Here is a 57,671-nt window from a genome sequence, read left to right as displayed (position 1 = left end):
GCGTCCCATGACACCGTAGCGCCGACGGCTTCGGCGAGAACCCGCAGCGGAATATAGACGACGCCCTCTTGAAGTGCGGGAGAGACGTCCATCCGGATCGTCTGGCCGTTCACGGTCAGCTCCATTTCGCCGATTTGCATCGTCACGGTTTTCCGTACGGATGCCGGAGCGTCCGGGAACCGGTCCGGGTACTGGTCCGAGATTCCTTGCGCTAGCAGGTCGGCCATCAGGAGCATTTGGGCATAGGCCGTCTCCATATTGTCATAGGCGGCAGCGTACTCGCCCAGCACATCATGGTCAGCGGCCATCGTCATTTGCCCGGTCTGCGCAGTCAGACCGTTCAGCAGCTCCGGCTTGCTCCCGTGCTGCGGGTTCGCATCCGCGAAAAATTGTGCCAGCTCCGCCTGAGCCTTCTCCAGATTGCCCGCTGCGATTGCCCGCGCCGACGCGTCCTTGGATGCGGCCGTCTTGGCGTAATCCAAGATATAGCGGGTACGGGAGGTCCATACCGTACGAAACGCCGTTCCGGACGTCTCCCCGTAAACGGAAGCGACGGCGGCCGCCAGATCCTCCGCATTCTCATTCAGCGCCGCAGCCGCCTGATCGAAGTCGCTTGCGCCGTCGATGCTTTTCTGCATCGCAAATGCGGCTGTCAGCGCATGCTCGCCAAGCAAGCGGCCAAGCGCCACACGCAGATCGGCCTTGCGGGTCTTCATGCCGGACGCGTCGAATCGGTCCGGCGATTGCGCAGCCATGCCCACCGCCAGCAAATCGGCGCTTGCCACCGCGTGGGCGTAAGCTTCGCGCATCGATTTATACGCTGCCGCGTAATTTTTGTCCGCGTAAGCATCGAGCGCTTGAAGCACCAGATCGTTATGCCGCTTCGCTCCTGCTTCCAGCCCCGCTGCTCCCAAATCCGGAAGGAGCCTCGCCCAAACCAGCGCCAGCTCCTTGGCATAAGCCTCCAAGCCGTTCGCTGCCTGCGCCCGTGCCGTTTTGTCGCCAGCCGCAGCGGCCTGCGCATAGTTCAACAAAGCCTCGATATGCGACGACCACAGCGGCTCGAAGGTCTTGGCGCTCTCTTCCCCGTAGGCCGACCGCAGCGTGGCTGCCAATCGTTCGGTATTTTTCCCGAGCAGCGCAGCGGCCTGTTCGCGATCGACGGCGCCGTCGTACCGTTTTTGCATCGCAAAAACCGCCAGCAGCGCATGCTCGCCAAACAAAGCGTCCAGTCGGACCCTTAGCTCTGCCGCCACCTCCCGCGCCGATACGGCCTGTGCGCCTGCTGCGCACGGCATGAGCAGAACGAGGCACAGCCCCAGCAGGGCCAGTTTACCTTTTAAGCGCATCATGGATCGTCCTCCCCCGGTGTTCGAGTTAAGAACCTTTACCCGGCGCTTCCCGGTTTGAAACCGATCCGGCATGTTCAGACAAGCACCCGAATATACTCGTACAAACGATTCGAAACCGAAGGGGATGCCGATGACCAAGGTATATGTGCTGAGCCAAAAGGGACTGAAGGGATTGAAAATCGGAGCCGCCGCCGTACTGTTGGCCGGTGCCGCGCTGCTCTTTTGGGAACGCGAAACGATTCGGACCGCGATGAGCCCTGCTGGACCCGAACGGACGATCCAGCTCGTGACCGGCGAGTTCAAGTCGACGACAGCGGACGGCAAAACGATCGAAGCTTACCGCTGGGACCCGGGAACAATCTATATGAAGAAAGGCGAGCGCATCCGGCTCAGCATTTACGGCGTCAACGGCGCCAGTCATCCTTTTATCATCGAAGGCCTTAACATCAAAGGGGAGGTAAAAAAAGGAAAGGAAACCGTCGTTTCCTTCCGCGCCTCCAAACCGGGCGTCTACCGGATCATCTGCCTAACCCATCCCGACATGGCTCACAACGGACCGATGGTCGGCTACCTGGTCATCGACGAGTAGACGCCGCCCCTTTTTAAGAAAAACTCCTTATCGGAGTCCATTCAAAGAAGCCAGACCGTTTTTAGCGGAAGTTTTTCTTGGTACAGAAAGTCGCAGTCCGCTTTAATGCTTTAGCGAACTTAAACTTTCTGTAACGTTCAAAAACCGCCGTCGGCAGTACCCGCCCGCCCTTCTTCCGCATAGCATAATGGCAGGAAGGAGATGCCGCTATCGATGAATCCAACAAACCAAATGAAGCACAGCCGGCCTTACCCGTCCGCCCGGCAAATTCGCCGCACTTGCAGCCGGGAGCTGTACCGCGCCCGCAAAAAACTTGGATGCTACGTCCCTCAGCAAGCGGTAGAGCAAGCGGAAAAGCTGTATTACAAAAAGGTGCTGCTGAACCTGCCTTATATTGTGGAGCATGCGGACAATCGCAAGGTGCTGGCCGATTGGTTCGACGAGAACGTCTGCGGCGAAGTGGCCGCTTTGTGGGAAGTGGAATCGGACGCTTTGGCCAAAGCGTTCCGGGACTCGTTCGGGGGCTGACACCAAGCGGGCCCCTCTTTTTTTTATCCGCCCGGCGGCCGGATTGCATAACCGTCCCTCGGAAGACAAACAATACCTTTGTTTACCTGAAAAGGAGGTACGAAGGGAATGGATGTCGTAATTCGCAGCGGACGGAGAATCGGACTGCTGGCTATCCTCTTGACGCTCCTGATCGCGGGATGCGGCGGGGAAAAACCGGTCAAAGTCGGGATAGAAAGCAATTTCCGCCCGTTCACGTATACCGAGAACGGAGAGAATAAAGGGTTCGAAGTGGAGCTGTGGAGAGCGATCGCGCAAAAAGCGAACTTGCCATACGAGCTTGTTCCGATGACGCAAGGAGAGCTGAACAAAGCCGTGAAATCCGGCCAAGTAGACATGGCGATCGCGGGGATGACCGTCAACAAAGCCCGCAAGGATAATTTTGCTTTTTCCGATCCGTATTTTCAGACCGGGCTGGTCCTGCTTACCGCTTCGGACAACAAGGAAATCAAGAGCAAGGACGATCTGAAAGGAAAAGTCATCGGAACCAAGAGCGGCTCGACCTCTTATATTTATGCCGGCGGAATCCAGGGCACCCAAGAGGTCCGGGGCTATCCCGATATCTCGGATGCTTACACCGACTTGAAAAATAAAAAGCTGGACGCGGTCATTTTCGACGAGCGCAACGTCCACCATTTCCTGCAAAACGACGGGGAAGGCAAAGTGAAGATGGTCGGGGAAGTTCTGAACAAAGAAAGCTATGCCATCGTTGCGAAAAAGAAAAACAAGCATCTCGGCAGAATCAACGGCGCAATCGAAGCTCTCGGGAAAGACGGAACGTATGAAGCGTTATACGTGAAGTGGTTCGGCAGCAAGCCTAAGAAGCTGCCGGGTCAGTAACCTTTTCGGGCCGCGAGCAGCGGCCTCAGAATGTCGAGAAAGTGGTCAAATGGGATAATAGAGGTTACGAGGGGGTGGGGTATCCACTTCCGTATGCATCTCTATTTTTGTTAAAGTCCACTTTCTCGACAAGCTCAGGCCGCGATCCGCGGCTTTTTTTCATAATTCGGAAGCCAGCGCTTCGATCCGGTCCGACGGGTACACATGGGTCCCCGGGGCGCCTCGGAGCGCCGCTTCGAGCATGCCCTTGGCGACCGTTCGCGCGGCGATCGGCTTGTACGGCCGCAGCGGCCCGCGCATGGCAAAACCGGCGACTCGGGACAGAAGCGCAGCTGCGCGCTCCCCGAAGCGGACCTCTTCCCGCTCGCCGAGCAGCAGCGAAGGTCGGAAAATATGCAGCGCCGGCAGCCCGAGCGCTCTGAGCCCTTCTTCGGTCTCGCCTTTGACCCGGCTGTAAAAAAAGGCCGACTGCTTGTCCGCTCCGATGGCCGTGACGATGAGCAATTGCGCGGCGCCCGAGACGGACGCCAGCCGGCCAAGCTCCATCGGATAGCCGTAATCGACCTTGCGGAACTGCTCCTGCGTCTTCGCTTTCTTGATCGTCGTCCCGAGGGCGCAGAACACGTCGGCGCCATCGAAACCGCCAGCCGCCTCGTCAGCCAGACGGTCGAAGGAAATGACGCGCTGTTCGAGCTTCGGATGCCGGATGCCCGAGTCGGTCCGTACCAACGTGACCACCCGGTCGTAAGCGGAATGCTCCAGAAGCAAGCTTACCAGCTCGCTTCCGACAAGCCCTGTGCTCCCTGCAACGATGGCATGCTTGGCCATAGTTTCGCCTCGCCTTCCTAAGGTTATCAAGTTGCTGCAGCAAAGCCGGCGTCTCCTCGACAGCGGCGCCGGCGGCCTGAACACCGTTCAACGGTAGGCCAGCAAAGCGACCGGACCGTTCGGATCGAGAATGTCCGCGACTTCCGTAAAAGGGATTTCAAACGTCGGAAAACCATAGGCATACGGCGTATATTCGTATAGTTGAAAATAGATGCCGATGGCGCGGTCCGTCAAATAAAAATCTTGATCGGGACGGATCGAACGAAATTCCGTGAGCATCGGAATATCCTGCTCCTTGAACCTGCGGCGGATAATCGCCGACAGCCGGCGGACATAATCGCTTCCCGGTTTAAACAAATTCTTTAATTGATACTCCGTACCGTCCCGCAAATTAAACGTCTGCGAGCTCTGGAAGGTGAGGCCGTGCGCCGCTCCCTGAGAGTATCCGTAAACGTCGTACAGCAAGCTGAGCAGGCCGTTTTTATGCAGCTTGACCTTATAGCTGCCCGATACCGTTCTGGTCTGGTCCTGCACGTAGTCCTGCTTGCGGATCAGCTTGTAGATGGCGTCCAATATCGAATGATTGACGATCCGCTGGACGAGCCGGTTTTGTAGTCCCAGCACCTGCGGATATTTCACGTCAAGTCTGGGCTTCGCCAACCGGCGGGTAACGATGCGCTCCCGCCTTGCCCGTTCAAATTCCTCCCATTCCACTGCGTCCCTGCCTCCTTAAGCGCCTCCAAGGCCGATGACCCCAGTATATGCAGGCTTTCGCCCGGAGGTGAAAAGGCAGGTCCCGCTCCTGAACGCAGCGGCGTCCGATCAGCCGTCTCCCGGCGGACCGGATTCCCACTCGACCCGGTTGCGGCCAAGCTGCTTGGCCCGGTATAGCGCTTTGTCCCCTTCTTCGATCATTTGCTCCAGTAGCAGTTTCGCGTCCGCTCCTTCGGCCAAGCCTGTGCACGCCGCGCCTCCGATGCTAACCGTCAGCGCGATACGTACGCCGTCCGCCTCATAAGGCTCCGCGGCTACGGCCCGGCGGACCGTCTCCGCCAAGGCTCTGGCCTGCACGGCGCCCAAGCGCAGCGCAAGCACCATAAATTCCTCTCCGCCGTATCGGGCGGCTAATTCGTCGCCTCCCGTCTGCCTCTGCAGCACTCCCGCCACATGCCGCAGCACCCGGTCGCCGACCAAATGGCCGTGCGTATCGTTGACCTGCTTGAAATAATCGATATCGATTAACAACACCGAGCAGGGATACCCCGCTGCCAAGGCCCGAAGCAAGCGCTGGTTTCCGTTCTGCATCATATACCGGCGGTTGTACAATTCGGTGAGCGGATCGATCATAGCCGACTCCTCAAGCAGCTTGACTGTCGTTTTTAGCTTACGGCTCATCAGGTTGTACGTATCGCACAGCTCCTGAAGCTCGGCAGGGGCATGCTTGAAGACGGCCGGGTCGATACGGTATCCGTATTGCCCTTCCTTGATGATACGGGTGCCCTGCAGCAAAAATTCGAGCGGACGTTCGATCCGCCGCGTAAGAATAACGATACCGCTGAAGCTTAACATCAGCGTGGCCAACGTTATGGCGATGAAAACGAGCATCAGCCCGTACAAGTTCACATACAGTTCCTTTTTGCTCACTTCGCCTACCAGCAGCCAGCGGTGGCCGGTTATCCACTGATACGAACCGAACACGATGTCTCCCTTGTAGTTGACATACGCCTCCTTCGAGACCGCCTGCACCGCTGCCCGGCGCGTAATGTCCGTCGAGATCGGGCGCGAGTTCTGGCGTACGTCGTCGATAAAGCGCGGCTTTGTCACCGGCACGCCGACCCGGTCGAGGAGATAAAAGTCAGCCGTCTCCCCGGAATGCAGGGAACCCACCACTCGCTGAATCGTCTCCAGCTTGACCGAGCCGAGCAGCAATCCGGTCCATCTTCCCCCTTTGTCATAGGTAGGGGCGGAGAAAATAATGACCGGTTCGCCGGTTGCTTTGCCGATGACGACATCCGACATCGACGATTTACCCTGTTTCGCAGCCCAATAGTAATCGCGCTCGTTGACCTGGAGGCCCGTAGCCGAATAGGTGTCCACTTCCGTGATACCGTCTGCGTTCACATAAGATAGCGAAGAGAATTCTCTCTGCAATAGTGTGAAATCGCGGAACATTTTCTCCATCAAGGGCTTGTTCAGCGTTCTGACGGCCTCATCCTCGGTAAGCAGACGCATATCCAGCTCCCGCTCCTGCACCCACCGGTCGATGAACAACGTCTGCAGACTCAGCTTGTCCGACAAATTGCGCAGCGCCTCTGCCTGAGCTTCCTGCTGATACAATATATAAAAAGCGATGTTGATCGAAAGCCCGAGCATGAGAATGGCCAGCGCAATCCACAGACGAAAACGCTGCTTCACCGTCCGGGGCCGCATGAAGCGAATCATGGACCCTCTCCTCTCCCAAGTAATGTCCCCAACAAATTGGCATTGTACAAACCTGTATTTTTTTTTATACTTTAGAATGCATTATTTGTTTCGGTCTGCCAGTATTTAACTTGACGCCGTAAGGAGAAATTGCTCGTGGAACTGCCCTCATTCGATATGATTTTGTTTCTCGTTATTGTGGGGTTCGCCGCCGCCTTCATCGACTCCGTTGTGGGTGGAGGAGGACTCATAGCCGTTCCCGCGCTGATGTTCACCGGACTTCCGACCAATATGGTGCTCGGAACGAACAAGCTTGGGGGAACGCTATCCTCGTTAACCAGCACCGCCTCCTTTTTATTTTCCGGCAAAATTAACGGCAAGCTGGTGCTGCTCCTGTTTCCGTTGTCCTTCATCGGATCGGCTCTCGGCACGTATACGATCCATCTGGTGCCTTCCACCTTCTTAAAGCCGCTGGTGGTCGGTCTGCTGATCGTCATTCTCATCTATACGCTGCTGAAAAAAAACTGGGACGGCTCGGGACAGCAGGTCAGGTTTACGTTCGCCCGCGGACTTGCGACGGCGGTATGCGCGTTCGCTTTGGGTTTTTACGACGGATTTTTCGGCCCTGGCGCCGGCTCGTTCCTGCTTTTTCTGTTTCTGATGCTGGGATTTGATTTCGTAGGCGCTTCGGCCAATGCCAAGGTGCTCAACTTCGCCAGCAACATCGCTTCCTTGGCGTCGTTCTTCTGGTTAAAGTCAGTGCATCTCGGCTACGGTCTGCCGATGGGCCTAGCCATGATCGCAGGCTCCCTCGTCGGCTCGCAGGTTGCCATCCGCAAAGGTTCCAAATACGTGAAGCCGCTGTTTATCGGAATTACCGCCATATTGATCGGCAAGCAAATCTGGGATATGCTATAAACGCCGCAGAGAGGTCGTTAAGCCTTGGTTAAACAGGCTTGCGACCTCTCTGCATAGCATTCGACATCTTCCTTCCAATCCCTCTTTTTCTCATCCGCCAAAGACCATGCAGGTTGACAGATGATCCGTCGGCCAAATTTGCCTCTTCTGGTTGCTGGCCAGCTCGGCGTACGGATCGCGGACCACATGCGGATCGCTCACCGGACGAAGGTCCTCCCATACGCATTCGACGCCTTTCCCGCCCGCTTCTCCCGCATACATGCGGCAGCCGCTGCAAAAAGCTTGTTTTTGTTCTTCATCCAGCTTCACGACTCTATTCCGCAGACAGCAGTATACCCGGCCGTCCGGATCGCTCAGATTGATATGTCTCACTTCTCTCACACGCATGCTCCTTTCCGTTGAACACTAAAAAGGTAATACCCATTATATATGCGGACGAACCCGGATATGTGTAATTTTTTTTGAAGATGGTTGATCTGGAACGAAAGTTGATCTATAATGAACTCAACCTAATTATCGTTAGTTAGGAAGGTGTTTTTTATGACAGTTCACAAAATCAAGGCCTCCGCGCTGCGTCTCTTCTCTCAGAACAGCTACGACGCGGTGCCGCTATCGGAAATCGCCAAGGAGGTCGGGATCAAGACGCCTTCGCTCTACGCGCATTTCAAGAGCAAGGAAGAGCTGTTCTTGGCCGTATACGACGATTGTCTGGCCGAGCACGCCTCCCGTGTCCGGCAATTGACCGAGAAGCTGACCGGGCTCGGCACGGAGCAAAAGCTGCGGACGATTCTGCATGACGTGTGCCGCACCTACTTGCTTAGCGAGGAATACGCGACCTTTCTTAAGCGGACGATGCTGTTCCCGCCGAATGCGCTGCAGGAGGTACTGCGCGAGCGGTTTATCGCATCGGAGGAGCAGCTTACCGAGCTGCTGCGGAAAGTTTTCGAAGAGGGCATGGCATCGGGTGTACTTCGGCGCGAGCGCTCCGAGGATTTGATCGCCTCGTTCTACTGCCTGCTGGACGGTTCGTTCCTGCAGCAGTTTTATTACCGGCCCGACGACTGGGAGCATCGGCTGACAGCCGTTTGGGGAATCTACTGGAAAGGCATTGCGGAAGACAGGACATCCTAGAAGGGAGTGGATTATGATGGCATGGGTTTATTTGACGATTGCAGGGATTATGGAGGTCGTATGGGCGATCGGCTTAAAATATACGCAAGGCTGGACTCGGCTTTGGCCGAGCGTCGTGACGATCGTCGGAATGATTGTCAGCTTTTATTTTTTGTCTCAAGCACTCAAGACGCTGCCGATCGGTACGGCTTACGCGATATGGACCGGCATCGGCGCGTTAGGTACGGTCATTGTGGGGATGTTTTTTATGGGCGAGCCGCGCGATCTGCTGCGGATTCTGTTCCTGCTATGCATCGTCGGCGGCATCGTCGGCTTGAAGGTAACGGCATAATCTCATACGACGCACGTCAAAAGGCAAAGAGCCGCTGCTCCCAACGGATCGGCGGCTCTATTGCTGCGGAAATGGCATCCGGCGGCGCATGGCACAATAGCCGTGCGGATAGACCGCTCTTTTTTCATGCTTCTTCCCTGATCTGGGGACAAGCCGCTTCCTCCGGCGGGAATACGCTGCGGATGGCCGACACGACTTCTCTGGCCATGTTCATGACCCGGAATAAGGAAGTGCTTTGCAGAATCGCGTATTTTTGCCCGGCATCCACATTGACGATCCCGGCAATCGAATAGTCACCGACGTGCGGAAGCTGCTTGCCGACCGACTTGCCCGGCTCCAGCGGGCGGTTGGACACCTGGTACCAGGCTAATGAGGCGGCCTGACCGAGACATGCGTCGATCGCAATCACGGTTTTCCCCTGCGGAATTTCATTCAGCCGCTCCCGCATGTTGCTTGCATCGAACGGATGGGCAAGCGTACCGACCACATGCGGATACCCCGCTTCCTGCAGCATCGTGCCGGCCAGCGGTCCGAGGGCGTCGCCCGTCGAGCGGTCGGTGCCGATGCACAGAAACACCAAGTCTTCCGCCGTCAGGCCGCGCGTTCGAATCATACGCAAAAAATCGGGCAGCTCGGCAGCCTTCAGCTTCTTGCGGAATAACGGCTGCGCCTGCTCATTCGTCATTGCGTTTCCCCTTTCCGTTGTTTTTTATATAGTAGCATACTGCATAGGAATACCGCTTTCAATATTTGTTCCTACAGCGCCGGACATGCTATAATTCGGACAAAGCAAGGTGAGCGCAAGTACAGCTCAGAACCGGCGGAAGGCAGGGATCAACCCGATGGGGGTCATGGACATATGGGCGCTGGCGGCGCTTGCCTACTGGCTGTTCATGCTGTGGGATACGCTGCGGGCGCGGCAATGGATGCTGAAGCTTCCCCGCTCGGAGCCGGGACAAGCGGGATGGAGAACGGGCAGGACTCCTCAGGACGGCAAAGAGTCCGAAGCGCCTCTCGTCTCGATTATTATCGCGGCGAAAGAAGAGGAATCGTCCATCGTCGAAACGGTGAAGCATCTGCTCGGGCAAACGTACCCCCGGATCGAAATCATCGCCGTGAACGACCGGTCGCAGGATACGACCGGTCGCAAGCTGGACGAGCTGCGGCGATGGTCCGAGGGACGGGCCGGCATCGCGGTGCCGCTGCGGGTCATTCACATTACGTCGCTGCCATCCGGCTGGCTTGGCAAAAACCATGCGCTGTATCAAGGCTATCTGCAGGCGCGGGGCAAATATTTGCTGTTCACGGACGCCGACGTGCAGTTCGAGCCGCAAACGGTGGAGGATGCGGTCCGCTTCCTGCAGGAGCAGCAGGCGGATCATGTGACGCTGGCCCCCCGGATGCTTGTACGCGGCTTGTGGCTTCGAACGTTCGTGCAGTTTTTCTTTTTTACGCTCAGTCTCTATATCCGCCCTTGGCGGGGGAACGACGATTTCCAGCATCAGCACGGGATGGGGATCGGGGCCTTCAACCTGCTCACAAGACAGGCGTACGAGCGGATCGGCACGCACGAGGCCATCGCGCTGCGGCCGGACGACGATCTTCAGCTCGGCCGGAAGGTCAAGGAAGCCCGGCTTCGGCAGCGGCTCGCTTCCGGCACGGAGCATATTGCCGTCGAATGGTATGCAAGTCTTGGCGGGGCCATTCGCGGCCTGGAGAAAAACTTGTTTTCGGGCTTCGGCTACCGTTTAAGCTTCGCGGCTCTCGGCATGCTGGGTCAGCTTGCGCTGTTCCTGTTCCCTTGGGCGGGCATGCTGCTTCTGTCCGGCCCGGCGGCCTGGGGTTTCGCTCTGTCGGTCGCGCTGATGCTCGCCGTCTATTTTCTGCTGATCCGCTCGATCACCGGAGAAGGCGGATTCGAGTCGCTGCTGATGCCGCTGAGTGTCGTTCTATTATGCTATATCGTCACCCGTTCGGTCTGGCTGACCCTAAAGCAAGGCGGGATTTATTGGAGAGGCACCTTCTATTCCTTGAAGGAGCTCAGACGTATGAAAGCCCGCGATGGTTCCGATTGATTCACGTTTATTGTCCAATCCGCATATTTTCCAATTTATATAAAAGGAGCTTGTCAACATGATCTTGGAAGTCATTGCCACGAGCGTGGCCGATGCTATTATTGCCGAAAAAAACGGAGCGGGACGAATCGAGCTCATTTCCGGCATCTGCGAAGGCGGCGTAACTCCAAGCTATGGACTCATCGAACAGGTTGTCGCTTCGGTCAGCATTCCCGTCAATGTCATGATTCGCCCGCACAGCAATTCGTTCTGTTACGACGAATGGGACCTCGAAACGATGCTGACGGATATTCGGACGGTGCGGCGTCTCGGCGCCGCCGGAATCGTAACCGGCTGCTTGACGCCGGAACGCAAGGTGGATACGGAGCTGCTCGAGAAGCTGCTGGCCGAGGTCGGCGAATTGTCAGTCACCTTTCATCGGGCGATTGACGAGACGGACGATCTGGAGGGCACGCTGCACGTACTCGCCCAATATCCGCAAATCCACCGGGTGTTGACGTCCGGCGGCAAGCCGAGCGTGCTGGACGCCCGGGACGAGATTCTCCGGCTGCAGGCCGTCGAGCTGTCGCGTCCGATCGCCATTCTCGCAGGCAGCGGGCTTAACCTCCCATCGCTGGCCTCGTTTATTCGAGATACCGGCGTACGCGAGGTACATATGGGCACCGGCGTGCGCCGCGGGAACCGCGCGCAGGATACGGTCGATCCCGAGCTCGTACGGGCGGCGGCGGATATCGTCGCAGGATTTTCCAAGTAAAGGCGCTTCATTGTATTCATCACAGCCGTGCGGCATAAGCCGGACGGCTTTTTCCTATGGCCCGGCCTCAGAGCCTTCCTCCCCCAAGCGCTCCTTCTCTCGTCCCCTCGACAAACTGCGACGACAAGAGCTATCTTTTTTCGAATCAGGCTAGTTCGAAGTTACCATTTTATCTGAAGCTATTGAAAATAGGAGTCTCATCCTGTAGCCTTGATATAAATAAGGAAAATATAGTTATTTATTCTATTATTTAGATTTAAAACTTTTTCTGCGATTGAACGGGTGGCCACCTTTCAATACATCACAGCATGACATGATGGAACGAACTTTTTGTCGGAGGTGTTGTATGCCATGGAAAAAAAGATCGTAAAAGTTTTGTCGTTTGCTTTATTGTTAGGCGCCATTACGACATCGTCGGCGTTTGCGGGAAAGGAGCCGTCGGGAGTTATTATCCATAAGGATGCGATTGGCGGGTCCGTCCTGTCCAACATGTCCGGAGCCGTATACGCGACGCCGGAGGAGCAAGCGCTCCAAAGCCAACAAGCTTCTTTTGAAGCGCTGCTGCCGAATCTGAAGAACAACGGGTTGAACGCGGCCGCCGCAGAACGTCACTACGATACGGAAAATAACCCTATCCTGATCGGCTACTGGAACCCGAACGAATGCGGCGCAAAGAAAAAAGATACGTACGCCCGGCATACGATCGGCGAGCTGCATAATTCCTCCGGCGGCAAATATTTGCTCAGCTACGGCAGCGCCACCTGGTACAATACGTCGGGAAAAAATGCGCTGCCTTACCGAAACGGCTCCAGCACAACGGGGCAAAATACCGTCGATGTCAAAATGAACATCAACTTCACCATCCGGGATGTGGATAAGGACAAGTCGTCGACCATCAAGCGCAACGATTTCGGTCCGAATCAATGCCCGGGCAGCCGCTACGTGAAGGTCATCGCCGACCTGGACAAGACCGTGTTTCAAGATCTCCACGGGAACACGAGCGACGGCGTGTTTTACTCCAGAACTTTGGTGCCCTTGGAAAACTGGAATCCGTAATATTTGACGGGTCGTCCGCATTTATTCAAACATAAGCCGTTTCACGGCCAATTGCAGCTTTACCGGTGCTCCTTTCTTGAGGAATGATGGAACAGGGGCACCTTTTTTTCCGAATGGTTTACGATTATTTTCAGGCTGGGGTGGAATTATGGGGTCTGCGCAAACGGTAAACCGCTTCCATATTATCGCGTTAATTTTAATCCTTATTGTCGGTCTTTCGTGGATCGTGCACCTGTTGATCACAAGCTACCAGGGTCTGAAAGGCGCTCAAAACTATAAAGGCTGGCTTGCGGGCATTACGGCTGACGGAACAGGTAGCCAGCTTGTCGCTTATTATCCGGAGCAGGCAGAAAGCAAGACGATTTTAAAGCTGCCGGACGTGACTCCGGACAATTTCGGGGTGATCTGCTCAAACGGGACAAAAGCCGCCTACACCCAATGGAACGAGCAGCAGACGGTCAGGTATCTGGTGGTTCAATCCCTGACGAGCACCAAGCAGCACGTATTTTTCGACAGCCTCCCTCCGATGAACGAAATCAAGACGATCTCGTGGTTCCCCGATCACCGGAGGATCTTGTTTGTGAAAAGCGACCAAACCACTCATGTCGATCAGGAGATCGGCGTGTTGGATACGGGCAGCGGAAAAGTCGAGACCTTGGTCAAGGGCGGAATTCGGCTGGTCAAGCGGGCGGAAGAAGAGAACGGGGAAGAACGGATGAAGTTTTATATGACCCAAGACGAATTGGATCGAATCGTTCAATCGTACGGAGGGAAGCCGGTTCCGCTCGACGACGCCGGAGGGTATTTGATGGTCGAGTTTGCCGCGCCGGTCCTTTCCCCTGACGGGAATCGGATCGTGTACAGCGCCACGTTGAACCGCAATTATGCCAAAGGAGAAAATGTTCCGCTATGGCTGGCCTCAAGCCTGTGGGTTTACGACCTGACGAGCGGTCAAAATAAAATGGTCCACTCCCCTTCCGACCGTTCGGCCATCGGGAAAGCCATCTGGACGTCGGACGGCGGCCATGTTGCCTTCATCAGCTACACCGGGGCCAACGGGGAAGGCGGAGCGATTGAATATATGGACCTGGCGAACGCGAAGGTCAAAACAATTTTCCCGCCGACTGCCGAGCATCACAATAACGTGAACCTGATCGCGCTGGAACGTAACGAAATTTCCTTTATTTCCGCGCCGAAGTCGGGAACCTTCAAAGATGCGAAAAGGTGGATTTTGAACCCGGAAACGGGAGAAAAGCGGTTGATGCCGGTCCAAATCAGGGGGCAAAAAAACGCGCTGCTGCGAAATTTTTCAAACGTACAGTAGAGGAATTTAAAAACACAAAACGCTGAAAGCCCCTCTGCCGGGCTTTCAGCCGATCATGCCGGAGCCCTTCCAAGAAGGCCGGCCTTTCCGTTACTCCTTCACGGCTCCCGCGCTCAGGCCGGACTCCACCTTTTCCTGAAACAGCAAATAGATGACAATGGTCGGAATGATCGTGAGAATGATGCCCGCGAACGTCGGGCCCATCTGCGAGCTGCCCCGTTCCCCTACGAAGGACATCAGCGCCATCGAAATGTTGAACATGCTCCGGTCATTGACCATAATGACGTTCCAAATCAAATCGTTGTAAATATCGAAAAAGGCCAGGATTCCCGCCGTCGAAATGGCCGGCATGGACAGCGGCGTCAAAATCCGAAACAGCAGCGTCGCCGGACCGCAGCCGTCCATGACCGCCGATTCGTCGATTTCCTTGTTAATTCCTTTCATAAAGCCGGTAATCAAAAAAATCGTAAGCGGCAGTTGAAATGTCGCGTACAGCACGATCATGACGAAATAGTTGTTAAAGCCGTTGAACGAGCCGATCATCCGGGAAATCGGAATGACAAGGGAATAGACGGGGATCATCAGCCCCATGATGAAATAAATATATAAAGCGCCGTTCCACCTCAGCGAGATCCGGGTCAGGATAAACGACGCCATGACTCCCAAGACTAAGGTCAGAAGCGTGCCTGCGATCGCATAAATGAAGGAATTCCATACGGCTTTATCAATATGTGCGGTGACAAAAGCGAGCTTGTAGTTGCTCCAGCGCCATACCTCGGGCAGCGAGAAGACGCTATTATATATTTCCAGATTGTCCTTGAGCGAAGAAATCACCGAAAAAAACAACGGATACATAAAAATAACCGCGCAAAGCGTAGAAAACAAATATGCCGGAATTTTATACGAGCGAAGCGTCATGTTCCATTTCACCTGCCTTTATTTCATCGTCTTCGTGTTCATCAGCTTGTTGAGTATGACCGTGGATAATAGCGCCGCCACGATAATGAAGGTGCCGATGGCGTTGCCCATCCCGAAGTTGTTGTATTTAAAGGACTCGTAATAGAGCAGCGTGGTCGGCACATCCGTGGCGCCGTTCGGTCCTCCGCCGGTCATGACGAAAATTTGCCCGAACACGCGAAGCGATTGCGTAACGGCAAGAATCGAGAAAATTTTCAGCGTTTCCTTCATCATCGGCACGGTAATGTACCAAAGTCGTTTAAACCCGACCGCTCCGTCCATAGCCGCCGCCTCGTACAATTGCTCCGGAATAGCCACCATGCCGCTGGCGAAAATGATCATGTTCAGCCCGCAATAAATCCAGGCGTTGACCACCACAACAACGTAGATGGCAATGGCTGGTTCGCCGAGCCAATCGTGGGTCAGCGAGCTTGCGCCGATCGCCGAGAGCACCATGTTGACGAGGCCGCCCTCTCCTTTGAGCAAAAACTGCCACATCAAGCCGACGGCCGTGAGCGGAAGCACGGAAGGCATAAAGAAGGCGATCTTGAAAAAACGTCTTCCCTTCATCTTGCTGGTGACGATATGCGCCAGCGCAAAAGCGACCGGCAAAATCAGCAAGAACGAGGCCAGGATAAACACGCCGATATTTTTGAGCGAACGGTAAAATTCAGGCTTTTGAAACATGGCGCTGTAGTTTTGCAGCCCGACATATTCCAAGGCGACGTTCTTGATGCCGTTCCAGCTAAAAAAGGACATGTAAGCCGTCTGAAAGATCGGCACGATAAACGCCAGCGTATATAACAAAAGCGCCGGCAGCAAAAAAACGGCTGCGATAAAATAAGGCTTTCGGCCGACCATGTTGTTCCCCTCCTCAGGGCTTTCCGTAGGAAAGCCGGAGCTTGTCAAGAAAGATGGAAAAACAGGTAATAGAGGTTATGAGGGGACGGGGTATCTACTTCCGGTCGCTGCTCCACCCCGCAAAGTGAAGTTGAATCAGGGTAGCTTAGTCCGAGTACTTTGCGGGGACCCCGGGTCTGCAGGAAATCTTAATTGGAAGCTGCTTAGCAGCGGATATTTCCCGCAGACAAAGGCGAACGCTATCGCTCCTCCAGTAGATACCCCATCTCCACATGTATCTCTATTCTTGTCAAAGCCACTTTCTTGACAGCCTCAAGCTTTCCATTCGGAAAGCTGGCTTTTTCATAATTACTCTACTTTTCCGCAAGGAAAACTAGCTTTTATGGTTAAGCAATTCTCGAATAATAGTAGGTGGGGTATATCCCGGAAGAGTGCAACGTCCGCCTTTGAACCCCGCGAAAACACCTCTACTTTTAATCAAAACTTTCGCGGGGTTCAAGAGCGGCTGGAGGGATATACCCCACCGATCTATAACGGAGAATTCATCTACAATGCGAAGCTGGTTTTCCGCCGCCTACTTCTTGTTCGATTCGACAAAGCTCTGAATCGTATCCGCCGTCTTTTGCGGAGGGTTGCCGGCGAACATGCCTTGGACTTCGTTCCGCACCTTGTCCTGCAGCTGCATGATCGGGCTGTATTCCTCAATCTCGCCTTTGAAGTCTTTGGCGGTGCTTTGCGCCTTGACGTACTCTGCGGTAACCGGATCGACCGGAGCCGAGCCCGAATCCATTTTGACCGGGTAAACGCCGCCCTTCGTTTCCTTGAGGAAATACTTGAACGCATCGACGGAGGTCAGGAACTTCAGCAGCTTGATCGTAGCGTCTTTTTTCGCGCCTGTGACTTCCTTGGAAACGGAGTAACCGCCCGCTCCGCCGAACCAGTTGTCCTTAAATTCCGGCTTGTCTTTGTAGCCCGGGAACGGAATGACCCCGATTTTGTCGGCGATCGGAGAAGCTGCGATGGAGGAAATAGCCCAGACGCCTTCAAACATCATCGCGCTTTTACCGCCGAGGAACATGCTCGTAATCGCGTTGCCGTCGGTCGTGACCATGTTTTTGCCGAAGATGCCTTTATCCTGCCAATTTTTCATCGTTTGCAGCAAGGAAACCATATCGGAATCGTTCCATTTCGCTTTGCCGCTCATCAGGTCTTCCGTTTTCTGGAAGCCGTATTTTTTCAGCGCCAGATTCGTCAGCAGGTGGCCTCCGCGGAAGTTGTCTTTATCGGCCATCGCCATCGGTACGACATCGATCGCTTTGAATTTGTCGGCGACCGCCTCGAATTCCTCGATCGTTTTCGGCGGCTCGGCGCCGACTTTTTGGAACAGCTCTTTGTTATAGTAGATCGCGACGCTGTAGAACTCGTTCGGCACGCCATACGTTCCCGGCAGGTCTTTGTATTTCCATGTGTCGAACAGCGGCAGGAACGCGTCGGCCCACGCTTTGTCTTCTTTCAGCACGGGATCGAGGTCCATCGCGATATTTTTGGCGTAGTCTTTAAATGCCACTCCGCCGTAGTTCATCCAAATTTCCGGGACGCTGCCCGTCGCCACGGCCGTTTTGAATTTATTGTTGAAGGCGGCCTCGTCGTTCAACGATTCGTCGACTACCGTAATATCCGGGTTTTTCTCCATAAATTGCTTGAGCAGGTTCTGGAACGCCACGGACTTGGGATCGGTACCGGAGATACGCGTCAAGATGCGGATGCTGACTTTGTCCCCGCCTTTGCTGTCGCCCTTGGTACCGGCATTGCTTTGGGCGGCGTCATTCGAACCGCAGCCTGCCAGCAGGCTTGAAGCGGCAAACAGCGATGCCAGCCCCAGTGTAAGCGCTCTTTTTTTCATGTGTTAAGCAACCTCCCCGTTTATGTTTGTTCTCTTATGCCGTTTGTCTGTTCGACATAGTGTCATTATAAGGGGCGCCGCCCGCCGCATGAATGCAATATCTTTACGCCACCGGGAATATTTTTAACATTCCGTGAACATTCCATACAAAAAAAGACCGCACCCGTTCGCACAGCGCACAACGGGGCCGTCTTCGACAAAATCATTCGCGGGAATCGCTCCCGGTAAACCGGGAAGGCGGCACGCTGAAATGCTTTTTAAAGCATTTGCTGAAGTAATGAGGGTCTTTGTAGCCGACGGATTCGGAGACGAACAGCAAATTTTTGCACCCGTTCTCCATCATTTCCTTGGCCTTGTTCAACCGCCGCCTTGTCATGTACTCCACGACGGAATAGCCGGTCTCGTTCTTGAAAATGCGGCTCAAATAGCTGGGATGAATAAAAATGCTTTTGGCAATCGCGTTCAAATCGAGGTCCGGATCGGCATATTGCCCGTCGATAAACTGCTTGGCCTTATCCACCAGCTTGGCGGGTGTCGACTGCTTCAAGCTGTGCGTCTGCTCCAGCACCCGGCCGAACAGCGCCGCCGCCCAGTCCACGATCTCCTCCATCCGCTCCAGCTCGTCGACCAACCGCACCGGATTGAACGTGTCACCGCCGTAAAACGTCATATCCAGCTTGCTCTCGGAGGCGTATAGATTCAGTGTCGCCACGAGCTCGTAGACGGTCATGTACAGCGTATCCAAAGACAGCTTTTGCCGCACGATCCCCTCCAGCCATTGGCGCAGCTCATGCTCCACCGCCGCCTTGTTGCCCAGCCTAAGCTGAACCATCAGCGTCTCCCGGATAAAGGACAGGTCCGCTTTCAACGCAGGCTTCGGCAAGCGCTCGAACGGGATCACCCGGTCGCCGCCGAGGACGGTGCGATGCTTGCAAGCCAGAACCGCCTCCTTATACGACTGCGGAATGCCACCTGAGCCTTGCGCGATATGGCCGATGCCGACCGTCACGGTAAACTTCAAGAACCGGCGGACCGCTTCGACGGCTTCCGCCCCCCGCCGCTCCAGCCACTCCTTCTCCCGGCTGCCGTCGGCATTCGGATGTACAAGCAGCACCGTTCGGTCCTCGTCATCCAGCGTAAGCTCGCACGGCCGAAGACCGCCGAACAGCTCGCCGACGATGTTGAATACGGCGAATCGCTTCCAGGGCGGTTGCTCCTTTCCGGCTCCCGGAGATTTGTCAATCGAGAACACCATGACAAGCAGCGCATCGTCCCTCAGATTCGGGCAAAACTGCCGCCATTTTTCCGTACTGTGCTCGGGTCCGCCCGGGCCGGTGCCGTCCAGTAAGCTCTGGATGAAGGTCCGGCGCAAAATCGTATTGCTTTCCCGGACGCTCTGCCTGAAATCCTCCTGCTGCGAATGCCGCGCCATGTCCTCCCGAATCTTGGCCGACATCGCGGTTAACACCTGCGTCAGCTCCTCCATATTGACCGGCTTCAGCAAATAGTCGGAGACGCCTGCCTGCAAAGCCGTTCTCGCATAGTCGAAGCTCCCATAACCGGTGAGGATGATGATCCGAAGCTCGGGAAACCGGTGCTGAACCGCCTTCGCGAACGCCAGGCCGTCCACGATCGGCATGTTAATGTCGACAATCGCCAGCCGGATCGGCGCGTGCTCAAGCAACAGCAGCGCCTCCTCCCCGTTCTCGGCCTCTCCGGCGATCTCGAAGCCGAGCTCCTGCCAGTCGACGCCGACCTTCAGCCGTTCCCGGATCAAATATTCGTCATCGACGATCATCGCTTGAATCATGCGGTATCCCCCCGTTCTCGATAGCCGGCAGCGTAATGCGGACGGTCGTTCCTTCCCCGGGCACGCTATCGATCTCCAACCCGTATTCGGAACCGAAATACAGCTTGATTCGCTCGTCGGTGCTCTTCAGCCCGAAGCTTTTTGTCCGGTAATGCCCGGAGTCCGGCTTCAAAATTTGCCGCAGCCGCTGCGGCGTAATGCCTGTACCGTTATCGCTCACCTCGATCCGCACTTTGCCGTCCAGAACATGCGCTTGGATGCGGATCAGTCCTCTTCCCCGTTTGTTTCGGAGCCCGTGATTGATCGAATTTTCCACAATCGGCTGGAGCAGCAGCTTGATCGTCGAGTACTTGTACACGTTGTCGTCGATCTCGAACCGGGAATCGAGCCGGTCGCCGTAGCGCACCTTCAAGATCTCCAAATACGTTTGCGTAATGATGATTTCATCTTCCATGGAGATGATGTGGCTGCCCTTGCTGAGCACGCCCCGGTAAAACAGCGCTAGCTGGTTGACAATATTTACGATATCCGCGTTCCGCTTCAAATCGGCAAGCGCGCAGATGCTCTCCAGCGTGTTGTACAAAAAGTGCGGATTAATTTGCGACTGCATGACGGCGAGCTCATATTCTTTTTTCTTCTTCTGCTCTTCCACCATGTTTTCCATGAGCGTCTTGGTGCGGACGACCATTTTGTTAAACTCTCTGGCCAAGGCGCCGATCTCGTCGCGCTCCTTCAGTTCGAGCCAGACGTCGAGGTTGCCCTCCTGTACGCTTTTGACCGTTTTCTTGATCTGGTTCAGCGGCCTCGTAATCGATCTGGCGATAAGAATGGTCAGGATGATAGCCAAAACGACGAAAATGAGACTTAAATAAAAGGTTTTTTCCATCAAAATCTGATTATCGCGGGTGATCTCCTTAATCGGCACGATTCCGACAATAATCCAGTTCAAGCGCGGATAGGTGCGGGCAACGACCAGATTGTCCTCGCCGTTCAAGCTGAACGTCCGGCCGCCCTCATGCCCGATCACCCAGGAATAATAAGGCTCCTGCCCGATGGAAGTGTAAAGCTGGCTCTTGTCGCTGTGCGAAGCGATCGTGCCCTGCTTGTTGACGATAAAGATCTCACCGCTGTGCCCGATATTGATATGGGCGTATTGATCGGCAATGTACCGCTCGTCGATAGATAGTTGGATCACTCCAAGAGGACTCCCGTCCTTGGCGGTGTTGAATTTCTGAAGGAGCGAGACGACAGGGTGAGCCCCCCCTTCCTTCTCATAGTTGCTTTTGGTCGTATCCTTCCATACGGGGCCGTAAACGGAACCTGAGAATGCCCGGACATATTCGTCGTTGACGTTCCGGACGTTCTTGAGCCCGCCGGAATCGTACAGGTTGCCGTTGCGGTCGTAAATGAGCATAGCGTCCACGAACGTCTTGGAATCGACGATGTCGGCGAGGGCGTTCGAAACCTCAACCGAACGGTTGTAATTTTCCAGCGGGTCCGAGGTGGGCGGGGCGCTCAGGTAGCGCTGCACGCTGTTGTTTGTAATCGCGATTTTGGAGTAGTTTTCCGAATTGTCGAGGATGATCTCCAGCTTCTCCGAGACCAGCCGCAAATTTTGCTCCGTGTTCTCGATGGCTTTGTCTATCAGTATGGCGGACGAGACACGGTACGTAAAGACGGACAGCAAGATCAGCAGCAAGGACAGGGCGGTCATAAACGAGCGCGTAATCTTTTTATTGACGGAAAGCGAGTAATAGTAGTCCAGTACGCGGTTTTTCATAGCTGTCAGCAAGCCCCGTCACCTCTCCCGCAGTAAGCGCTATCAGAGTTTCATTATAGGACAAAACGGAGGTGCATTGGAACACCTCCGAATTGGTAAAACCTTGAAGTTGTCTTAATCTTGCAGATCGATGACGACCATCTGATGGCATTCGAGCTCGGGCAGCGTGTACTCGATGCCTTCTGCGCCCAGTCTGTAATCGAGCGGCGTTCCTTGCGGCGCGAGGTACACGCCCTTCACCCGTCGTCCCGGCAAGCGCAGCTTCACGTCGACATTATAGAGCGGAACAATGTCCTCGATGATCTCGACACCGTCCCCGCGCTTGACCGGCACCGCGTACAGCAGATGATTCACGAGACGGCGCTCGCCCGGCTGCTCCTGCAGCGTGACGATTCCTTGAGCGGGCAGGCTCGTCGTCAGCGTCTTGTCCGGCAGCAGCCGGTCCAAGGCGTAGAGCACGATTTCTTTCAGGAACAAGCTGCCCTTCGTCGCATAGTCCTCGAAGACGTTCCAAGCGATGTAAATGCCGCTGGCGCTCTCCACCATTCCCGGGCCGCCGTCGTTCATCGAGCTGGGCGTATGCTGATGCGACGAAAACGTGAATACTTCCCGGTTAAAATAAGGATCTTCGCGCCGCCCCAGCTCGGTTCCGCCGTCCAAAGCGATCTTCTGCCCCGCGGCGTACATAACGAACGACGCTTCGCCAAGGCTGCGCAGCGGAAACTTCGGACGGAAATAATCCGGCTTGAACGGATTCTCGCCGACCCGCCGCACGCCGAAATCAATTGCGAAATCGCGCTCCTCCGCGTCTAGGCCGGACTTGCCCGAAGCGAGCAGCTTCCCACCCTGCCGTAGAAACTGCTCCAGCTTCGCGTGCAGCCGGTCCGAGATCAGCACGTAGTCCGGCAGTATAATGACTTTGTATCGGTGGAAATCGGCGTCCGGATCGATCACGTCGAACAAAAACTTGCCTTCGAGCAGCATCCGTACCGCCCCGGCATCGGAATTGCCCGTGAACATTGCGCCGCCCATTTTGTCCACGCCGACCGATTCGACGGACAGCAGCCCGATATCCGCGACCGCCGTCGTGTCCGCGCACCACGCTTCCTTCCGCTCGACCTCGGCGTATGCCTTGCCGATCAGCTCGTAGGTGGCCGGGTCCATCTGCCCTTCGGGATGAAGCTGGTCGCCGATGGAGCAGCGCGCTCCGTTCGCCAAGCTGAGCGACGTTTCGTAGCGCAGCGCATTCGGATGCTTGTAGCCGCCGAATTCGCCCCAGAACGTGTGGAATTTGCCGGTCATGCCGAGGAAATCCATGCCGAGTGGCTGCACATAGCGGGCCGACAGTGGGAAATGATCGTAGCCCCAGCCGCCGGTCGGCAGCGATTCCAGCTCCAGGTGCGTATTCATTGCCGCCAAGTCCCGGCGTCCCTGCGAGATATGCCCCGCGTTGTGGAAAATCGGCATCTCCGGCTTGATCGCATGGATCGCTTCGCGAATCCGCTGCGTGTAATTCGCATAAATCCGCTCGCCCTGCTCGACGACGTGCCGCTTCTCGCGAGGGTCTTTTCCTTCCCGGCGCAGCATGGCCACGCAAGTATGGCAGTAGCAAGTGCGGACGCCGACAATGTCGAGGAAGATGCCGTCGGCATCATATTTGCGAACGACCTCCTCCACCTGACGGATCATCAGATCGAGATAAGGCGAATTCAGGCAAAACTGATGATACCCCGGCGTCATGAACCCTTTAACCCAGTTCGTCTGGTCGTTCTCGTCCCGCATCAGCCACTCGGGATGGACGCGCGCCAGCTTCTCGTCGAAGCCGACCGACAAGTAGACCGGCATCTTCACGCCGATCTCGTGCGCCGCTTCGATCTGCGCGCCGAGCAGGTCGAAGTCCAGATGCGGGTGAATCTCGTTCGTCTCGGAAGGAAAATACGCCCAGCCGTGGTGGCATTTTGCGAAGACGGTAATCGAGTCGACGTGCCCCCGCTTGAGCATTTCCTGAAACTGCGGCTTGGAAAACTTACGCCCGATATGCGGGATCATTTCGGAGGTGTGGAAATCTAAGTGTACTTGTCGGAATCGCATCGTTTGGCGACCTCGCTTTCTTGGGCTAGGTGAGTTAAGCCGTTGCGCAGCTGAATTGTTGAGAAAGTGGTCAATTGAGGTAATAGAGATGTACGAGGGGGGGTATCTACTTCCGGTCGCTCTTGTCCACGGGAAATTTTGATTGGAGCCGCTTAACAGCGGGTATTTCCCGCAGACAAAGGCGAACGCTACCGCTCCTCCAGTAGATACCCCACCCACGTATGTTTCTCTATTTTTTATACGACCACTTCCTCAACACTCTGAAGCCGCTCCGCAGCTTGATTGATAGGATTGACTAGACGGCGTGCTCCGTCTTCTCCAGCAGCCAGTCCTGCAAGGTGGCAACCCTTTCGGGATAAAGCCGGCTGCGGGCGAGAAAGCCTGCCCCGTGCGCGGACATCGGGTCCTGATCCGTCGGCTGGTAGCGCAAATCGACGCTCCAGCGCACCTCATCCGACCGGTTCGGCGTGGACATGTGCAGCAGCCGGTCGTTGAACAAAATAGCCGTGCCCGCCTTGACGGGCAGGGCGACCGTTTCGCGGCTGCCGAGCTGATGGTCCTCCAGCGCCGTATAGCCGGTGCCGGTATGGCTCTCGCGGTGCCATTCGAGCAGCCGCTTCCGGTGCGTCCCCGGCTTCAGGTGCAGGCAGCCGTTCTCCAGCGTCGCATCGACGAACGAGATCCACACCGTAATGACCGGATTCGCATTGGCGTCGGGCCAATACGATTTGTCCTGATGCCAGGGCACCGCGCCTGCGGCGACGCCCGGAACTTTCGGCCGGACGTTGTAGACCGGATTGCAGAAGATTTCGCCGCCGATCAGCGATTCGACGGCATCCAAGATGCGCGGGCTGCTCATCAGGTGAAAATATCCGGGAATTCGGTCGCGCCAGCTGCGTCCAAACCGCAGAAAGTCTTGATCGGTGAGCCCGCGAAACAGCTCGGCGAGGCGCTTCGGAAACGGCCGGTCGTCCAGTTTATCCGGGATCATTCCGCTCGCGTGCAATTCATCCGCAATCATGGATACCTTCGCGGTCATCGCTTCCCGGGCGGCGGCCATCTCCTCTTCGGAGAGCAAGTCGGGCAGCACCAAATACCCTTCCTTATCGTAGCGGTCCAGCTGCGCTTGCGTCAGACTGCCGCCTGTCCGTTTCCGCTCCTCCATCGCCTTCCAGCCTCCTGCGCTTTTTCTTTTGTCGGGGTTATTGTATCATTAGGACGTTGGGCATGTATTTGAAAGGCCTTCCATCGATTTGTACAAAATTCCGCTATTCGTGAGAATCTAACGTCCGGAGGGACCCGTGATGAAGGATTTGGCAGAAATCGCTCCGCATGTGCGTTCGGCGGCTCCCTATACGTATAACGGCGGCGAGCATGAAGGAACAAGAGTCGGCTATACGTTCGCCTATCACCTGTTTATGGACGGCCGCGGAGATATCGTCGTGGACAACGTCACGTATTCCGTGGAAAAAGGCACCCTGATTTTCATCCGCCCGGGACAGGTGCATTCATTTCATCATAAGCCCGGCTTTCCGCTCGATTCCTATAACATTTACTGCGATTTATGGGAGCGGCATCCGGTTCCGGAGCCGCGATTCGCCTTTTATCCCGATCCGCCCGACCGGTCGATGCTGACCCGGCAGGAACATTGCCCCGAGCTCGATGAATTTCCGACCAAAACGTCGCTGAGCCCCTATCCGCATCTGATTGAACTGTTCGTGCAAATCGCCAGATCGGAGGACGCTCCTTATTATGTAGAATCGATTACGGGGGCACTGATGCGCGCGTTTCTGCTGCGCTGGTACAACAGCATCAAGAGCGCTGCGCCGAACGATTACCGCATTCTGCAAATTATGGAGGAGATGGAGCGCCACCCGGAGCGCCGTTATTCGTTCGAGGAATGGTGCCGCAAATGCCGGCTGAAAAAATCGTACTTTTACAAGCTGTTCAAGCAGGAAACCGGCATGACCCCGAAGGACTATTTGCTGCGGATGAAAATGAAAAAAGCGGCCAATTTGCTGCTGGAAAGCCGGCAGTCGGTCACATCCATTTCGGACAATCTCGGCTACGATTCGATCCATTATTTCTCCAAGCAGTTTGCCGCCTTTTACGGGATCAGTCCGACGGCTTTCCGCAGCCGGAACAGTCTGCCGCGGGATTTGGGCTAGCAGCCGGCCGAGGCTCGCTAACTTTGGGCTCCATCACGTGCTCAAGCAGGAAGGCCGCACAACGGTTGACCGATACTTCGATATAGTGAAAAACCTCGTCATGCCGCAGAAACTCCAGTGGCTCGTGCGCCGCGGTTTTGTCGAAATTGAAATCTCTGTCCAAATCGTCAAGCAATGACGCAACGGACTCCGCACTGATTTCGTCCATGGCTACTTCGGGAATCGGATGCGGGTCCCGCTGCAGCCCATATCGCGCAATAATGACACCGTTGAGTCTCCGAAAGTCTCTGTAGCTCATGTTCCGCGCTTCGCTCCGTTCCTCCGCCGACAACGACCGCACCTTTTGAAAATACGTATCCGCCGACCACACTTCATCCGCAATCAAATGACATAAATAGCCCGAGTAAAAAGGCTCCCGTATCCGCTCTTTGTACTTTTCAACAAACCTCCAATAGTTTATGCGGCGCCTCCCCGTTGACTCTCTTTCAACAAAGTGGGTAACCTCTTTGGAATGGTTCATTTCACGAAGACCGTCCGGCGCAATCCCGCCAATCAAAAAATCGCTGCGGTTTTCGATGGAAAGCTTTTGTGCAATTCGATTGGATATGCAGTAATGCATGATTCTCGATCCCATGTTCCCTCTCTCCTTCTCTAGCGTCTACAAAACAATCGTCTCCTTTTCTTCCATTTACTTCAATTGCAATCGGATGATGAATCGCTGATAATTAAATTACTTAACTATTCACCTTGCCGCTATGATTCAGGCAGACAGTCGGACGGGTAATGACGACTATCTACGGCCCGATGGCTAAGGGACCGCTAGACGCATCGTTACAAAATCTTAACACCAAGACCTATTGTCCTGCGCTACAATGAATCTCACAGGCTAGGAAAGGGAGGGAAGCTCATGAATTTCACACTGAGGCAACTGAAATATGCGTTCTTAAGTCTGCTGCTCACGTTCGCTCTGATTGTGACCTACCAGCATGTGCAGCCGCTCTGATTCCGATACATGTACACATTTAACCATTGATATAGCTTAGTAAGGACCGGGGGCTGCTCCGGTCCTCTTCGTCGTTGTACCCTTTTCCCAGTCCTCCTGAATTTAAGATGTTGTTAAGAATTTCCTCCGCTAGTTATTAAGATGTCCCGGCTATACTGAATTCCGAACGGAAGGATATCGTACGGAGGGGATATGGTTTGAACAGGCAGGCAGAGCATGCTGTAGAAAAAAAGCTCCCGACGGAACAAACGGGTTCCGGGGCATGGAGGGACCGGCCGCCCGTAGTGCAAATTCGCGGGCTTACGAAGACGATCCGGGGAAAGGCGATCGTCAATCGGCTTGATCTGGAGGTGCGGGCTGGCGAAATATTCGGTCTGCTCGGACCGAACGGTGCAGGGAAAACGACGACCATCCGCATGATCGTCGGTCTCATCGGAATGTCGGGCGGGGAAGTGCTGATCGACGGCCTTAGCGTCAAGCGGCAGTTTGAAGACGCCATGAAGCGCGTCGGGGCTATTGTCGAAAATCCGGAGATGTACAAGTATTTGTCCGGCTACCACAATTTACTGCACTTTGCGAGGATGCACGAGAGCGTGACGAAAGCCAGAATCGACGAAGTCGCCGAGCTGGTCGGCTTGAAGGAGCGGATTCGCGATAAGGTGCGCACCTACTCTCTCGGGATGCGCCAAAGGCTAGGCGTTGCGCAAGCGCTGCTGCACCGTCCGAAGGTGCTGATCCTCGACGAGCCGACGAACGGCCTGGACCCCGCCGGTATCCGGGAGCTGCGCGATTATTTGCGGCGGCTGGCCCGGACGGAAGGGCTGGCGATTATCGTTTCCAGCCACCTGTTGTCCGAGATGGAGCTCATGTGCGACCGGGTCGCCATCATCCGCCAAGGCGAGTTGATCGACGTTCGTCCGGTACGGGAGCTGGCCGCCGGGCCCTCGGACGCCAAGCTCCGCGTCGTGTTCGAGGTGAACGAGCCTGCAAGCGCGCAGCTGCTGCTCGCCTCCTCGTATCCGGAGGCAGCCTTCGAGCATACCGGCCCGGAACGCAGCGGGACGGCCGAAGCCGCAGTCGAAGGCAGGCTTGCCAGACAGGTCATCCCCTCTGTTGTGCGCACGTTGGTGCAAGCCGGCATCGAAGTGTACGGCGTCCGCAGTTCGGGCCGGACGCTGGAGGAACAATTTTTGGAGCTGACGGGAGGGGAGCAGCATGCTTAGGCTGATGCCTTTGGTGCAGAACGAATCGATGAAAATTTTCCGCCGATGGCGAACCTGGGTGATGGCCGCGAGCTTGATCGTATTTATGACGCTCCTGTCCACTGTCCAATTTATGGATAAGCCGAATGATCAAAGGGACTGGAAAACCCGGCTCGCAGCAAACATTCAGCAGACGGAGCAGATGATAAGCGACGCGCGGGTGGGCGAAGGACAGAAGCAGCGTCTTCAGGAAAGCATTCTTCGCGACCGGTATGCCATCGAGCACGACATTCCCGTCAACGAACGCAGCTTGTGGACTCCCGTCACGCTGGGAACAAGCCTAATCACGCTGATCACGATCTTTACGATCGTCGTAGCGGCGGACAACGTCGCCGGGGAGTTTTCGGGAGGTACAATCAAGCTCATCCTGATCCGGCCGGCCAAACGGTGGAAAGTACTGTTAAGCAAATATATCGCATCTCTCGGATTTGCTTTATTTTTGCTGGTCTCCGTTTTCGCCATAAGCTGGCTTCTCGGCATCGGCTTCTACGGACTCGGCGCGCTTCATCAGCCCGGTCTCGATGTAAGGGACGGCATGGTCGTCGAACAAAGCATGGTCGCTTCCCTGCTTCAAACGTATGCGCTGAACAGCGTTTCCCTCGTGATGATGGCGACGTTCGGATTCATGATCTCCACCGTGTTCCGGTCGAGCTCCTTCGCCATCGGCGGCTCCATTGCCCTGCTCTTTGTCGGAACGAGCATCGTGCACGGGCTTCGCGAATACTCTTGGGTCAAGTATGTGCTGTTCGCCCACCTCGATCTGACGCAATATCTGAAAGGGAAACCGCTGATCGAAGGAATGACCCTCGGCTTCTCGGTTACGATGCTGCTCGCTTATTTTGCGCTGTTTATGGCGCTGTCGTTCTTCATCTTCGGCAAGCGGGACGTAGCCGCTTAGACATGCAAAAAGACGCCATCGTCCCGCTGTGCCGGGTGCGACTGGCGTCTATTTTGCCGTCAGAAGGTCCTGCCGAGGCGGATCATGTCCTTCCGCCGGTAAATGCCGAGAACGAGGCCGATAATCGCCATCTCGACCATTATATGGGTTCCGCCATAGCTGACGAACGGAAGGACAACCGAGGTAATCGGCAGCAGGCCTAGTGACATGCCGATGCAATAGCCGAATTGCACCCCGATGATCGAAGTGGCGGCCACAATCAGCATTTTGCCATATGTCTCGCGGATCTGCCCCATCGAATGGAGCATCCGGGCCACAAAATAAACGGCAGCACCTGCAACCGCAATACCGACTCCCCAACCGAAGCTGTAGACGAGATAAGTAAAAATCAGTTCACCATGAACATACGGCAGCTTGGGATTGACCGCTCCGAATCCGTGGCCCCACCAGCCGGCGCTGCTCAGAGCCTCTCTCATCTGGATGTACATATACCCCGCGCCCGAAGGATCTCTATCGGGATTAAGAAATGCCAACACTCGCTGACTCAAGTAAAACCTGATCAAGAACGCTCCACCCAGAAGAAGCAGCGTTCCTCCCGTTTGCAGCAGCGCAAGCCACCATTTACGGGTAACGACCCCACATAATATCCCGTAGCTTACCAGATAAAATAGAAGCGTCGGTAACGAAGGCACCATCGCATAGAGCATGACCGGTACGAGAACAAAAGCAAGCATCGATTTCAGCCAAAAATGACGCTTCTGCCCCCGCCAATCGAGAAGCAATCCGGCCGCAGCAGCGATAAATAAATAAGAAGTGACGCTAGCCAAATCTATTGAAAATCTCCAAATGGACAGATAACTTCTCGCCCCATTCACCTGATGTCCGAACAGCAGCACGTAAAGCATACCGCCAGCGGCAAGATAATACATAAGGAGCGACCAAGCCTTCAGCTTCCGGTAATCCATAAAATAAAACACCAATAAAATCGGCATTCCCACCCCGATAAAAAACATATTACGAATTGCGAAATCAACTCCTTTTAGGCCGTTGGAACGCATCACCGCATAGCTGGACTCGATGCTGCTCATCGCGAAGACCCCCAGCCCCAGAAAGGCGATCAAACCGAGCAGCAAGCCCCAATGCATCCGCGGCTTGTGAATGCGGTGCAGCTCCCGCCCAACCGTGACTGGGTCGCCCATCTGCCGAATCGCCCAAGCGACCGCTTCCTCCCGGCTCGCGCCTTCCGCCTCCTTATCGAGCACCAGCTCCTCCAAGTGGCTTTCCAGCTCCCGCCGGATGTCCTTATGCAGCTCTCTCACCCGAATCTGCGAGCAGACACTACTCAAATAATCCCGCACGTTCTCGTGCTCACGGATCATGCTTTTCCCTCCCCCAAGACGAGATCGACCGCGTCGCGGAACTGCTTCCACTCCGCCGTTTTCTCCTGAAGATGCCGCTTGCCGGCCTCGGTGATGCGGTAGTATTTGCGCTGCCGTCCCTGAGCTTCCTCCCAGTACGCCTCGACCCAGCGCTCCGCCTCCATGCCGTGCAGAATCGGATACAGCGTCCCTTCCTTCAGCGAAAATATTCCGCCCGAGCTCTTCTCCAGCTCCTTGATCAATTCATACCCGTACATATTGCGCCGCCCGAGCAGCGTAAGAATCATCGTGCCGGTGCTTCCTTTCAGCAGCTCCTTGCTGAGCTTCATAGCAGAGTGCGCCTCCTTTCCATGCCTATGCTGTCATTCGAATTTATACATCGCAAATCTATATATCGTAATTCTAGGTATTATTATAGCTGGCTCTCCTCTACTTGTCCAGCTTCCGCTCGCCTCAAACCGTTGACCGCTCCACCAGCCGGACCGGCAGCTCCTGTTTCTCCGCCTCATACAGGTCTTCCGCGATATAGCGGTACAGCATTTGAAAAGCGGCGCGGCCCACGTCCTTGTTCGACTGCTCTACCGCAGTAATGTCGAGCAACTGGCCGAGCATATGGTTATCGAAGCCAATCACCGCCAAATCATCAGGTACGCGAAGCCCGAGCTTGCGCGCTTCGGCGACAAGCCCCGCCGCCGTCTGATGCGTACCCGCCAGCACCGCCGTCGGGCGCGGGTTCATGCCGGACAGCCGATGCGCGACCTCCATCCCCGCTTCCATCGATAGCGCGTCGTAGAATATCCACTCCGGCCGCAGCGGCTCCTGCACGGCAGCGAGCGCTTCCCGGACGGCGCGTTCCCGCGCCAGACTCGTGCTGCTGTTTCGCCTGCCGATGCAGCAAGCGATGTGCCGATGTCCCTTGGCCGTCAAATAGCGCAAGCCCGATTCAAAGCTGCGGTAGTGGTCGATATAGGCGCAGGACAGCGGCTCGTCCCCTGCGTCCTCGCAAACAACGATCGGACCATAAGCCAAAAAAGGCTTGATCACATCCCAATCATTCGTCCGCGACGTAATAATGACGCCGTCGACCTGCTTCATTCTGAGCATTTCGAGCACTTTGAGCTCTTCCTCGGGGCGGTAGTTCGTCTGGCAGAGGACAACGCGGTACCCGCTCCGGTTCGCTTCACTCAAGATGCCTTCCACCGGCGAGCTCAAGTACGGATTATCCACATAAGGGAGCACGACCGCGATCATCGACGTCTTGCCTTTGATCAAATGGACGGCGTTCAAATTCTGCACATAGTCCAGCTTCCGCACCGCCTCCAGCACGGCGGCCCTTTTGTCCTCGCTCACGTACGGGTGGCGGTTCAGCACGCGGGAGACCGTCGTGACCGAAACGCCTGCCATGCGGGCAATTTCTTTAATGTTTGCCATAGCCGTCCGCTCCTCCCCTTCATTAGCTGTATTGTAACACATCGCGTTTCATAGAAAAAAACGCTTGCTATGAAATGCATTCCACACATTACACTCGGTTCAAGGGATCGTTTCTACCGGCGTGACAGCACTTGCAGGCGTAACGGTAGCGTCCCGATATAAACGGCCTCGAATTGCTGCAAATTCCATAACATACAAAAAGCACAAGCTCTGCCGAATTTGACCGGCGTGCTTGTGCTTTTTTTCGCCTAATTACCGCAGAGCGGCGCAACCTGCGTCCGGTCAGCGGACTTGCTTCGGCTGCTCGGTATTCGATGCGACCACGTCCAAGCTTTGCTGCGCCTGGTTCAACTGGTCCTGCACCTGCACGAGCTCTTGTCCGTGATGCTCGTGGTCCTGCGCCGCCATCTGGCTCTGCGCCTTCGCCAGCGCCTGATGCGCCGATTCAAGCTGCGCAAGCGCAGAGGACAGCTTGTGCGGGTCGGACTGAAGCTGCGCGTGGCGGACGGCCATTTCGGCATCCTTGGCCACCTGGATCGCTTTCTCCGCGTTGTCGATCACATGCTGGATCGGCATTTGATGCTGGTTGACCTGTGTCATGTTCGGCATCTTCCTCTCAATCATGCTGGGATGTGCACACGGTTCAACCTTTAAGATGCGCGAAAAGCTCTGGCTTCATTCCTTTTTTGGAGATACGTTACATTCAGACCCGCTCGTACAAGACAAAATCGTAGTCGTACGGGTTTTTCTCGTCCTTCACGCCGCGCTGCCGCGACACCTCGCGCCATTCGCCGGGCTCAAGCTCGGGAAAAAACGTATCCGCCGCGAACCGGTGCGCGATCTCGGTAATGTACAGCCGGTCCGCGAACGGAAGCAACTGCCTGTACACCTCCGCGCCGCCGATGACGAACAGCTCCTCGGAAGCCCGGCTTCCGCCGCGGCCGTAGTCGGCGGCCGCCTCCTGCGCGGAATGGACCACCTCGCAGCCCGGCGCAGTAAATCGGTCGTCCCGGGTCAGCACGACATTGCGCCGTCCGGGCAGGGGCTTGCCGATGGAATCGAACGTTTTGCGGCCCATCAGCACCGTATGTCCCTTCGTCGTTTGCTTGAAATAAGCCAAGTCCGCCGGCAAACGCCACGGCAGATCATTGTCAATGCCGATGCCGCGGGCTTCGTCCATCGCGAGTATGAAAGAAATCGTCACGCGAACCTCTCCTTGCGTATAGTATGCCGCTTTGCTAATCGCAAGCGTCCGAGCTTGTTGAGAAACCCGCTTCGCGTAGAAATTCTCCGCATACGCCGGTGGGGTATATCCCTCCAGCCGCTCTTGAAACCCGTGAACTTGATTAGAATTTGCGGTATTTTCACGGGTTTCAAAGGCGGACGTTATACCCCACCTCTATTTGTCTCAGTTTTTCTACTTTTAGGGTTTCCCAACACTCTGCCGCTTTGCGAACCGCAAGCGCCCTTTTTGCCTCATGATGCCCCCGTACGCTCTCGTTATACCGCAATCGGCGCTTTGATCGACGGATGGCTCTGATACCCGACGATCTCGAAATCCTCGAACCGGTAATCGAACAGCGAATCCGGCTTCCGCTTGATCACAAGCTGCGGCAGCGGATACGGCTCGCGGGTCAGTTGCAGATTGACCTGCTCCACATGGTTCGCATAAATATGCACGTCCCCGCCCGTCCAGACCAGCTCTCCCGGCTGCAGATCGCACTGCTGCGCCATCATATGCGTCAGGAACGCATAGCTTGCAATGTTAAACGGCAGCCCGAGAAACGTATCGACCGAACGCATGTTGAACAAGCATGACAGCTTGCCGTCCGCGACATAAAACTGGAACGCATAATGGCAAGGCGGCAGCGCCATGTTGTCCACTTCGGCGGGGTTCCAAGCGCTGACCAGATGCCTGCGCGAATCGGGATTCCGCTTAATCTGCTCGATCAGCTTGGCAATCTGGTCGATGCTCCTTCCGTCCGGCGCCGGCCACGAACGCCACTGCGAGCCGTAGACCGGCCCAAGGTCACCGTTCTCATCCGCCCACTCGTCCCATATCGTGACGCTGTTCTCTTGCAAGTAGCGGATATTCGTGTCCCCGCTCAAAAACCACAACAGCTCGTGCAAAATCGAGCGGATGTGGAGCTTTTTCGTCGTCAGCAACGGAAAGCCTTCGGATAGATCGAACCGGAGCTGCCGCCCGAATACCGAGATGGTCCCCGTTCCGGTCCGGTCCTCCTTGCGCACCCCGTTCGCCATGATGTCCTGCAGTAGATCTAAATATTTTTGCATCGGTCGCACCTCGATCGTTCGTGATCGTTCTATTATAGCAAACTTTCAAGGCCCGCTTCATCAAAAAAAAATATGAATCGCGTTCACACCGCGATGACAATTATCCGCTATAATAGACTCATTCCCATATATAACCATGGTTTAGGAGGAAATTCATTTGACCAAGCATTCGTCCCACTGGAAAAAAACCGCCGTCCTATCGGTGCTCTCCGCCTCGCTGCTGAGCGCGCCCGGACTCTCAGGCATCCCTTACGCGCTGGCGGCCGAACCGGCGACGGCGACCAAAGCCGCCGCTTCGACTCCGGCCAAAACGGACATGCAGCTGGCCTTCGAGAAAGGCGCGGTGGAAGGGTATCCAAACGATACCGACCTGCGCGGCAGCCGGCCGGTGACCCGCGCGGAGCTCGTCACTATGCTGAACCGGGCTGCCAAGCTGACGAAGAGTGACAAATCGGCGCAGTCTTTCTCCGACTTGGAGGCGTGGCAGCTTGAAGCCGTTACCAACGCCGTCGCCGCCGGCATCGTATCCAAGGGCGACAGCGGCCTCTTCGAGCCGAACCGTCCGGTGACCCGTGAAGAGCTGGCCGTCCTCGTCGTGCGCGCGCTCACCAAAGGCCAGGCGCCGAAAGTAAACCAGAACGTGCTTAGCTACTTCAAAGACGCTGCCTCCATCAGCGAAGCGTCCCGTCCGTATGTCGCTTACGGTGCGCTCGCCGGCCTGTTTGAGCCGAAGCTGGACGGCAATTTCGATCCGAAAGGTTCCGTGACCCGCGACGAAGCGGTCAAGGCGCTGAAACCGGTCCTTTTCCAGGTTATCGATATTCTTACCACGAATGACATTCACGGCCATATCGAAGTGGGCTTCGACAAGAAGCGCAATCAGGCGCAGGGCGGTATCGAAACGCTCGGCGGCATCGTCGACGATTTCCGTTCGGTCAATCCCGGCGGCACGGTCGTTGTAGACGGCGGAGACGCATGGCAAGGAACGCTCATCTCCAATACGACGAACGGCCAGTCCGTCATGGATTCGATGGCTCAGGTCAAATATGACGCCGCCGCCATCGGCAACCATGAATTCGACTTCGGCCGCGACACGCTGATCGACAATATCAAGAAAGCGAAGTTCCCGATTCTCGGAGCCAACATCATCGAAGACAAAACCGGCAAGCGCGTCGACTGGACGCAGCCTTACGCCATCGTGGAGAAGGGCGGGCTGAAGGTCGGCATTATCGGCCTCGCCACGCCGCAGACCAAGACGACGACCAAGTCCACCAACATCGAAGGCTTGACGTTCGCCGATCCGGTTCCATACGCGAAGGAGCTGTCCGCTGAGCTGCGCGCCAAAGGAGCCGACATCGTCATGGTGACCTCCCACCTGCCGGGCGAACAGGACGCCAAATCGCAGCAAATTATGGGCGAGCTCGTCGATCTGGCGAACGGGACGGGCAACGGCACGCTGGACGCGATCGTCGGAGGCCATTCCCACAAGCGCGTAGCGGGGATCGTGAACCACATTCCGGTGGTCGAAGCGCAAAGCTGGCTGTACGCCGTCGGCCACATTCAGCTTTATGTCGATAAGGACAGCAAAAAAGTCGTTTCCTCCAACGCCAGCCTGCTGGAAACGTACACGAATCTGACGACCGCGAACAAAGACGTGCAAAAAACGGTCGCCGACTACCAAGCGAAAATTGCCGAGCAAACCAACAAGCAAATCGCCGTAGCCTCCGAAAAATGGACGACCCGCTCCTACCGCTACGACGCAAATGGCAATCAGGTGCGCGACGGTGTGACACCGATCGGCAACTCCGTCACCGACGCGATGCGCTGGGCCGAGAAGTCCGATATCGCCTTCACGAACATCGGCGGGCTGCGCGCGGATATCGAGCCTGGCAAAGTAACCTACGGCATGATGTTCGAGGTGCTGCCGTTCGGCAACTACAACCGGACCGGTACGATGACCGCTGCCCAAATCAAAACGCTGCTTGAGGTCACGGACCAATATTCCAAGCTGCCGGCGATGCAATTCTCGGGTCTGAAGGTCGAGTGGGACAACACGAAGCCGCAGGGTCAGAAATATAGTAAAATTACGCTGCTGGACGGCACCCCGATCTATGCCGACGGGAAGCTGAACGACAGCCGTACCTTCAAAGTGACGACCAACGACTTCATGTCGACCGGCTCCGGGGACGGATTCACGTCGTTCGCCGAAGTGAAGGACTGGAAGGACGGCAAGATCATGCTGGACGCCTGGGTCGATTACATGAAGGAGAAGGGCGCTTCCGGCCAGCCGCTCTCCCTGCCGAACGACGGCCGCGAAATCCGGCTGGATCTGAAAAAATAACCCCGCTGCACAAGGAACCCCGCAGGACCTGGCTCGTCCAGGTCTGCGGGTTTTATTGCTTCACCTTATCCCGTACAGCGGAAAATTCGTCAGGCAGCAGCGGTTTATAAAAGTAATAGCCTTGTATCGTACAGTCGCCAATCGTTTGAAGCAGCTTCACCTGCTCCTCCGTCTCTACTCCTTCGACCACGACCGATAAATTCAGGCTCCGGGCCATAGCCATAATCGCTTTGACAATGCCGGCATGCCCTTCGTTCTCGGCCATTTCTCCGACGAACGACTGCGCGATTTTGAGCGAATCGACCTGGAATGTCCGCAAATAGCCGAGCGACGAATACCCCGTACCGAAATCGTCCATCGAGATTTGCAGCCCCAACGCTTTAAGGCGCAGCAGCGTATCGGTCGTTTCCTTCGTATTCTGCAGCGCGACGCCTTCCGTAATTTCGATAATCAGCCGGCCGGCAGCCATTCCCGTTTCCTTCAAAATACCGGCCACCTTATCTACGAAGCCGTCCTGCACGAGCTGTCTGGGCGAGACGTTCACCGCAATTTTCAGCGACGGCCTCCCTGCCCGCTCCCACTCGACGGCTTGCCTGCACGCCGTCCGAATGACCCAATCGCCGATCGGCACGATCAAGCCGGTATCCTCGGCGAGCGGCACAAAGTCGGAAGGCGGCACCAGTTGCCCGTCCGCATTCCTCCAGCGCAGCAGCGCTTCCGCCCCGACGATCGTCAAATCTTTAGAGCATACTTGCGGCTGGTAACACAGAAACAGCTCGTTATGATCTAGCGCATGCCGCAGCGCCCGCTCCATCAGGATGCTTCTCAGCATGCCGTCCTTCAGCGTCGGCGTGAAGAACCGGAACCGGCCTCCGCCAAGCTCCTTGGCTTGATACATGGCCGCATCCGCATGCTTCATCAGGTCGGCTATGGTCTGGCCGTCTTCCGGGTAGACCGCAATGCCGATGCTGGTTGAGGTCTGAATCTCGTGAACCCCTACCTTGAAAGGCTCGGCGACAGCCCGAAGAATCGATTCCGCAAGCGCTTGCGCTTGCCGGGAGGATACCAGCGGCCCCGTGAGGATTGTAAATTCATCGCCCCCTTGGCGCGCAACGATGCACGTCTCCGGAACGATTCGCCGAATCCGTTCCGCCACTTGACGAATTAATTCGTCGCCCGTCACATGGCCCAGACTGTCATTTATGTATTTGAAGCGGTCCAGATCGAGAAACAGCACCGCAAGCGGCTGTCCGCCCTGCGAGGCGTTATCGATCGCTTCCTGCGCCTTCCGTTCGAACAAACGCTTGTTCGGAAGCCCGGACAAGTCGTCATGGGATGCAAGCAACTCGCTTTTTTCGAGCATTTGTTTGAGCCGGTTGACCAGCCTTTCATTCTCCAGAAGCATGGAGATTTGGCGCACCAAGATCAGGACGGTAACCATGGCCGTTCCTGCCACGACAGCGTCCGGCTTGTCGATACGGCGAAGCATCAATAAGAATAAGATCGCGAATCCGGCGTAAGGAAAAAGCAAGCGCAGCAGACGGGCGACGGAGACGAAGCGCGCCTTCGGCGCAGGCCGGTCTTGGGGGTGGGAAGCATGCCAGCCCGCAAAGCCGTATGCGAACAGCCCCGCGCTCCACAGCAGGTCGTACCACTGCCCTGCCTGATATTTCCCCGAGATCACGTCGAGCACATAAATCGTATCCCCGCCGATAAAGACGACGAAACCGAAGGTGATCAAGGCAAGCACCCGCCGGTCGAACAAAGGCGTATATGCGAAATGAAGAACGAACAGGCAAAGCAATATCCCGAAATCCGTTATCGGGTACGACAGAACCGCCGCTTGACCGAACCCGTCGGGACCGGACAGCATTGCCTGCAGATTGGGCCTGATGACGAATTCCCAGCTGACCGTACCGACGATCAGCAGGATCATGATACAGTCGAAGAGAAATCGAATGCCTTGAGAGATGCTTTTTTCCCGAAACAACAAATAAAACAAAGCGGCAAAAAACAGCCCGGTCTGCAGGTTCCAGAACAGGTCGGCCAAACTGATCGTCGGGGGAGGAACCAGCAGCACCCAGGCATAGAGGGACCAGACTAGCTGCCCCAGCAAATAGAAGCAGACGCCCGCAGTCATCAGCAGCCAGAACGTTCCCGTGTTGCCCCGATGGGCCCGGTAAGTCCGCAGCAGCATGGCAAGCGAAGCAGCAGGCGGAATGATCTCCCACAGCAGGAAAAAGCGCCCGCCCGCCCCAAAGCCCCATTTTGCTGCGGCGAATACCGCAAAATAGACCGCTATCACCGCGATCATCGGTTTACGCCAAGCGATCCAGTTCATAACCATCCGCCTCATCTCATTGTTGTATCGCGTGTTGATGCCAAGGGAAGCGCTATACAAGTCTAGCCTTATATGTATAAATTGATTATAAATTAATCATCGGGTAATTCGAACTATTTCTTTAGCACTAATTACTCACATAAATAGCCATACCTTGCCATCCCGCATAGAAATCATTCGGATGGATGAAAATAAATGGCAAAGCGTATAAGGGGATGGAAACCGCCTTGAAGCCTTCCAACGACGCCTCGACCGAAGCTTCGCTCCGGATTCAGCAAGCGCTGCGCGAATGCGCCGATGTGGTTGTTCAACCGGTACATGCCTGCGGAACGGTTTCCTGCACTTGGATTTATATCTCCTCGATTGTAGATCACCAGGTGCTGCAATCCGAAATCGTCGCCCTGCTGCGGCCTCGTCCGGAGCCTGTAACAAGCGAACGTTTATTTTCCTTGCTTTGCGAAGGCTCCCTCCTATCCGTTCCCGTCACCGTAACGGAGGATGAGTCGGCTGCGGTTCAGGCCCTCCTGCATGGGTCTGCCGTGCTGCTGATTCACGGAAGGCGCGAGCTTTGTCTGGTTCCGGTCAAAAAATATACAAGCCGCGCCGTCACTGAGCCGAAAAACGAAAATGTCATCGTCGGCCCGCAGGAAGCTTTTATTGAGAATTTGGATGCGAACTTATCCTTGCTGCGGCATATCATCAAGCATCCCTCGCTCAAGATTGAGCGCCACATTTTAGGAGAGTATACCCAAACCGCCGTCTGCATCGTTTATATCGAAGGCTTGCTCAAGCCCGGTCTGCTGAAGCACGTGCGCGAAAAGCTCGACGGCATCAAGCTGGACGGCATTCTTGGGATAAACTACTTGGCCGAGCATTTGGAATCGGCGCCTTATTCGCCTTTCCCCCAGATTCAGTTCACGGAGCGGCCCGATACGCTTGCTGCGGCGCTGCTGGAAGGAAGGATCGGCGTAATTGCGGACGGTACGCCGGTAACTCTGGTAGCGCCGGTCACCTTCTTTTCGTTGATGCAATCGGCGGAGGACTATTTCCAGCGCTATTTCGCCGCCACTTGGATCCGGTGGATCCGGTATTTTTTCACCGTCATTTCGTTTTTGCTGCCGTCGACCTATGTCGCGGTAACGACGTTCCATCCGGAGATGATTCCGGCCAATTTGCTGACGACCATCGCGGCATCCAGAGAAAACATTCCTTTTCCCGCCCTGGTGGAGGCGCTCATGATGGAAATCGCCTTCGAAGGACTGCGCGAAGCGGGTATCCGGATTCCGAGGCCGATCGGCCAGACGGTGTCCATTATCGGAGCGATCGTCATCGGCCAAGCGGCCGTTCAGGCCGGCATCGTTTCCGCGCCCATGGTTATCGTCGTATCGATGACAGGCATCGCGTCGTTCATTATCCCGCATTTCGAGCTGGGGCTCTCGTTTCGGCTGCTGCGGTTTCCCATCATGCTTCTCGGCGGGGCGCTGGGTCTGTTCGGCGTCATTATCGGGGTATTTCTGATTTACTGGCATCTCGTCACCCTTCACTCGTTTGGCGTCCCTTATATGCAGCCGTTTGCCCCGCTTGTCTTCAGTCAGTGGAAGGATGCCATGGTGCGCGCGCCTTGGACTAAACTCAAGAACGGCCCGGCCGGCTACTCTAAAAAACAAAGGTGAAGCTTATGCGGCCGATTTGGCGAACGTTCACGATCTGGACTGCCGTATGCACGCTGCTTACCGGCTGCTGGTCCAAGGTCGAAATTAACGACCGGACTTTCGTCTCCGGTTTTTTCGTAGACCGCTCCGATGTTCCGGGTGAAGTGGAGCTGACCATCACGACCGCGCTTCCGAACCGGCTGACGTCCGGGCAGCAGTCCGGAGGCGGCAGCGAGAAAGGGACGCCGTATGCGTCGGTCACGAAGTCGGCCAAAACGCTTCCCTTTGCCCTGCAGCGCATCCAAGCGGACCTGACGCGCAAAATTTCGTGGGGGCTTACCCGGATCGTCGTAGTCGGCCGCGATTATGCCGAACAGGGACTGGACGATCTGCTCGAATGGGTGAACCGCGAGCCGACGTTTCATTTGCGGACTTACATTTTGATCGCGGAAGGCAAAGCCAAGGATATTATCCGGCTCACGCCTGTATACGAACGCTCGCCTTCCGAGGTGCTGCGAGAGTTTGCCAACCAACATATGCTGCTGAACACCAATCTCCGGGATCTGCTTGATGCGAGCTACAGCGGCCGCGATTTTGCGATCACTGCACTGACGTTCGGCAGCTTCCCGATGGTCAGCGAGCAGAATCGGGTCAGCCCTTGGGCCGGCACGAACGGAGCGGCCCTATTCCGCAATGACAAGCTGATCGGCTTCGTGGCTGCAGAAGAAGCGCGAATGCTGGCTTGGGTCAAGAGCTGGCTGCGCGCCCCCGTCTTTTCGGTTCCGGTCGGAGACGGCAAGGACAAAGGTTCGGTAAGCGTCATGTTTTCCATGACCAGAGCCTCCGTCGTTCCCGTTTTTCAAGCGCGGTCGATCCGGTTTCGGATCAAGCTTTACGGGGAAGCTATGTTGCTCAACGCGGATATGAAAGAAGACATCACCAAGCCTCCTACGCTCCACAGTACGGAGAGACAAATAGGCCAATATTTGGCAGATCATCTGCGGCACGCCTTGGCTCAAACGCAAAAGCTCGGCTCCGATGCTTTGCAGCTCGGAGCTTACGTAGAATGGCAGCGGCCCAAACAGTGGGAACAGCTTCAAAAGGAATGGAGAGCGTACTACAAATCGAACGTCGATTTCGATATCGAAGCGGACGTCGTGATTAAATCGTTCGGTTCGGAGACGACATCGGTGCAAAGAAAGCGGTGATCGTTCGTGCCGGTATGGCTAGTGGCGGCAGTATGTATGGCAATCGGCTGGTTTGAATGGAAAACGCTGAAAACCCGCAGCCGGCGGGAGAAAACGGTCTTCTGCCTGCTTCTCGGCAGCGTGCTCGTCTACAATGTCATGAACGAGGTGTACAAAAACTTTCCGCGCCCGGAAATCGTCGTTTATGCGCTGTTCGGGTGGGCAGATTCGCTCTTTTCGCTGAAATAACCGGTCCTTGGAGGAGATCCGATGAAGACGTTTACCACCGGTCAGATGATGCGTTTCTGGATGCTCTACTTGATCTCGGCTCCCTTTGCTTTTATGATCCGGTCCCTGCTGGAGAAAGCGGATTATCAAGGCTGGCTGTCGCTCGCATCGGCTTATGCGATCAGCTTGGGCTTGATTTATTGCGCCGTTCGCGTAGGCGAGGGGCAGTCGGAGTCGTGGCTTACTTACGGAGAGCGCATCGTCGGGAAATGGCTCCACCGGTTTTTCGTAGCCGGGATCGTTTACTATATCACGTTTCTGAACGCCCTGAACGTGCAGAACTTCAGCGATTTTTTCGGTACCGTTTACTTGAACGACACGCCGGGCTGGGTCGTCATGCTGCTGTTCTTTTTTTGCACCGCCGTCGTGGCCCGATCCGGGCTGACCGCCATTATGTACATGGCAGACGGCTTTTTTCTGCTGGTGTTTACCGCCATCTTCGCTGTCATTCCTTTGATGCTCAACAAGCTAAACTATCTGGCCGCTTACGGCCTGCTAACGCATTTCGATTTTCCCAAATGGTGGAAGTCCACTTTTTACAGCACGAGTTGGTTTTCCGAAATGACGCTGGTGCTGCTGATCCTGCACCGCTTCAGGACGAACGGCCGGTCCTTCCGTTCCATGGCACTGGCCGGTTTGGTCGCGTTTCTGTCCATCCTGGTTTATTGGCTCATGTGCCTCCTGCTGTTCGGGCCGAAGCTGGGCAGCCATCTGCGGTATCCTTTAATGGACATGCTCCGCTTCGTACAAATGGGGGAGATTCTGGAAAATCTCGATCCCGTGCTCATCTCGGTTTGGTCGACGACTCTGCTGATCAAGACGGCGGGTCTGCTGTATATCGCCACTCAATCGCTCGCGTATCTGCTCGGGCAAAAGGATGCCAGGCCTCTTACGTTCGTCCTTGCCACGCTGATGCTGGGCTTTGCTCTGCGGCTTTCCTATGGCCCTGCGGAAACGATTCAAGTCCAAGGCACCTCTGCGCTGCGCGTGTTTTTTATTTCCATCTGCTGCATTCCGCTCTTGTACTTTATCCTTCGTCAATCTGCCTCTCTGCTCAAGCGCACGAACAAAAAAGCTTGAAAAATATGCGCCGTGCGTTATAATGAGGGCAATTTGACATTACGGGAGTGGAGACCGCACCATGTACAAAATGCTTGCAATCGACATCGACGATACGCTGATCAACGACGAGAAGCAGATCACGGAAGGAACCAAAGGGGCACTTGCCGCAGCGCTGGCCGAAGGCGTAATCGTTACGCTGGCCACCGGACGCATGTACGCCTCAGCCAAGCAGCTCGCCGGTCAGCTGGAACTGAATGTGCCGCTGATTACATATCAAGGGTCGCTCGTCAAAAATTCAATCGACGGACGCATCTTGTACGAACGGACCGTGCCTGCCGACGCGGCGCGGCTCATTTTCGATTTTTGCGAATCCGAAGGATTGCATCTGCAAACGTACGTGGACGATGTGCTGTATGTCAAGGAAGACAACGATAAAGCGAAAGCGTACGCCGCGCTTTCGAAAATCCCTTATACCGTGTACCCGAACTTCGGAGAGCTGGCGGCTCAGCCTTCGATGAAGCTGCTGATCATCGACGAACCGGAGCTGCTGGACCGGGTCGCGGAGCGGCTCCGCGGCTTGACCGGCGGGCAGGTGCATATTACGAAATCGAAGCCGCATTTTCTGGAAATCGTGCACATCGAAGGCACCAAAGGACATGCGCTTGCGCATCTGGCCGAGCATTTCGGCATCGGGCTCGAGCAAGTCATCGGTATCGGAGACAGCTGGAACGACCGCGAAATGCTGGAAGTGGCAGGGCTTGGCGTCGCGATGGGCAATGCCGTCGAATCGTTGAAAGAAATCGCCGATTATGTGACTTTCAGCAATAATGAGGACGGCGTCAAACACGTCGTCGAGAAATTCGTGCTGCGCCGCGAAGAAGTAGGGAGCGGCAACTGAGGCTTGATGCCGGATTGGGACGGGTCACGTTCTGGTCTTATCGGACAAGCGCGTTTAGTGAGTATATAAAATTTGTACAGAATAGCCGGACCGCTCCTGGAGCGGTCTTTTTGGCGTTCTTGTCCCGACGCTTGGTCCATCGGCAAAAGCACAGCATGTTCTCACCCTTTTCCGCTGTCCGCATACGCTGGTAAGTACAAAGGCTTTAGGCTTTTGTCCAGTGGAGGTGGGATGGTTGGGTGTCACTTTAATTTCACTTCATTATGCGTATCTGCTGTTCGTTTTGCTGATTATCGGATTCATGGTGATGCGCCGGGATACGACGATCGTCTGCATTACCGGCATTGTGCTGATCGGGCTGTTCTCGACGGGATCGCTTCACGCTGCGGTCGGCGGCGTATTCAACAGCTTTATTTATGCCATGAAAGAGCTGCTCGGCACGATCCTGATCATTTGTATCGTCGTGGCGATGAGCAAGGTGCTGGAAAAGAGCGGCGTAGGCGAGACCATGATCTCGCCGTTTGCCCGATTCATCCGGACCCCGGCGCTTGCTTTCTGGGTCATTGGCTTTCTCATGATGGCGATGTCGTGCTTTTTCTGGCCGTCCCCGGCCGTTGCGCTGGTAGGTGCGGTCCTGCTGCCGGCTGCTTTAAGGGTAGGCCTGCCCGCGATCGGCGCAGCAATGGCCATGAACCTGTTCGGCCACGGCATCGCGTTGTCCGGCGACTATGTCATCCAGGGCGCGCCGAAACTGACGGCTGATGCGGCAGGCATCCCTGTTGCGGCCGTCATGGAAGCCAGCGTGCCGCTCGTCATCGTCATGGGCGCCGTGACGACAGTCGCCGCCTTCTGGATGCTGCGCCGCGAGATGCGGCAAGGACAGCTTACGCCAAGCGGCGGCAGTGCAGAAGCGGCATATGAGACAGGAGCCGGCCAAACGGAGGCAAAAGCATCCCTGCTGCCGCGCACGGGCCGGGTTGCGTTGGCGTGGATCATCGCGCTGCTGTTCGCCGCCGATGTGGCCGCCATGTTCGCGTTTAAGCTGCAAGGCGGCGATGCCACTGCGCTTGTCGGCGGAACCGCGCTGCTTGCGATGCTGCTCATCTCGCTGCTGACGCACCGAGGGAAAGGGCTGGAGCGGGCAACCGGCTATTTGGTCGATGGCTTCTTGTTCGGCTTTAAGGTATTCGGACCGGTCATCCCGATAGCCGCGTTCTTTTACCTTGGCGACTCGGCGCTTACGGACATGTTCGGCAGTGTGCTGCCCGAAGGTTCGCATGGTCTTGTCAACGATCTAGGCTATGCGCTTGCCCACGCTGTGCCGCTCAATCAGGCGATCGGCGCGGTCACGCTGACGGCCGTCGGCGCCATTACCGGTCTCGACGGCTCCGGCTTCTCCGGCATTTCGCTGGCCGGCTCGATCGCCCGTCTTTTTGCGGCCGCTATCGGCTCGGGGATTGCCACGCTGACCGCGCTCGGGCAGATCGCCGCGATCTGGGTCGGCGGAGGTACCCTTGTGCCGTGGGCACTTATCCCGGCGGCCGCCATCTGCGGCGTCGATCCGTTCGAACTGGCGCGGCGCAATTTGAAGCCCGTCGTCGCGGGGCTGATCGTTACGGCAATTGTGGCAATCTTTTTGAGTTGAAAAAATGTTTGGGAATCTCTCCTCCAGGTTAAGAAGAGTTACGTTTTTCTTAACGGGAGGGGTTTACTATGTTCAAAAAAAGCTATTACGTTTCCGTCGGTTCAGGCACGATTGAGGATGCGCAGACCCTCGCGGATCTTGGAAACTACTCCTATGAATATGCGGTGGAAGCCACCGATCAGGAAATTCGGGAGCTGCGGCGGCTTATGAGCAGTTACGAGGTCGAAACGGAAAAGACGTTCGCCCGCGCGGGAGTGCCATACAAATCGGCGGACCATGACGAAGCAACAGATGAGTACAACTCCCAAATACGGGAGCTGTACGCTATGATCTATCGGCTGGGGACGCCTGAAACGCGCGGACATATCGAGAAGATGCGGATCATGGAGAAGCTGAGCAGCTCGGATTACAGGCAGCCGGGCTACGGTAAACATAATGCCGAGGAGGCCATTGAAGTGAACGAAAGAGAGCAGGTCGGCCCGAAGTAGATTATTATGCTGACCTTTTCTGTGAAAAAAGAAACAAGCCCTCCCTTTTTTCCGGTCACGTTTGGGCACCCGTCTCATATACTTGGTAAAGATTATGGGCATTTATCATAGTGCGTATGCTTCCTACCAAGTCAAAAAGGGAGAGGATATCATGAGTTACGAAGAGATTCCTTACACCGATTCGTATGATGAATTCTTTTCTGAGATGCCGGACGATGCGGCAAGCCTGGAACGATATCCTAACGAACGAGGGGGCCCCGGTACGTATGGAGGCGCTCCGGGCGCAGGATTCCAAGGCTGGCCCGGCGCTGCTCCGGGCACAGAGTTCCAAGGCATGCCTGGCGCTGCTCCGGGCACAGGGTTCCAAGGCATGCCTGGCGCTGCTCCGGGCGCAGGATTCCAGGGCATGCCTGGCGCTGCTCCGGGCGCAGGATTCCAAGGCATGCCTGGCGCTGCTCCGGGCGCAGGATTCCAGGGCATGCCTGGCGCTGCTCCGGGCGCAGGATTCCAGGGCATGCCTGGCGCTGCTCCGGGCGCAGGCTTTCAAGGCATGCCTGGTGCTGCTCCGGGCGCAGGATTCCAGGGCATGCCTGGCGCTGCTCCGGGCGCAGGCTTTCAAGGCATGCCTGGTGCTGCTCCGGGCGCAGGATTCCAGGGCATGCCTGGCGCTGCTCCAGGGGCCGAATTCCAGGGCATGCCTGGCGCTGCTCCGGGCGCAGGATTCCAGGGCATGCCTGGCGCTGCTCCGGGCGCAGGATTCCAGGGCATGCCTGGCGCTGCTCCGGGCGCAGGATTCCAGGGCATACCAGGCGCTGCTCCGGGGGCCGGATTCCAGGGCATGCCTGGCGGAGCTCCGGGGGCCGGATTCCAGGGCATACCAAGCGCAGCTCCGGGGGCCGGAGTGGTGCCCGGCAGACCGGACGGCTTCCCCGGGGGGCCCGGCGACTTCTCTGGGGGACTCGGCGGTTTCCCCGGTGGACCCGGCGGTTTCCCCGGTGGACCCGGAGGCTTCCCCGGGGGGCCCGGAGGTTTCCCCGGTGGACCCGGAGGCTTCCCCGGGGGGCCCGGAGGTTTCCCCGGTGGACCCGGAGGTTTCCCCGTTGGACCCGGAGGTTTCCCCGTTGGACCCGGAGGCTTCCCCGGGGGGCCCGGAGGTTTCCCTGCTGGGCCCGGCGGCTTCCCGGGTGGACCCGGCGGCTTCCCCGGTGGACCCGGCGGCTTCCCTGCTGGGCCCGGCGGCTTCCCCGGGGGGCCCGGCGGCTTCCCCGGGGGGCCCGGAGGTTTCCCCGGTGGACCCGGCGGCTTCCCCGGTGGACCCGGCGGCTTCCCTGCTGGGCCCGGCGGCTTCCCCGCGGGACCCGGCGGCTTCCCCGGTGGACCCGGCGGCTTCCCCGGTGGGCCCGGAGGTTTCCCCGGTGGGCCCGGAGGTTTCCCCGTTGGGCCCGGAGGTTTCCCCGGTGGACCCGGCGGCTTCCCCGGTGGGCCCGGAGGTTTCCCCGGTGGACCCGGCGGCTTCCCCGGTGGGCCCGGAGGTTTCCCCGGTGGACCCGGCGGCTTCCCTGCTGGGCCCGGCGGCTTCCCCGGTGGGCCCGGAGGTTTCCCCGTTGGACCCGGCGGCTTCCCCGGCGGACCCGGCGGCTTCCCCGACAGACCGGACGGCTTCCCCGGCGGACCCGGCGGCTTTCCTGCTGGGCCCGGCAGCTTCCCCGGTGGTCCCGGGGGCTTCCCGGGCGGGCCTCCAGGACCTCCCGGTGGGCCCGGCGGCGCTCCAACCGGACCCGGGGGCGCTCCCCTGTCCCCACCGCCGTCATATACGCCTCCTAAAATGGCGCAAACGTTTGCTGTTGACCCGGGCAGCATCTGGCGATGCCGTTTCCAGTACGTGTACATTTGGCAAACGAACGGCCAGCAGTACTGGATCTTTCTGACGTTTGTCGGCCGCAATTCCATCGCCGGGTTCCGTTGGTTCGGATACGGGCCTTTCGGCTACTGGGTATACTTCGGCCTTGATTTGAACCGGATCGAGCAATTTTTTTGCCATCGGTAATGTCTGCAACGTCAAAAGCTCTGTGCGCGGCACAGGGCTTTTGACAATAGTGTTGAACCGCCCGCGCTCCTATTTCTCCTGTTCCTCCTTCTTCCAGGGCGGATCGGCAATCTCGTGCAGCTTGCGGTTAATCCGGTAAATGGTGTAAGGGATGGCCCAAGATAAAAATGCACACAGCCAAATCGAGCCCGACGGCGAATATTCCTTTACAAGTTGAATCATACAATCGTCTCCTATCGGTTCGAACGGTCTACCGTTCCGGTCCGGCGAATAATGACACGAGGCTCCACTTGGATTTCGCATTGCGTAAAGTAGCGCTGCCCCTTTTCCCAATGATCGCCGATCTGTTTCCATACTTTATAATGATTCTGCTGCAAGTTGGCGCCGAGCCCAATCACATCCGCCTGAAAATCGCGCTGCAGCTTGTGGACCGTCGCCTTCGTCATCCGGACGATCTCCCGCTCCGCCGCCTTCTCTACCATATCCACCGATTTTCTTTTAAATAAATCGAGCGACCGTGCGTAGCTTTCGCCTATGGCGCCCTCCGCTTCGATACGGATTGTAAAACGGATGTGCTGCGGGTCGCTGACGTCGGCAGCGACGGTTCGCTTCTTCATCGTAAGATCGCATACGACCAACTTATTTTTCACTTCGGCTTTCACATTTCCCGTCCGAAATTTGCCGGTGAGCAAGTTCAAGCCCTCCGTGTCTTCCGGCCCAAGCACCCCGGCCATCTGCGAGTTTTCTCCCCGGATTACCGCCGCCCCTTCGAGCTTCACCTCGTGCCTGTCTTCTGCGCTCATCATCCGCTGCACGACAAAGCTTCGTTGACTGAGCAATTGCTCATGAATGTCCCCCAGCTTGGTTTCCGGTAAGATACTGGCGTTCTTTACACTATTCTCCGATACGGAATTGATGTACATGACCGGCAGCTTCTCGTTGCTGGGCTCGACATTCAATATGTTCCGGGCTTCGCCTGCCGTGACGAATACCTTGGCGCTGCGGCGCATCTCGGACTCGCGCAGAAAAAAATCCAGCACGCGGGCGAATTCATGGTCGTTCCCCGCAACCTTATCCGAGATCGCGATTACTTTTAAATGCTCGTAATACGGAAAGCGGCTCGCACGTCCCGCAAGCTGCTTGTCGATATCGAACAATGCTTCTCCTTCCGACGTTAAGTTCAGATAAGCTTGGCCCGAGGCGGAACTTTTCGAACCGCCGGCGCTCTGCAGCTTGCCGGGCACGACGAATTGATACGTTACCGCATATCGCGCCTTGCCCCGCAGCTTCTTCTCCACCCCCGCTTTTCTTTGCTCCGGTTTATGGGACGTTCTTGGAACATCAATCGCAACACCGATCACAAAGCCGCGCTCATCGATTTCAACACGATCCCAGCACCCGGCCGTCAGTACCAGAAGAACCAGTGTGAACAAAACGGAAACCGGCGTTTTAAGCATGCCCCGACACCCCCCGAAGCTTGGCAATCGCAAGCAGCAGCAAAGGGATCAAAATACCGACGAACACATCGACATAGCTGAACAACCGCCCGTAGGCGGCGAGCTGCGTTAAATCCTTCGGCAAATAACCGGCTAAATAAATGATCGGAGCCAAAGCGAAGGCTACCGTCCGTTTGCTTGACCGGCGAAAAAACGTGCCTGCGATCCAAATGCAAATGTCAAGCGTCATCGCAGCGGAATTAAAGATCGTCATCAACCAAATCGTAAAAAAAAACGACTCGAACCGTTCGAGAATCGCCCCGGGTACCTCAATTTCTTTGGCCAGCTCCACCGCCGGATATTGCAGCTCCGCCGTAGCCTTGGCCGAGAAGACGCCTATTGTCACGATGAACAATGCCGTATAAAGGATAAGCGGTATGGAGATGCCGATGACGGCGGCCTTGACCGTATCCTTAGGCCGGTTCATTAAAGCGGCATAAAAAACGACAGATTCAAAACCCAAAAACGAAAACAAGCTTTCCTTGGTGCCTACAACTAATTTTTTCCAATCGCTGATCCCTATGGGCTTCAGCTGCTCGAATTCGAAAAAACCGGCGTTCATCACAAGCACCACCACAAAAACGACGATGACGAAGGGAAGAAACAGCAAATTCAGACGCACAATCCCTACCCGTGGCCCGGACGCCGCATAAATGACAACCAGAAAAAAAATGAGGCCGATAACTTCGACCGGCGTACGGGTAAATAAATATTCTTTAGCGACCTCGGCCGCACCCCGCACCTCATAGCTGGAAAACATGGCAAACGCGATGAAGAAGAATACGGATAAGACGGCAGCCAACGGTTTCCCGACAATGCGGGGCGCAAACTCGGTGAACGGCTGCTTGGGAAAGCGAATCGCCAGCATCGCCAAAACCCACGTAAAGACCATGCTCAATAGGCCGGCAATCACAATGGCGATCCAACCGTCCGACGAAGGCACCACTTTAGCGATGCCGCGCGGCAGCGTCAATACGCCGAGGCCGAGAATCATCGAAGCAACGGAAAACAGCAGTTCCGTACCGTTAATCTCATCATCGCCGTATTCGAACCTTCTCACGTGAAGCCCTCCGTTTCCGTCTAAGGTTTCTTCCTGCTTTTTTATTCCTGTCCCTTCGATCCATCCTTTTTGTTCATTCGCACCTTGTCCAGCGTCTGCATGAGCTGCGGCCGTTTTTCGAGCACCGTCACCGGCGCGCGCAGAATCAGATCCTTCCAATCGTTCCAAAAGAACGGCGCGAACGGTACGGTAAACGGAACGCCAAAGCTCTTGAGGTTCACGATGTGGATGTTGATCATGATATACACGAGCACGATCCCGTACAAGCCGAACATGGACGCTGCCAGCATGATCAGAAACCGCAGCATGCGAAGCGAGATCGCAAACGAATAGGACGGCAGCGAAAACGAAGAAATCGCCGTAATGGCAACGACGATAACCATGATCGGGCTAACGATTCCCGCCGCCACCGCCGCTTCCCCGATCACAAGCCCGCCGACGATGCCGATCGTTTGTCCGATGGGCTTGGGCAGCCGGATGCCCGCTTCACGGAGCACTTCCAGCGTCACTTCCATCAGCAGCGCCTCGACAACGGCCGGAAACGGCACGCCTTCGCGTGAGCCCGCGATCGAAAAAGCAAGCTTGGACGGGATCATCCCTTGATGATATTCGACGAGCGCAATATACAGCGCGGGAAGAAACGTCGCCAAAAAAGCGGAAACCGTCCGCAAAAGCCGCATTAACGAAGAAATGAGCCAATGATGATAATAGTCTTCCGGCGATTCAAACATCGAACCGATAGTAACCGGCATAAGGAGCGTAAACGGCGCCCCGTCGACCAGCAGAGCAATCTTTCCTTGCAGAAGCGCCGAAGCCGTTTTATCCGGCCGTTCCGTGCTGTGAATCAGCGGAAACGGGGTAAGAAAGCTGTCCATCATCCACTGTTCGATATAGCCGGAACCTTCCGCCTCATCCATATCGATCGTGTCCAATCGCCGCTTCGCTTCGGCTACCAGTTCAGGATGAGCGATGCCGTCGATATAAGCAAGGACAACCTCCTTCCTCGATCTGCGGCCGATGCGGAAGGAGATGTAGCGCAGATGCGGATCGCGGAGCCGACGGCGCACCAACGCCGTATTGGTCCGCAAATTTTCCGTGAAGCCGTCCCTTGGCCCCCGAATAAGCGCCTCCGTTTGGGGCTCTTCCACCGGGCGTTCCTGCCAACGCTGGCTGCAGATCAGCAGCGCGTCCGACGAACCATCCACCAAGAGCGCCGCAATCCCGGATAACACGCCGAGCATCGTTTGGTCCAGAGAATCTACCCGATCGATGCTGTTTACCGATAAAATCTCTTGGTGCAGCAGGTCAAGCAAGGCACTGCCTTCGCTGGGGACCGTATGGGTCGCCAGCCATGTTCCCGATAGCAGCACCCGAAGCACCTCTTCGTCCAACAGATCGGCATTAGTCAAGCCGTCGATGGAAATTAACGAGCAGAGATGCTTGTGCGGCCCGACCCTGAATTCGCGGATGATCAGGTCATTGGGATAACCAAGCAGCTCTTTGATCATGGATATGTTATGCGTGACCGATTCCGTTAAACGGGCTATCGGTTCTTGCGGAGTCTCGCCGGCAGTCTGCTGCTTCCGAAGCCGCTGGCGGAACAAAAACCGTAGCATGGCAGTCCCCCCTCCCCTCATCGATCCGAACCACTGCTATGTAGCAGATTATTCCTGAAAAGCCTGCATTTTATGCACAAGAAAGCCCCGCCGCATCACGCAGGTGAGTGCGCGAAGGACGGGGCGGACTTATTTGGCCGGAGGAAAAAAAGGAGGTTCGATACGCTCGATGACCCATCTGGCGCTCTCGTCACTGCGTTTCAGGTGAAAGGTAAGCTTCTGCTTTTTCGGTCGACGGCCGACCTCATGGACCGTCACATCGACGGGCAGCTCCAGTCCGAGCCGACCGCGTGTATCCTGATCGCGGAACGGATCGATTCGGCGGATCGCCTTCATCCTGCCTATGTCACTTATATAGCGCTCCAGTTGAGGGTTCGCCGTATCGCCGAAAGCGTATCTTAGCAGCTGCGGGTCCTGTTGATTGATCGCGATCAGGAAGCTGTCCGCAACGGCATAAGGCGAAGCAAGTCGGAAGCCTTCCTCCAGGCGGCCGGCCGCTTTGTAGACCATCCATTGATGGTCGGGGTCGACACTTTTGGAGCGATGGGTCGTGCTCCCGAGAAAATGGACGCAAAAATGTCCTGAAAACCCGTTGCCGGGAATGCCGTCGCCACCATGCGGCATCCCGTGCATCGAAGCGGCAAACGACCGCCCGTCCTTTTCGACCAATACCGCTCTCCGTTTCCAGCTCCAAGCGCCTTTATAGATCTCTTTCATTACCGCAGTATCCGCTTTGGTCAGCGGCTGCATATCCGCATGGCTGCTGCCGGCACGGCGCTGTGCTTGAAAGGCGAGCCCCGTCTCCAGGTCGACGATCCGGCATACCGCTTTCATGGCAACCGTTTTTCGCGCTTCCTCCCACGAGGCCAATTGGCCGTAATGGGCGGCACGGACCGCTTCGGCATATCCGTGAAACCGATCTTTTAGGACCTGGGGCAGCTCCAGCGACTGCATATGGTGCGTATCATACCAGTTGCCATGCGCATCGATCGCATACCGGACCGCCGCTCCTTGCTTTTCCAGCACCACATACACATCCGTAAGCGGCACCTGCTGCACAGGCCGCCCCTTGTCCGGCAGCAGCTTCTTGAGCAGCTTGGGCGATCGGACCGCCAGCTCGCTGCGCATAGCCGATTCGGGCGAAGCCTGTACGACAAAGGTGAGCTTGGTCGGAGCGGCAGGCGCCCCCGCGCGGACGGGCAACGACCCGAGACCGATGCAGACCGCAGCCGCCGCCAAGATCAAAGCCCCTTTTTTCATACGTTTCCTCCGTACCTTCAATGATATGACACTAGCTTGCCGGTTTGATGGCATTTTCACACAAGGAAAAAGGTAGAAACGGAAGAGCGTTATAATCCTCACCGGACAGGTCATCCTAAATCTAACATTTGCGTTCAGGAGGGATCGGACATTCGTAAGATCATTACGGCTACATTGGCGGCTGCCGCCGTAGGCCTGCTTATGGTTCAGCCTTCCGTTATGGGGGAGGACGCGCCCCGCAAAGGAAGGGCCTACTACGAACAACGCGGCGAAGTCGTCTGGGAAATTCCGACGACGGAAAAAGTCATTGCGCTTACGTTCGACGACGGTCCCGACCCGGAAGATACCGCGCAAATTCTCGATCTTCTCAGGCTCTACGAAGCGAAGGCAACGTTTTTCCTTGTCGGCAACAAGGTAGAGAGGTTCCCGGAGCTGGTGAAGCGCGAAGCGGAGGAAGGCCACGAGCTGGCCAATCATACGTATAGCCATACGTATTTTAAACGAAACGGATCCATCGCCAAGCTGAAACAAGATATACAGCGCGCAGAAGAGGTCATCTACGCAGCTTCCGGTCAAAAATGCCGCCTGTTCCGGCCGCCCGGGGGGTTCTACAACGAGAAGCTGATTGATATGGCGAGGAATGAAGGATACATGGTCGTCATGTGGTCTTGGCATCAGGATACGAAGGACTGGGATACCCCGGGAGTCGACAAAATCGTCAATAAGGTTCTCGGCAATGCGCGCAGTGGGGATATCGTGCTGTTCCACGATTACGTGGAAGGGAAAGGCCAGACCGCCGATGCGCTCAAAGAAATTTTACCCGAGCTGAAGAAGCGCGGCTTCCGTTTCGTTACCGTATCGGAGCTGTTGACCTACGGCAAAATGAAGCCCGTAAAAAAGTTGCGCACCCCGGACATCCATCCATAACCGGATGCCCTCCCTTTCCATACAATACAGTGATCTGTATTTTCGGAAGAGGGAAGGAGCAGTGTGGTGAACTATTTGGATATGCTGTCCCGTCTGGGCGTCGGAAGCGCGCATCCCGGCGGTTTTTCCGCCACCATGTCCCAGCTTTCCCGCTTTCCGCTGCCTGCGGGGAGCCGGGTGCTGGAGGTCGGATGCGGAACGGGAAGAACGTCCTGCTATCTGGCGAAGCAAGGGTTTGACATCATAGGGCTCGACCTCCGTCCCGACATGTTGGCTAAAGCGAATCTCAGGGCGGAAGCCGAGCAGCTCGACGTGAGGTTCGTGGAAGGTGACATCACGGCGCTGCCGTTCGAAGCCGCGACCTTCGACACCGTGCTGGCGGAATCGGTTACGAATTTTGCCGACATCGGGCGGGCATTGGCCGAGTACGGCCGGGTGCTCCGGCCCGGAGGCATTCTGTACGACCGGGAGGTGATCGCGACCCCCTCGATCACGGAGGAGGCTTACCGGGAGGTCACCGGCTTTTTTCAGCTGAACGCCCTGCTCACGGAACAAAAGTGGATCGAACTACTTCAGGCTTCCGGCTTTGCCGAGATCACCGTTTGCGACCGCTCCGCTTTTGTCCAACACATCACGGACGACCAAATTGCCTACCCCGATATGAACCAGGTCATGGACCCGGGAGCCGTGCTCGATGCATCCGTCTGGAAAACGTCGCTTGCGCACGACGATCTGATTGCCGCAAACCACGACTACTTGGAGCATGCTCTGTTCATTGCCCGAAAATGACGAGCGTCATGGCGAAATGTAGCAACTTCAGGCCGGCTTGAGCATATGTTGAACTATCTTATCAAGTCGAGCGTGGTGCCTACTATGAGCCTGTCAGGCCTTGAAGCCGCACAGCGGTTTGTCCATATGCGGTTTCCGCAAAGCGAAGCGGCCATTCTGGCCGGAAGTGTCGTCCAAGGAGGCGCGACGCCAGGGTCGGACTTGGACCTCGTTCTATTCGACGAATCGCAAGCCGGACCCTTTCGAAAAACGTATCGGGCATTCGGCTGGATCATCGAAGCGTTCGTATTGAATAAAGATACGTACCGCTACTTTTTCGATCAGGCCGTGGAATCGGCCATTCCCTCTCTGCTGCGGATGTGCTCGGAAGGCATCGTGCTCCACGGTCACGAGCACGTCTCGGCCATCATCGAGGAAGCCAGACGCGATTTCGATGCCGGTCCTCCGGCCTGGTCCATCCAAGAGAGCGACCGGGCACGGTATGAAATCGGCGAGACGCTGACAGACCTGGAGTGCAGCACCTCGCGAGCCGAAGGCTTGTTCATAACGGCCAAGCTCGCCGGGATGCTCGCCGAATTCGCACTGCGGACCGGCGGCTTCTGGATCGGAGACGGGAAGTGGCTGCAGCGCAGCCTCAAGCAGTCGGACCCGTCCCTGGCGGAAGAGCTGTACGAAGCGCTTGAAGCTTATTACCGGCTGGATCGTACCGAGCCCCTTTCCGCTTTCGTGCAAAAGCTGCTGGAGCCGTTTGGAGGCTTTCTTGTTGAAGGATACGCCGAAGGCGATGATCCGGGCGAAGAAGAAACCGGACCATAACGCAAACAAAGTGCTCCGTTCGCATAACCTGCGGCACGGAAGCACTTTGTTTGCGTTCCTCTTATTAATGTCCGGCTCTTGGTGTATGGTCATAAACGGGGCTCTCCTTGGGACGAGCCTTGACCGGTAAGCGGATTTCGATCGTCGTTCCCTGCCCCTCTTCACTGGCTATCGACATCGTACCGTCATGATTTTCAATAATTTTCATGCTGACCATCATGCCAAGCCCGGTTCCCTGCTCCTTGGTCGTGTAGAAAGGCTGGCCGATGCTCGCCAGCTTCTCCGCCGGAATGCCGCAGCCCTGATCGATGACCCGTACGGCGATCTGCCTTCCCCCGGCTTCCGCAGCCACCTGCAGGGTCAGCTTCCCCCCATGGGGCATCGCTTCGACCGCATTTTTCAATAGATTGATAAACACTTGCTTGAGCTGGTTCTCGTCGCACTCCAGCAGAGGCAAGTCGTCCTCATATTCGGTAACGATCTCGATATTGTTCATGATCGCCTGCGCGTCGATCAGCGTAGCGACATGGCCGATCAGAGGGCGGATGTCCTGCGGACGAATTTGCGCCTCTTTCGGTTTGGACAGCACCAGCATCTCACCGATAATTTCCTCGATCCGGTTGATTTCGGAGGAGATGATTTCGAAATAATACGGCTTGTCCGAAGCGTTCGATTTGAGCAGTTGAATGAAGCCTTTGATCGCCGTCAACGGATTGCGGATCTCGTGTGCGATACCTGCGGCCAGTTGGCCTACAAGCGACAGCTTTTCGGAGTGTTCCAGCAGCTCCCGCGCTTTCTCGGCATCGGTAATATCCCTGACCATCACCCGGGCCGCGAACCGCCCTTCGAACCAGGTCGGAAACGAGAACACCTCCACATCGATCGGCCGACCGCCGACCGTCATGAGCTTCTGCTTCATGGGAGCCAGAGATTGGCCGCCCTCCATCATGCGAATCCGATTGCGCACGATCGCGTGAAAGTCGGGGTGCAGAAAATCGTAAACCGATCGGCCGAGCAGTTCCTCCGGAGCGGATGCCTCAAGCAGTTTTACCGCCGTATCGTTCGCGTAAACCCACCGGCCTGCTTGCTCGATAAATACCGCTACGGGCAGCTCCTCCACCAGCGATCTGTATTTTTCTTCGCTATGGAACAGTTTTTCCTGCGCTTGCATTCGTTCCGATATATCCCGCGCCACGGCAACAATGTTGCAAACCTCGCCATGCTGGTCCCGAATAAATTTAATGGAGCTCTCGTACCAAATGTAATACCCCTGTTTATGCCGCTTTCGGAGCATATGCCGGCTCTCGTCCGAACGGGCCGAGGCGACGGATTCGAAGGCATACTTAAAGTCCTCGGGATGAACCAGCGTTCGTCCCGAAACGCCGATCAATTCCTGCGGATCATACCCGAGCTGCGTATATACGGCTGGAGAAATATACTGGATGCTGCCGTTCGGCGCACAAAGCGTAATGATGTCTTGACTGTGGGACGATATCAGCTCGTACTGCCTTTGGCTTTCGCACAAATGCTCCCAAAGCTTTTTTTGATCGGTAACGTTTTTACCGGTGCCCTGCAGCGCTGTAATCCGGCCGTTCTCGACAAAAGGAATGACGGTCACATCAAGGTTCAGGTACCGCCCCCACCGATCGATCCCGACCATGTCAAAACGTTGAGGTGCCCCTTGAGCCACCAACGCCAAGCAGTCGCGAACCTTGCCGTGCTCTGAGGCCTCGA

At 56.2% G+C, this 57,671-nt stretch carries 53 protein-coding genes (2 of these 53 running past the window's edge); 26 read left to right on the top strand and 27 right to left on the bottom strand.

The genetic code is table 11. The annotated features are described in order from the left end of the window. Window positions 1–1,352: the 5' portion of a copper amine oxidase N-terminal domain-containing protein gene (locus NI000_RS11685; protein ID WP_253410659.1), read on the bottom strand. It extends 238 nt beyond the left edge of the window; only the first 1,352 of its 1,590 coding nucleotides appear in the window; its start codon is at window positions 1,350–1,352; its stop codon lies off the left edge, out of view. A gap of 130 nt (window positions 1,353–1,482) precedes the next feature. Here NI000_RS11685 and NI000_RS11680 point away from each other — a divergent pair, with 130 nt between their 5' ends. The 3 genes from NI000_RS11680 to NI000_RS11670 all read left to right on the top strand — a co-directional run bounded on the left by NI000_RS11680 (window position 1,483) and on the right by NI000_RS11670 (window position 3,348). Beyond that, a complete protein-coding gene (locus NI000_RS11680; protein WP_253410657.1) occupies window positions 1,483–1,941 on the top strand; it encodes a cupredoxin domain-containing protein in 459 nt (152 codons plus the stop codon). 213 nt (window positions 1,942–2,154) lie between these two features. Further along, the gene (locus NI000_RS11675) at window positions 2,155–2,469 is read left to right on the top strand and encodes a dehydrogenase (protein WP_253410655.1); all 315 of its coding nucleotides are present in this window, start codon (window positions 2,155–2,157) and stop codon (window positions 2,467–2,469) included. A 108-nt stretch (window positions 2,470–2,577) separates the two neighbouring features. Continuing rightward, on the top strand, window positions 2,578–3,348 hold the full coding sequence (locus NI000_RS11670) for a substrate-binding periplasmic protein (RefSeq protein ID WP_253410653.1): 771 nt from the start codon (window positions 2,578–2,580) through the stop codon (window positions 3,346–3,348). A 159-nt stretch (window positions 3,349–3,507) separates the two neighbouring features. Here NI000_RS11670 and NI000_RS11665 read toward each other — a convergent pair whose 3' ends face one another. From NI000_RS11665 to NI000_RS11655, 3 genes are all read right to left on the bottom strand, one after another. After that, window positions 3,508–4,176, bottom strand: coding sequence for an oxidoreductase (locus tag NI000_RS11665; RefSeq protein WP_253410650.1), 669 nt, complete (start codon window positions 4,174–4,176; stop codon window positions 3,508–3,510). Between the two features lie 87 nt (window positions 4,177–4,263). Beyond that, a complete protein-coding gene (locus NI000_RS11660; protein ID WP_253410648.1) occupies window positions 4,264–4,890 on the bottom strand; it encodes a DUF3298 and DUF4163 domain-containing protein in 627 nt (208 codons plus the stop codon). 108 nt (window positions 4,891–4,998) lie between these two features. Beyond that, a complete protein-coding gene (locus tag NI000_RS11655; RefSeq protein ID WP_253410646.1) occupies window positions 4,999–6,618 on the bottom strand; it encodes a sensor domain-containing diguanylate cyclase in 1,620 nt (539 codons plus the stop codon). A 135-nt stretch (window positions 6,619–6,753) separates the two neighbouring features. On the opposite strand from NI000_RS11655, the gene NI000_RS11650 reads away from it, so the two are divergent. Continuing rightward, window positions 6,754–7,515 (top strand): sulfite exporter TauE/SafE family protein, encoded by a 762-nt coding sequence (locus NI000_RS11650; protein WP_054974831.1) that lies wholly within the window; start codon window positions 6,754–6,756, stop codon window positions 7,513–7,515. Window positions 7,516–7,605: 90 nt separating this feature from the next. Here the strand turns inward: NI000_RS11650 and NI000_RS11645 are convergent, their stop codons facing one another. After that, the gene (locus NI000_RS11645; protein ID WP_253410644.1) at window positions 7,606–7,902 is read right to left on the bottom strand and encodes a hypothetical protein; all 297 of its coding nucleotides are present in this window, start codon (window positions 7,900–7,902) and stop codon (window positions 7,606–7,608) included. Between the two features lie 153 nt (window positions 7,903–8,055). Here NI000_RS11645 and NI000_RS11640 point away from each other — a divergent pair, with 153 nt between their 5' ends. Both NI000_RS11640 and sugE read left to right on the top strand, forming a co-directional pair. Then, window positions 8,056–8,646: a TetR/AcrR family transcriptional regulator gene (locus tag NI000_RS11640; protein ID WP_253410643.1), complete on the top strand. Its 591-nt coding sequence runs from the start codon at window positions 8,056–8,058 to the stop codon at window positions 8,644–8,646. Between the two features lie 16 nt (window positions 8,647–8,662). Then, on the top strand, window positions 8,663–8,977 hold the full coding sequence (sugE, locus tag NI000_RS11635) for a quaternary ammonium compound efflux SMR transporter SugE (RefSeq protein ID WP_253410727.1): 315 nt from the start codon (window positions 8,663–8,665) through the stop codon (window positions 8,975–8,977). A 124-nt stretch (window positions 8,978–9,101) separates the two neighbouring features. Here sugE and yyaC read toward each other — a convergent pair whose 3' ends face one another. Continuing rightward, window positions 9,102–9,662, bottom strand: coding sequence for a spore protease YyaC (gene yyaC, locus NI000_RS11630; protein WP_216792665.1), 561 nt, complete (start codon window positions 9,660–9,662; stop codon window positions 9,102–9,104). A 157-nt stretch (window positions 9,663–9,819) separates the two neighbouring features. On the opposite strand from yyaC, the gene NI000_RS11625 reads away from it, so the two are divergent. From NI000_RS11625 to NI000_RS11610, 4 genes are all read left to right on the top strand, one after another. Then, a complete protein-coding gene (locus NI000_RS11625) occupies window positions 9,820–11,052 on the top strand; it encodes a glycosyltransferase (protein WP_301292462.1) in 1,233 nt (410 codons plus the stop codon). A 58-nt stretch (window positions 11,053–11,110) separates the two neighbouring features. After that, window positions 11,111–11,806, top strand: a complete 696-nt coding sequence (locus tag NI000_RS11620; protein WP_253410640.1) for a copper homeostasis protein CutC — start codon at window positions 11,111–11,113, stop codon at window positions 11,804–11,806. Between the two features lie 351 nt (window positions 11,807–12,157). After that, entirely contained in the window at window positions 12,158–12,862 is a 705-nt protein-coding gene (locus NI000_RS11615) for a hypothetical protein (RefSeq protein WP_253410638.1), read from the top strand. 148 nt (window positions 12,863–13,010) lie between these two features. Next, entirely contained in the window at window positions 13,011–14,186 is a 1,176-nt protein-coding gene (locus NI000_RS11610) for a TolB family protein (RefSeq protein ID WP_253410636.1), read from the top strand. Between the two features lie 90 nt (window positions 14,187–14,276). Here the strand turns inward: NI000_RS11610 and NI000_RS11605 are convergent, their stop codons facing one another. The 7 genes from NI000_RS11605 to NI000_RS11575 all read right to left on the bottom strand — a co-directional run bounded on the left by NI000_RS11605 (window position 14,277) and on the right by NI000_RS11575 (window position 24,753). After that, window positions 14,277–15,116 carry a carbohydrate ABC transporter permease gene (locus NI000_RS11605; protein ID WP_253410634.1) on the bottom strand — a complete coding sequence of 280 codons (840 nt, stop codon included), beginning with the start codon at window positions 15,114–15,116 and terminating at the stop codon, window positions 14,277–14,279. Between the two features lie 6 nt (window positions 15,117–15,122). Then, complete coding sequence (locus NI000_RS11600; RefSeq protein ID WP_090669118.1) at window positions 15,123–16,004, bottom strand: carbohydrate ABC transporter permease; 882 nt, start codon at window positions 16,002–16,004, stop codon at window positions 15,123–15,125. Between the two features lie 574 nt (window positions 16,005–16,578). Further along, complete coding sequence (locus NI000_RS11595) at window positions 16,579–17,907, bottom strand: ABC transporter substrate-binding protein (RefSeq protein ID WP_253410632.1); 1,329 nt, start codon at window positions 17,905–17,907, stop codon at window positions 16,579–16,581. A 202-nt stretch (window positions 17,908–18,109) separates the two neighbouring features. Beyond that, window positions 18,110–19,717, bottom strand: a complete 1,608-nt coding sequence (locus tag NI000_RS11590; RefSeq protein WP_253410630.1) for a response regulator — start codon at window positions 19,715–19,717, stop codon at window positions 18,110–18,112. Then, window positions 19,692–21,497 (bottom strand): cache domain-containing sensor histidine kinase, encoded by a 1,806-nt coding sequence (locus NI000_RS11585; protein ID WP_253410628.1) that lies wholly within the window; start codon window positions 21,495–21,497, stop codon window positions 19,692–19,694. Before NI000_RS11585 ends, NI000_RS11590 begins: the two co-directional genes overlap by 26 nt. A gap of 114 nt (window positions 21,498–21,611) precedes the next feature. Next, entirely contained in the window at window positions 21,612–23,588 is a 1,977-nt protein-coding gene (locus NI000_RS11580; protein ID WP_253410626.1) for an alpha-amylase family protein, read from the bottom strand. Between the two features lie 295 nt (window positions 23,589–23,883). Next, a complete protein-coding gene (locus NI000_RS11575) occupies window positions 23,884–24,753 on the bottom strand; it encodes a phytanoyl-CoA dioxygenase family protein (RefSeq protein WP_253410624.1) in 870 nt (289 codons plus the stop codon). A 139-nt stretch (window positions 24,754–24,892) separates the two neighbouring features. Here NI000_RS11575 and NI000_RS11570 point away from each other — a divergent pair, with 139 nt between their 5' ends. Then, window positions 24,893–25,756, top strand: a complete 864-nt coding sequence (locus tag NI000_RS11570) for a helix-turn-helix domain-containing protein (RefSeq protein ID WP_253410622.1) — start codon at window positions 24,893–24,895, stop codon at window positions 25,754–25,756. Here the strand turns inward: NI000_RS11570 and NI000_RS11565 are convergent. Then, window positions 25,704–26,390 (bottom strand): zinc dependent phospholipase C family protein, encoded by a 687-nt coding sequence (locus tag NI000_RS11565; protein WP_253410620.1) that lies wholly within the window; start codon window positions 26,388–26,390, stop codon window positions 25,704–25,706. The genes NI000_RS11570 and NI000_RS11565 overlap by 53 nt on opposite strands. A gap of 566 nt (window positions 26,391–26,956) precedes the next feature. On the opposite strand from NI000_RS11565, the gene NI000_RS11560 reads away from it, so the two are divergent. Both NI000_RS11560 and NI000_RS11555 read left to right on the top strand, forming a co-directional pair. Then, on the top strand, window positions 26,957–27,982 hold the full coding sequence (locus NI000_RS11560) for an ABC transporter ATP-binding protein (protein ID WP_253410619.1): 1,026 nt from the start codon (window positions 26,957–26,959) through the stop codon (window positions 27,980–27,982). Continuing rightward, on the top strand, window positions 27,975–28,919 hold the full coding sequence (locus NI000_RS11555) for an ABC transporter permease (RefSeq protein WP_253410617.1): 945 nt from the start codon (window positions 27,975–27,977) through the stop codon (window positions 28,917–28,919). Before NI000_RS11560 ends, NI000_RS11555 begins: the two co-directional genes overlap by 8 nt. A gap of 59 nt (window positions 28,920–28,978) precedes the next feature. Here NI000_RS11555 and NI000_RS11550 read toward each other — a convergent pair whose 3' ends face one another. The 6 genes from NI000_RS11550 to thyA all read right to left on the bottom strand — a co-directional run bounded on the left by NI000_RS11550 (window position 28,979) and on the right by thyA (window position 34,024). Then, window positions 28,979–30,298, bottom strand: coding sequence for an FtsW/RodA/SpoVE family cell cycle protein (locus tag NI000_RS11550; RefSeq protein ID WP_253410615.1), 1,320 nt, complete (start codon window positions 30,296–30,298; stop codon window positions 28,979–28,981). Beyond that, on the bottom strand, window positions 30,295–30,627 hold the full coding sequence (locus NI000_RS11545; protein WP_216792645.1) for a PadR family transcriptional regulator: 333 nt from the start codon (window positions 30,625–30,627) through the stop codon (window positions 30,295–30,297). Before NI000_RS11545 ends, NI000_RS11550 begins: the two co-directional genes overlap by 4 nt. Before the next feature lie 124 nt (window positions 30,628–30,751). Further along, window positions 30,752–31,729 carry a LacI family DNA-binding transcriptional regulator gene (locus NI000_RS11540; RefSeq protein ID WP_253410613.1) on the bottom strand — a complete coding sequence of 326 codons (978 nt, stop codon included), beginning with the start codon at window positions 31,727–31,729 and terminating at the stop codon, window positions 30,752–30,754. Window positions 31,730–32,011: 282 nt separating this feature from the next. Beyond that, the gene (locus NI000_RS11535; RefSeq protein ID WP_253410611.1) at window positions 32,012–32,329 is read right to left on the bottom strand and encodes a hypothetical protein; all 318 of its coding nucleotides are present in this window, start codon (window positions 32,327–32,329) and stop codon (window positions 32,012–32,014) included. 103 nt (window positions 32,330–32,432) lie between these two features. Beyond that, a complete protein-coding gene (locus NI000_RS11530; protein ID WP_309247888.1) occupies window positions 32,433–32,933 on the bottom strand; it encodes a dihydrofolate reductase in 501 nt (166 codons plus the stop codon). A 296-nt stretch (window positions 32,934–33,229) separates the two neighbouring features. Next, window positions 33,230–34,024 (bottom strand): thymidylate synthase, encoded by a 795-nt coding sequence (gene thyA, locus NI000_RS11525; RefSeq protein ID WP_253410609.1) that lies wholly within the window; start codon window positions 34,022–34,024, stop codon window positions 33,230–33,232. A 157-nt stretch (window positions 34,025–34,181) separates the two neighbouring features. Here thyA and NI000_RS11520 point away from each other — a divergent pair, with 157 nt between their 5' ends. Continuing rightward, window positions 34,182–36,365 (top strand): 5'-nucleotidase C-terminal domain-containing protein, encoded by a 2,184-nt coding sequence (locus tag NI000_RS11520; protein WP_253410607.1) that lies wholly within the window; start codon window positions 34,182–34,184, stop codon window positions 36,363–36,365. Window positions 36,366–36,417: 52 nt separating this feature from the next. Here the strand turns inward: NI000_RS11520 and NI000_RS11515 are convergent, their stop codons facing one another. Then, window positions 36,418–38,706: a putative bifunctional diguanylate cyclase/phosphodiesterase gene (locus tag NI000_RS11515; RefSeq protein ID WP_253410605.1), complete on the bottom strand. Its 2,289-nt coding sequence runs from the start codon at window positions 38,704–38,706 to the stop codon at window positions 36,418–36,420. Window positions 38,707–38,921: 215 nt separating this feature from the next. On the opposite strand from NI000_RS11515, the gene NI000_RS11510 reads away from it, so the two are divergent. From NI000_RS11510 to NI000_RS11470, 9 genes are all read left to right on the top strand, one after another. Beyond that, entirely contained in the window at window positions 38,922–40,379 is a 1,458-nt protein-coding gene (locus NI000_RS11510; RefSeq protein ID WP_253410603.1) for a spore germination protein, read from the top strand. A gap of 5 nt (window positions 40,380–40,384) precedes the next feature. After that, the gene (locus tag NI000_RS11505) at window positions 40,385–41,566 is read left to right on the top strand and encodes a Ger(x)C family spore germination protein (protein ID WP_253410723.1); all 1,182 of its coding nucleotides are present in this window, start codon (window positions 40,385–40,387) and stop codon (window positions 41,564–41,566) included. A 21-nt stretch (window positions 41,567–41,587) separates the two neighbouring features. Continuing rightward, window positions 41,588–41,794, top strand: coding sequence for a hypothetical protein (locus tag NI000_RS11500; protein WP_253410601.1), 207 nt, complete (start codon window positions 41,588–41,590; stop codon window positions 41,792–41,794). 21 nt (window positions 41,795–41,815) lie between these two features. After that, window positions 41,816–42,913 carry a GerAB/ArcD/ProY family transporter gene (locus NI000_RS11495; RefSeq protein WP_253410599.1) on the top strand — a complete coding sequence of 366 codons (1,098 nt, stop codon included), beginning with the start codon at window positions 41,816–41,818 and terminating at the stop codon, window positions 42,911–42,913. Window positions 42,914–42,974: 61 nt separating this feature from the next. After that, window positions 42,975–43,793, top strand: coding sequence for a Cof-type HAD-IIB family hydrolase (locus NI000_RS11490; RefSeq protein WP_253410597.1), 819 nt, complete (start codon window positions 42,975–42,977; stop codon window positions 43,791–43,793). Between the two features lie 235 nt (window positions 43,794–44,028). After that, window positions 44,029–45,438, top strand: a complete 1,410-nt coding sequence (locus tag NI000_RS11485) for a hypothetical protein (protein WP_253410595.1) — start codon at window positions 44,029–44,031, stop codon at window positions 45,436–45,438. A gap of 68 nt (window positions 45,439–45,506) precedes the next feature. Further along, entirely contained in the window at window positions 45,507–45,926 is a 420-nt protein-coding gene (locus NI000_RS11480; RefSeq protein ID WP_253410593.1) for a hypothetical protein, read from the top strand. Window positions 45,927–46,111: 185 nt separating this feature from the next. Beyond that, on the top strand, window positions 46,112–47,854 hold the full coding sequence (locus tag NI000_RS36735) for a hypothetical protein (protein ID WP_301292447.1): 1,743 nt from the start codon (window positions 46,112–46,114) through the stop codon (window positions 47,852–47,854). Next, window positions 47,809–47,973 carry a hypothetical protein gene (locus NI000_RS11470; RefSeq protein ID WP_301292446.1) on the top strand — a complete coding sequence of 55 codons (165 nt, stop codon included), beginning with the start codon at window positions 47,809–47,811 and terminating at the stop codon, window positions 47,971–47,973. The genes NI000_RS36735 and NI000_RS11470 overlap by 46 nt, the downstream gene beginning before the upstream one ends. 69 nt (window positions 47,974–48,042) lie before the next feature. Here NI000_RS11470 and NI000_RS11465 read toward each other — a convergent pair whose 3' ends face one another. From NI000_RS11465 to NI000_RS11445, 5 genes are all read right to left on the bottom strand, one after another. After that, entirely contained in the window at window positions 48,043–48,195 is a 153-nt protein-coding gene (locus tag NI000_RS11465) for a hypothetical protein (protein WP_253410589.1), read from the bottom strand. Window positions 48,196–48,206: 11 nt separating this feature from the next. Then, entirely contained in the window at window positions 48,207–49,430 is a 1,224-nt protein-coding gene (locus NI000_RS11460; RefSeq protein ID WP_253410587.1) for a Ger(x)C family spore germination protein, read from the bottom strand. Continuing rightward, window positions 49,423–50,529, bottom strand: coding sequence for a GerAB/ArcD/ProY family transporter (locus NI000_RS11455; RefSeq protein ID WP_253410585.1), 1,107 nt, complete (start codon window positions 50,527–50,529; stop codon window positions 49,423–49,425). Before NI000_RS11455 ends, NI000_RS11460 begins: the two co-directional genes overlap by 8 nt. Before the next feature lie 41 nt (window positions 50,530–50,570). Continuing rightward, window positions 50,571–52,145 (bottom strand): spore germination protein, encoded by a 1,575-nt coding sequence (locus tag NI000_RS11450; protein WP_253410583.1) that lies wholly within the window; start codon window positions 52,143–52,145, stop codon window positions 50,571–50,573. 129 nt (window positions 52,146–52,274) lie between these two features. After that, on the bottom strand, window positions 52,275–53,405 hold the full coding sequence (locus tag NI000_RS11445) for a hypothetical protein (protein ID WP_253410582.1): 1,131 nt from the start codon (window positions 53,403–53,405) through the stop codon (window positions 52,275–52,277). Between the two features lie 201 nt (window positions 53,406–53,606). On the opposite strand from NI000_RS11445, the gene NI000_RS11440 reads away from it, so the two are divergent. The 3 genes from NI000_RS11440 (at window position 53,607) to NI000_RS11430 (ending at window position 55,937) form a co-directional block, all read left to right on the top strand. Beyond that, window positions 53,607–54,332, top strand: coding sequence for a polysaccharide deacetylase family protein (locus tag NI000_RS11440; protein WP_253410721.1), 726 nt, complete (start codon window positions 53,607–53,609; stop codon window positions 54,330–54,332). Window positions 54,333–54,398: 66 nt separating this feature from the next. Next, the gene (locus NI000_RS11435) at window positions 54,399–55,121 is read left to right on the top strand and encodes a class I SAM-dependent methyltransferase (protein ID WP_253410580.1); all 723 of its coding nucleotides are present in this window, start codon (window positions 54,399–54,401) and stop codon (window positions 55,119–55,121) included. A 45-nt stretch (window positions 55,122–55,166) separates the two neighbouring features. Then, on the top strand, window positions 55,167–55,937 hold the full coding sequence (locus NI000_RS11430; RefSeq protein WP_253410578.1) for a nucleotidyltransferase domain-containing protein: 771 nt from the start codon (window positions 55,167–55,169) through the stop codon (window positions 55,935–55,937). Between the two features lie 64 nt (window positions 55,938–56,001). Here the strand turns inward: NI000_RS11430 and NI000_RS11425 are convergent, their stop codons facing one another. After that, window positions 56,002–57,671, bottom strand: the 3' portion of a protein-coding gene (locus NI000_RS11425) for a PAS domain-containing sensor histidine kinase (RefSeq protein ID WP_253410576.1). It continues 565 nt past the right edge of the window; 1,670 of the gene's 2,235 nt are visible here — the last part of the coding sequence; its start codon lies off the right edge, out of view; its stop codon occupies window positions 56,002–56,004.

The sequence above is a fragment of the Paenibacillus tyrphae genome (assembly GCF_024158745.1).
Taxonomy (GTDB): domain Bacteria; phylum Bacillota; class Bacilli; order Paenibacillales; family NBRC-103111; genus Paenibacillus_G; species Paenibacillus_G tyrfis_A.
The sequence above is the reverse complement of the archived record's forward strand: the minus strand, read 5'-3'. Positions and strand labels throughout refer to the sequence as shown.

What these genes read in the sequence shown, in the direction of transcription:
- NI000_RS11545 (WP_216792645.1), bottom strand. Translation starts at nt 30,627, where the DNA reads ATGAAGCTCAGCAAGGAGCTGCTGAAAGGAAGCACCGGCACGATGATT.
- NI000_RS11575 (WP_253410624.1), bottom strand. Translation starts at nt 24,753, where the DNA reads ATGGAGGAGCGGAAACGGACAGGCGGCAGTCTGACGCAAGCGCAGCTG.
- NI000_RS11430 (WP_253410578.1), top strand. Translation starts at nt 55,167, where the DNA reads ATGTTGAACTATCTTATCAAGTCGAGCGTGGTGCCTACTATGAGCCTG.
- NI000_RS11570 (WP_253410622.1), top strand. Translation starts at nt 24,893, where the DNA reads ATGAAGGATTTGGCAGAAATCGCTCCGCATGTGCGTTCGGCGGCTCCC.
- NI000_RS11655 (WP_253410646.1), bottom strand. Translation starts at nt 6,618, where the DNA reads ATGATTCGCTTCATGCGGCCCCGGACGGTGAAGCAGCGTTTTCGTCTG.
- NI000_RS11580 (WP_253410626.1), bottom strand. Translation starts at nt 23,588, where the DNA reads ATGCGATTCCGACAAGTACACTTAGATTTCCACACCTCCGAAATGATC.
- NI000_RS11555 (WP_253410617.1), top strand. Translation starts at nt 27,975, where the DNA reads ATGCTTAGGCTGATGCCTTTGGTGCAGAACGAATCGATGAAAATTTTC.
- yyaC (WP_216792665.1), bottom strand. Translation starts at nt 9,662, where the DNA reads ATGACGAATGAGCAGGCGCAGCCGTTATTCCGCAAGAAGCTGAAGGCT.
- NI000_RS11445 (WP_253410582.1), bottom strand. Translation starts at nt 53,405, where the DNA reads ATGAAAAAAGGGGCTTTGATCTTGGCGGCGGCTGCGGTCTGCATCGGT.
- NI000_RS11535 (WP_253410611.1), bottom strand. Translation starts at nt 32,329, where the DNA reads ATGACACAGGTCAACCAGCATCAAATGCCGATCCAGCATGTGATCGAC.
- NI000_RS11465 (WP_253410589.1), bottom strand. Translation starts at nt 48,195, where the DNA reads ATGATTCAACTTGTAAAGGAATATTCGCCGTCGGGCTCGATTTGGCTG.
- NI000_RS11540 (WP_253410613.1), bottom strand. Translation starts at nt 31,729, where the DNA reads ATGGCAAACATTAAAGAAATTGCCCGCATGGCAGGCGTTTCGGTCACG.
- thyA (WP_253410609.1), bottom strand. Translation starts at nt 34,024, where the DNA reads ATGCAAAAATATTTAGATCTACTGCAGGACATCATGGCGAACGGGGTG.
- NI000_RS11680 (WP_253410657.1), top strand. Translation starts at nt 1,483, where the DNA reads ATGACCAAGGTATATGTGCTGAGCCAAAAGGGACTGAAGGGATTGAAA.
- NI000_RS11665 (WP_253410650.1), bottom strand. Translation starts at nt 4,176, where the DNA reads ATGGCCAAGCATGCCATCGTTGCAGGGAGCACAGGGCTTGTCGGAAGC.
- NI000_RS11515 (WP_253410605.1), bottom strand. Translation starts at nt 38,706, where the DNA reads ATGAACTGGATCGCTTGGCGTAAACCGATGATCGCGGTGATAGCGGTC.
- NI000_RS11460 (WP_253410587.1), bottom strand. Translation starts at nt 49,430, where the DNA reads ATGCTTAAAACGCCGGTTTCCGTTTTGTTCACACTGGTTCTTCTGGTA.
- NI000_RS11595 (WP_253410632.1), bottom strand. Translation starts at nt 17,907, where the DNA reads ATGAAAAAAAGAGCGCTTACACTGGGGCTGGCATCGCTGTTTGCCGCT.
- NI000_RS11670 (WP_253410653.1), top strand. Translation starts at nt 2,578, where the DNA reads ATGGATGTCGTAATTCGCAGCGGACGGAGAATCGGACTGCTGGCTATC.
- NI000_RS11505 (WP_253410723.1), top strand. Translation starts at nt 40,385, where the DNA reads ATGCGGCCGATTTGGCGAACGTTCACGATCTGGACTGCCGTATGCACG.
- NI000_RS11480 (WP_253410593.1), top strand. Translation starts at nt 45,507, where the DNA reads ATGTTCAAAAAAAGCTATTACGTTTCCGTCGGTTCAGGCACGATTGAG.
- NI000_RS11620 (WP_253410640.1), top strand. Translation starts at nt 11,111, where the DNA reads ATGATCTTGGAAGTCATTGCCACGAGCGTGGCCGATGCTATTATTGCC.
- NI000_RS11600 (WP_090669118.1), bottom strand. Translation starts at nt 16,004, where the DNA reads ATGGTCGGCCGAAAGCCTTATTTTATCGCAGCCGTTTTTTTGCTGCCG.
- NI000_RS36735 (WP_301292447.1), top strand. Translation starts at nt 46,112, where the DNA reads ATGATGAATTCTTTTCTGAGATGCCGGACGATGCGGCAAGCCTGGAAC.
- NI000_RS11495 (WP_253410599.1), top strand. Translation starts at nt 41,816, where the DNA reads ATGAAGACGTTTACCACCGGTCAGATGATGCGTTTCTGGATGCTCTAC.
- NI000_RS11640 (WP_253410643.1), top strand. Translation starts at nt 8,056, where the DNA reads ATGACAGTTCACAAAATCAAGGCCTCCGCGCTGCGTCTCTTCTCTCAG.
- NI000_RS11565 (WP_253410620.1), bottom strand. Translation starts at nt 26,390, where the DNA reads ATGGGATCGAGAATCATGCATTACTGCATATCCAATCGAATTGCACAA.
- sugE (WP_253410727.1), top strand. Translation starts at nt 8,663, where the DNA reads ATGGCATGGGTTTATTTGACGATTGCAGGGATTATGGAGGTCGTATGG.
- NI000_RS11550 (WP_253410615.1), bottom strand. Translation starts at nt 30,298, where the DNA reads ATGATCCGTGAGCACGAGAACGTGCGGGATTATTTGAGTAGTGTCTGC.
- NI000_RS11450 (WP_253410583.1), bottom strand. Translation starts at nt 52,145, where the DNA reads ATGCTACGGTTTTTGTTCCGCCAGCGGCTTCGGAAGCAGCAGACTGCC.
- NI000_RS11510 (WP_253410603.1), top strand. Translation starts at nt 38,922, where the DNA reads ATGGAAACCGCCTTGAAGCCTTCCAACGACGCCTCGACCGAAGCTTCG.
- NI000_RS11625 (WP_301292462.1), top strand. Translation starts at nt 9,820, where the DNA reads ATGGGGGTCATGGACATATGGGCGCTGGCGGCGCTTGCCTACTGGCTG.
- NI000_RS11585 (WP_253410628.1), bottom strand. Translation starts at nt 21,497, where the DNA reads ATGAAAAACCGCGTACTGGACTACTATTACTCGCTTTCCGTCAATAAA.
- NI000_RS11615 (WP_253410638.1), top strand. Translation starts at nt 12,158, where the DNA reads ATGGAAAAAAAGATCGTAAAAGTTTTGTCGTTTGCTTTATTGTTAGGC.
- NI000_RS11490 (WP_253410597.1), top strand. Translation starts at nt 42,975, where the DNA reads ATGTACAAAATGCTTGCAATCGACATCGACGATACGCTGATCAACGAC.
- NI000_RS11440 (WP_253410721.1), top strand. Translation starts at nt 53,607, where the DNA reads ATGGTTCAGCCTTCCGTTATGGGGGAGGACGCGCCCCGCAAAGGAAGG.
- NI000_RS11610 (WP_253410636.1), top strand. Translation starts at nt 13,011, where the DNA reads ATGGGGTCTGCGCAAACGGTAAACCGCTTCCATATTATCGCGTTAATT.
- NI000_RS11675 (WP_253410655.1), top strand. Translation starts at nt 2,155, where the DNA reads ATGAATCCAACAAACCAAATGAAGCACAGCCGGCCTTACCCGTCCGCC.
- NI000_RS11590 (WP_253410630.1), bottom strand. Translation starts at nt 19,717, where the DNA reads ATGATTCAAGCGATGATCGTCGATGACGAATATTTGATCCGGGAACGG.
- NI000_RS11645 (WP_253410644.1), bottom strand. Translation starts at nt 7,902, where the DNA reads ATGCGTGTGAGAGAAGTGAGACATATCAATCTGAGCGATCCGGACGGC.